At 66.0% G+C, this 55,375-nt stretch carries 53 protein-coding genes, 1 tRNA gene and 1 pseudogene (2 of these 55 running past the window's edge); 15 read left to right on the top strand and 40 right to left on the bottom strand.

Annotation, left to right across the window (positions count from 1 at the left end; genetic code table 11):
- Positions 1–1,392, bottom strand: the 5' portion of a protein-coding gene (gene istA / locus ACSQ3Y_RS18085) for an IS21 family transposase (protein ID WP_436178337.1). The gene continues 138 nt to the left of window position 1, outside the view; only the first 1,392 of its 1,530 coding nucleotides appear in the window; it begins with the start codon at positions 1,390–1,392; its stop codon lies off the left edge, out of view.
- Between the two features lie 689 nt (positions 1,393–2,081).
- On the opposite strand from istA, the gene ACSQ3Y_RS18080 reads away from it, so the two are divergent.
- From ACSQ3Y_RS18080 to ACSQ3Y_RS18070, 3 genes and pseudogenes are all read left to right on the top strand, one after another.
- Positions 2,082–2,891 carry a hypothetical protein gene (locus tag ACSQ3Y_RS18080; RefSeq protein ID WP_436178336.1) on the top strand — a complete coding sequence of 270 codons (810 nt, stop codon included), beginning with the start codon at positions 2,082–2,084 and terminating at the stop codon, positions 2,889–2,891.
- 210 nt (positions 2,892–3,101) lie between these two features.
- On the top strand, positions 3,102–4,460 hold the full coding sequence (locus tag ACSQ3Y_RS18075; RefSeq protein ID WP_436178335.1) for a hypothetical protein: 1,359 nt from the start codon (positions 3,102–3,104) through the stop codon (positions 4,458–4,460).
- 317 nt (positions 4,461–4,777) lie between these two features.
- Positions 4,778–4,852, top strand: a pseudogene (locus tag ACSQ3Y_RS18070) (LysR family transcriptional regulator); the annotation flags it as partial.
- A 360-nt stretch (positions 4,853–5,212) separates the two neighbouring features.
- On the opposite strand, the gene ACSQ3Y_RS18065 reads toward ACSQ3Y_RS18070, so the two are convergent.
- The 10 genes from ACSQ3Y_RS18065 to ACSQ3Y_RS18020 all read right to left on the bottom strand — a co-directional run bounded on the left by ACSQ3Y_RS18065 (position 5,213) and on the right by ACSQ3Y_RS18020 (position 14,018).
- Positions 5,213–5,749 carry a disulfide bond formation protein B gene (locus ACSQ3Y_RS18065; protein ID WP_436178334.1) on the bottom strand — a complete coding sequence of 179 codons (537 nt, stop codon included), beginning with the start codon at positions 5,747–5,749 and terminating at the stop codon, positions 5,213–5,215.
- A gap of 68 nt (positions 5,750–5,817) precedes the next feature.
- Entirely contained in the window at positions 5,818–6,942 is a 1,125-nt protein-coding gene (locus tag ACSQ3Y_RS18060) for a sulfate/molybdate ABC transporter ATP-binding protein (protein ID WP_057204261.1), read from the bottom strand.
- A gap of 18 nt (positions 6,943–6,960) precedes the next feature.
- Positions 6,961–7,875 carry a sulfate ABC transporter permease subunit CysW gene (gene cysW / locus ACSQ3Y_RS18055; protein ID WP_436178333.1) on the bottom strand — a complete coding sequence of 305 codons (915 nt, stop codon included), beginning with the start codon at positions 7,873–7,875 and terminating at the stop codon, positions 6,961–6,963.
- Positions 7,872–8,762, bottom strand: coding sequence for a sulfate ABC transporter permease subunit CysT (gene cysT, locus ACSQ3Y_RS18050; protein ID WP_436178332.1), 891 nt, complete (start codon positions 8,760–8,762; stop codon positions 7,872–7,874). Before cysT ends, cysW begins: the two co-directional genes overlap by 4 nt.
- A 3-nt stretch (positions 8,763–8,765) precedes the next feature.
- Entirely contained in the window at positions 8,766–9,770 is a 1,005-nt protein-coding gene (locus ACSQ3Y_RS18045) for a sulfate ABC transporter substrate-binding protein (RefSeq protein WP_436178331.1), read from the bottom strand.
- Between the two features lie 141 nt (positions 9,771–9,911).
- Positions 9,912–10,493, bottom strand: coding sequence for an RBBP9/YdeN family alpha/beta hydrolase (locus tag ACSQ3Y_RS18040; RefSeq protein ID WP_436178330.1), 582 nt, complete (start codon positions 10,491–10,493; stop codon positions 9,912–9,914).
- Between the two features lie 46 nt (positions 10,494–10,539).
- Positions 10,540–11,181, bottom strand: coding sequence for a peroxiredoxin (locus ACSQ3Y_RS18035; RefSeq protein WP_007857275.1), 642 nt, complete (start codon positions 11,179–11,181; stop codon positions 10,540–10,542).
- A gap of 114 nt (positions 11,182–11,295) precedes the next feature.
- Positions 11,296–12,030 (bottom strand): AAA family ATPase, encoded by a 735-nt coding sequence (locus ACSQ3Y_RS18030; RefSeq protein ID WP_436178329.1) that lies wholly within the window; start codon positions 12,028–12,030, stop codon positions 11,296–11,298.
- Between the two features lie 32 nt (positions 12,031–12,062).
- Positions 12,063–12,932: an HDOD domain-containing protein gene (locus tag ACSQ3Y_RS18025; protein WP_436178328.1), complete on the bottom strand. Its 870-nt coding sequence runs from the start codon at positions 12,930–12,932 to the stop codon at positions 12,063–12,065.
- A 138-nt stretch (positions 12,933–13,070) separates the two neighbouring features.
- On the bottom strand, positions 13,071–14,018 hold the full coding sequence (locus ACSQ3Y_RS18020; RefSeq protein ID WP_057204247.1) for a LysR substrate-binding domain-containing protein: 948 nt from the start codon (positions 14,016–14,018) through the stop codon (positions 13,071–13,073).
- A 124-nt stretch (positions 14,019–14,142) separates the two neighbouring features.
- On the opposite strand from ACSQ3Y_RS18020, the gene ACSQ3Y_RS18015 reads away from it, so the two are divergent.
- Positions 14,143–14,787 carry an FMN-dependent NADH-azoreductase gene (locus ACSQ3Y_RS18015; RefSeq protein ID WP_436178327.1) on the top strand — a complete coding sequence of 215 codons (645 nt, stop codon included), beginning with the start codon at positions 14,143–14,145 and terminating at the stop codon, positions 14,785–14,787.
- Between the two features lie 76 nt (positions 14,788–14,863).
- On the opposite strand, the gene ACSQ3Y_RS18010 is transcribed toward ACSQ3Y_RS18015, so the two are convergent.
- The 12 genes from ACSQ3Y_RS18010 to ACSQ3Y_RS17955 form a co-directional block, all read right to left on the bottom strand.
- Positions 14,864–15,412 (bottom strand): NADPH-dependent FMN reductase, encoded by a 549-nt coding sequence (locus tag ACSQ3Y_RS18010; RefSeq protein WP_179680155.1) that lies wholly within the window; start codon positions 15,410–15,412, stop codon positions 14,864–14,866.
- A gap of 171 nt (positions 15,413–15,583) precedes the next feature.
- A complete protein-coding gene (locus ACSQ3Y_RS18005; protein ID WP_436178326.1) occupies positions 15,584–17,674 on the bottom strand; it encodes a family 2A encapsulin nanocompartment cargo protein cysteine desulfurase in 2,091 nt (696 codons plus the stop codon).
- 12 nt (positions 17,675–17,686) lie between these two features.
- Complete coding sequence (locus ACSQ3Y_RS18000) at positions 17,687–18,619, bottom strand: family 2A encapsulin nanocompartment shell protein (RefSeq protein WP_218341054.1); 933 nt, start codon at positions 18,617–18,619, stop codon at positions 17,687–17,689.
- Positions 18,620–18,697: 78 nt separating this feature from the next.
- Complete coding sequence (locus ACSQ3Y_RS17995; RefSeq protein WP_436178325.1) at positions 18,698–18,970, bottom strand: helix-turn-helix domain-containing protein; 273 nt, start codon at positions 18,968–18,970, stop codon at positions 18,698–18,700.
- Complete coding sequence (gene epsC, locus ACSQ3Y_RS17990) at positions 18,967–19,902, bottom strand: serine O-acetyltransferase EpsC (RefSeq protein WP_436178324.1); 936 nt, start codon at positions 19,900–19,902, stop codon at positions 18,967–18,969. The genes ACSQ3Y_RS17995 and epsC overlap by 4 nt, the downstream gene beginning before the upstream one ends.
- A gap of 59 nt (positions 19,903–19,961) precedes the next feature.
- Complete coding sequence (locus ACSQ3Y_RS17985) at positions 19,962–20,447, bottom strand: rhodanese-like domain-containing protein (protein WP_436178323.1); 486 nt, start codon at positions 20,445–20,447, stop codon at positions 19,962–19,964.
- 221 nt (positions 20,448–20,668) lie between these two features.
- Positions 20,669–21,451 carry a 3-hydroxybutyrate dehydrogenase gene (locus tag ACSQ3Y_RS17980; RefSeq protein ID WP_436178322.1) on the bottom strand — a complete coding sequence of 261 codons (783 nt, stop codon included), beginning with the start codon at positions 21,449–21,451 and terminating at the stop codon, positions 20,669–20,671.
- A 37-nt stretch (positions 21,452–21,488) separates the two neighbouring features.
- Positions 21,489–22,247, bottom strand: a complete 759-nt coding sequence (locus ACSQ3Y_RS17975) for an acetoacetate decarboxylase (protein WP_436178321.1) — start codon at positions 22,245–22,247, stop codon at positions 21,489–21,491.
- A 93-nt stretch (positions 22,248–22,340) separates the two neighbouring features.
- Positions 22,341–23,504 carry a DUF3734 domain-containing protein gene (locus ACSQ3Y_RS17970; protein WP_436178320.1) on the bottom strand — a complete coding sequence of 388 codons (1,164 nt, stop codon included), beginning with the start codon at positions 23,502–23,504 and terminating at the stop codon, positions 22,341–22,343.
- 239 nt (positions 23,505–23,743) lie between these two features.
- Entirely contained in the window at positions 23,744–24,988 is a 1,245-nt protein-coding gene (solA, locus tag ACSQ3Y_RS17965) for an N-methyl-L-tryptophan oxidase (protein WP_436178319.1), read from the bottom strand.
- A gap of 121 nt (positions 24,989–25,109) precedes the next feature.
- Positions 25,110–26,273, bottom strand: coding sequence for a hypothetical protein (locus tag ACSQ3Y_RS17960; RefSeq protein WP_436178318.1), 1,164 nt, complete (start codon positions 26,271–26,273; stop codon positions 25,110–25,112).
- 507 nt (positions 26,274–26,780) lie between these two features.
- The gene (locus ACSQ3Y_RS17955; RefSeq protein ID WP_436178317.1) at positions 26,781–27,740 is read right to left on the bottom strand and encodes an ADP-ribosylglycohydrolase family protein; all 960 of its coding nucleotides are present in this window, start codon (positions 27,738–27,740) and stop codon (positions 26,781–26,783) included.
- An 82-nt stretch (positions 27,741–27,822) separates the two neighbouring features.
- Here ACSQ3Y_RS17955 and ACSQ3Y_RS17950 point away from each other — a divergent pair, with 82 nt between their 5' ends.
- Positions 27,823–28,518, top strand: a complete 696-nt coding sequence (locus ACSQ3Y_RS17950) for an NUDIX hydrolase (RefSeq protein ID WP_436178316.1) — start codon at positions 27,823–27,825, stop codon at positions 28,516–28,518.
- Positions 28,519–28,524: 6 nt separating this feature from the next.
- Here ACSQ3Y_RS17950 and ACSQ3Y_RS17945 read toward each other — a convergent pair whose 3' ends face one another.
- The 3 genes from ACSQ3Y_RS17945 to ACSQ3Y_RS17935 all read right to left on the bottom strand — a co-directional run bounded on the left by ACSQ3Y_RS17945 (position 28,525) and on the right by ACSQ3Y_RS17935 (position 31,590).
- On the bottom strand, positions 28,525–29,466 hold the full coding sequence (locus tag ACSQ3Y_RS17945; RefSeq protein ID WP_436178315.1) for a CysB family HTH-type transcriptional regulator: 942 nt from the start codon (positions 29,464–29,466) through the stop codon (positions 28,525–28,527).
- A 106-nt stretch (positions 29,467–29,572) separates the two neighbouring features.
- Entirely contained in the window at positions 29,573–30,370 is a 798-nt protein-coding gene (locus ACSQ3Y_RS17940; RefSeq protein ID WP_436178314.1) for a MetQ/NlpA family ABC transporter substrate-binding protein, read from the bottom strand.
- Positions 30,371–30,498: 128 nt separating this feature from the next.
- Positions 30,499–31,590 (bottom strand): DUF6817 domain-containing protein, encoded by a 1,092-nt coding sequence (locus ACSQ3Y_RS17935; RefSeq protein WP_436178313.1) that lies wholly within the window; start codon positions 31,588–31,590, stop codon positions 30,499–30,501.
- A gap of 115 nt (positions 31,591–31,705) precedes the next feature.
- Here ACSQ3Y_RS17935 and ACSQ3Y_RS17930 point away from each other — a divergent pair, with 115 nt between their 5' ends.
- Both ACSQ3Y_RS17930 and ACSQ3Y_RS17925 read left to right on the top strand, forming a co-directional pair.
- Entirely contained in the window at positions 31,706–32,308 is a 603-nt protein-coding gene (locus tag ACSQ3Y_RS17930) for a helix-turn-helix domain-containing protein (RefSeq protein WP_436178312.1), read from the top strand.
- Positions 32,305–32,877 carry a GNAT family N-acetyltransferase gene (locus ACSQ3Y_RS17925; protein WP_436178311.1) on the top strand — a complete coding sequence of 191 codons (573 nt, stop codon included), beginning with the start codon at positions 32,305–32,307 and terminating at the stop codon, positions 32,875–32,877. Before ACSQ3Y_RS17930 ends, ACSQ3Y_RS17925 begins: the two co-directional genes overlap by 4 nt.
- Here ACSQ3Y_RS17925 and ACSQ3Y_RS17920 read toward each other — a convergent pair.
- Positions 32,866–33,780, bottom strand: a complete 915-nt coding sequence (locus ACSQ3Y_RS17920; RefSeq protein WP_436178310.1) for a LysR family transcriptional regulator — start codon at positions 33,778–33,780, stop codon at positions 32,866–32,868. The genes ACSQ3Y_RS17925 and ACSQ3Y_RS17920 overlap by 12 nt on opposite strands.
- Before the next feature lie 70 nt (positions 33,781–33,850).
- Here ACSQ3Y_RS17920 and ACSQ3Y_RS17915 point away from each other — a divergent pair, with 70 nt between their 5' ends.
- Both ACSQ3Y_RS17915 and ACSQ3Y_RS17910 read left to right on the top strand, forming a co-directional pair.
- Positions 33,851–34,708, top strand: a complete 858-nt coding sequence (locus ACSQ3Y_RS17915) for an EamA family transporter (protein ID WP_436178309.1) — start codon at positions 33,851–33,853, stop codon at positions 34,706–34,708.
- Between the two features lie 30 nt (positions 34,709–34,738).
- Positions 34,739–35,533, top strand: a complete 795-nt coding sequence (locus ACSQ3Y_RS17910) for a GNAT family N-acetyltransferase (protein ID WP_436178308.1) — start codon at positions 34,739–34,741, stop codon at positions 35,531–35,533.
- An 860-nt stretch (positions 35,534–36,393) separates the two neighbouring features.
- Here ACSQ3Y_RS17910 and ACSQ3Y_RS17905 read toward each other — a convergent pair.
- Entirely contained in the window at positions 36,394–36,957 is a 564-nt protein-coding gene (locus ACSQ3Y_RS17905; RefSeq protein WP_428000876.1) for a fasciclin domain-containing protein, read from the bottom strand.
- Positions 36,958–37,158: 201 nt separating this feature from the next.
- Entirely contained in the window at positions 37,159–39,537 is a 2,379-nt protein-coding gene (locus ACSQ3Y_RS17900; protein WP_057267442.1) for an arginine/lysine/ornithine decarboxylase, read from the bottom strand.
- A 178-nt stretch (positions 39,538–39,715) separates the two neighbouring features.
- On the opposite strand from ACSQ3Y_RS17900, the gene ACSQ3Y_RS17895 reads away from it, so the two are divergent.
- From ACSQ3Y_RS17895 to ACSQ3Y_RS17875, 5 genes are all read left to right on the top strand, one after another.
- Entirely contained in the window at positions 39,716–40,141 is a 426-nt protein-coding gene (locus tag ACSQ3Y_RS17895; protein ID WP_428000877.1) for an NfeD family protein, read from the top strand.
- 31 nt (positions 40,142–40,172) lie between these two features.
- Entirely contained in the window at positions 40,173–41,099 is a 927-nt protein-coding gene (locus ACSQ3Y_RS17890; protein WP_057202880.1) for an SPFH domain-containing protein, read from the top strand.
- Positions 41,100–41,207: 108 nt separating this feature from the next.
- A tRNA-Ser gene (locus tag ACSQ3Y_RS17885) sits at positions 41,208–41,297 on the top strand.
- 107 nt (positions 41,298–41,404) lie between these two features.
- The gene (locus tag ACSQ3Y_RS17880) at positions 41,405–41,566 is read left to right on the top strand and encodes a hypothetical protein (protein WP_436178307.1); all 162 of its coding nucleotides are present in this window, start codon (positions 41,405–41,407) and stop codon (positions 41,564–41,566) included.
- A gap of 276 nt (positions 41,567–41,842) precedes the next feature.
- On the top strand, positions 41,843–42,928 hold the full coding sequence (locus tag ACSQ3Y_RS17875; protein ID WP_057202881.1) for a hypothetical protein: 1,086 nt from the start codon (positions 41,843–41,845) through the stop codon (positions 42,926–42,928).
- A 16-nt stretch (positions 42,929–42,944) separates the two neighbouring features.
- Here the strand turns inward: ACSQ3Y_RS17875 and ACSQ3Y_RS17870 are convergent, their stop codons facing one another.
- The 3 genes from ACSQ3Y_RS17870 to ACSQ3Y_RS17860 form a co-directional block, all read right to left on the bottom strand.
- Entirely contained in the window at positions 42,945–43,964 is a 1,020-nt protein-coding gene (locus ACSQ3Y_RS17870; protein ID WP_436180134.1) for a sensor domain-containing diguanylate cyclase, read from the bottom strand.
- Between the two features lie 200 nt (positions 43,965–44,164).
- Entirely contained in the window at positions 44,165–44,581 is a 417-nt protein-coding gene (locus ACSQ3Y_RS17865; RefSeq protein WP_428000879.1) for a carboxymuconolactone decarboxylase family protein, read from the bottom strand.
- Entirely contained in the window at positions 44,502–44,987 is a 486-nt protein-coding gene (locus tag ACSQ3Y_RS17860; protein ID WP_436178306.1) for a MerR family transcriptional regulator, read from the bottom strand. Before ACSQ3Y_RS17860 ends, ACSQ3Y_RS17865 begins: the two co-directional genes overlap by 80 nt.
- Before the next feature lie 109 nt (positions 44,988–45,096).
- On the opposite strand from ACSQ3Y_RS17860, the gene ACSQ3Y_RS17855 reads away from it, so the two are divergent.
- The gene (locus ACSQ3Y_RS17855) at positions 45,097–45,684 is read left to right on the top strand and encodes a flavin reductase family protein (RefSeq protein WP_428000880.1); all 588 of its coding nucleotides are present in this window, start codon (positions 45,097–45,099) and stop codon (positions 45,682–45,684) included.
- A 178-nt stretch (positions 45,685–45,862) separates the two neighbouring features.
- Here ACSQ3Y_RS17855 and ACSQ3Y_RS17850 read toward each other — a convergent pair whose 3' ends face one another.
- The 8 genes from ACSQ3Y_RS17850 to ligD form a co-directional block, all read right to left on the bottom strand.
- Positions 45,863–46,936: a mechanosensitive ion channel family protein gene (locus ACSQ3Y_RS17850; RefSeq protein WP_428000881.1), complete on the bottom strand. Its 1,074-nt coding sequence runs from the start codon at positions 46,934–46,936 to the stop codon at positions 45,863–45,865.
- Between the two features lie 305 nt (positions 46,937–47,241).
- A complete protein-coding gene (locus ACSQ3Y_RS17845; RefSeq protein ID WP_436178305.1) occupies positions 47,242–49,362 on the bottom strand; it encodes an ATP-binding protein in 2,121 nt (706 codons plus the stop codon).
- Positions 49,363–49,538: 176 nt separating this feature from the next.
- The gene (locus ACSQ3Y_RS17840; protein ID WP_436180133.1) at positions 49,539–52,190 is read right to left on the bottom strand and encodes an excinuclease ABC subunit A; all 2,652 of its coding nucleotides are present in this window, start codon (positions 52,188–52,190) and stop codon (positions 49,539–49,541) included.
- A gap of 139 nt (positions 52,191–52,329) precedes the next feature.
- Complete coding sequence (locus tag ACSQ3Y_RS17835) at positions 52,330–52,815, bottom strand: CZB domain-containing protein (protein ID WP_428000883.1); 486 nt, start codon at positions 52,813–52,815, stop codon at positions 52,330–52,332.
- A 170-nt stretch (positions 52,816–52,985) separates the two neighbouring features.
- The gene (locus ACSQ3Y_RS17830) at positions 52,986–53,780 is read right to left on the bottom strand and encodes a DUF72 domain-containing protein (RefSeq protein WP_436178304.1); all 795 of its coding nucleotides are present in this window, start codon (positions 53,778–53,780) and stop codon (positions 52,986–52,988) included.
- The gene (locus ACSQ3Y_RS17825; RefSeq protein WP_436178303.1) at positions 53,774–54,565 is read right to left on the bottom strand and encodes an esterase/lipase family protein; all 792 of its coding nucleotides are present in this window, start codon (positions 54,563–54,565) and stop codon (positions 53,774–53,776) included. Before ACSQ3Y_RS17825 ends, ACSQ3Y_RS17830 begins: the two co-directional genes overlap by 7 nt.
- Positions 54,566–54,668: 103 nt before the next feature.
- Positions 54,669–55,301: a response regulator gene (locus tag ACSQ3Y_RS17820; RefSeq protein ID WP_057202890.1), complete on the bottom strand. Its 633-nt coding sequence runs from the start codon at positions 55,299–55,301 to the stop codon at positions 54,669–54,671.
- A 43-nt stretch (positions 55,302–55,344) separates the two neighbouring features.
- On the bottom strand, positions 55,345–55,375 hold the 3' portion of the coding sequence (gene ligD, locus ACSQ3Y_RS17815) for a DNA ligase D (RefSeq protein WP_436178302.1). 2,516 nt of this gene lie beyond the right edge of the window; the window shows 31 of its 2,547 coding nt (coding positions 2,517–2,547); the start codon falls outside the window, past its right edge — the gene reads right to left on this strand; the stop codon is at positions 55,345–55,347.

Genomic DNA, 55,375 nt, shown 5'->3' with positions numbered 1-55,375 from the left:
TGGCGAATGGATTGAGAGCGCCTTGCCGCACGCCAGCTCAAAACGCTCGGCCGTGTATTTGCGCTCAAGCTTTTGCAAGGTGCCACATGCATTGAGTGCCGCAGCCGGATGGCGCGCATCTGCCAGAAGACGCTCGACGACTGACAGTGCACCCGGGCCTACACGTTGGGCCCAATCTTTGTATCGCTCTGGTGTGTGATCGGCCCACGCCAGATGATGTTCTGGCATGTGCGCGCGATGAGTCGATTTGCGACCCAACGCGTCGGACCGGACATGCGAAGCGACGCGGTTGCGACCATGCAGAATTTCGACAACGGTTGGTGTGCAGCGAGCGGTGACTGATTGGTGCACGAGCCGATACGGAACCGAGTAGAAGTGGCCTTTGACAGCGATGTGATAGTCCAGCGGCACGCGCAGCGGCCCTACCCAGTCACCAAACTCGTATCGAGCGGGAAGGGGCAACAACGCAGGCCGGTCGATTGACTCGAAGCGTTCGCGACGGCTCTGCTGGTATCCCCGCATGACCCGGTCATTGATGATACGAACGCATTCTTTGATGGCTCCGTTCAGCTCTGCCTCCGAATGGAAGAGTCGGTTGCGCAGCCTTGCGATGCCCCACCGCAAGAACAACAGCACGCCGCCTTCCACCACCGCCTTGTCTTTGGGCTTGCGGGCCCGTGCCGGCAAGATGACAGTCCCGTAGTGTTCTGCCATATCCGCGTACGCCGGGTTCAGTACTGGGTCAGATCCGGCTTTTTGCACGGCCGATTTGAGGTTGTCCGGAACCGTGATTCGGGGGACGCCACCCAGGGCCTCATACCATTCGCAATGCGCGTGGATCCAGTGCTCCTGCTTCTGCGATGGCACACCAAGTGCAAACAGGAGGCCGCCGACACCGGCCGAACCAATGAAGATTTCAGTGTGGTGGCTCTCGCCTGTCGTCGGATCTACCCAGTACATTGTGGTACCCGAGAAATCGGCCCAGCCCCGCTCGCCGGGCTCGTACTGTTGCCGCATGGACAGTGGCAGCTTCCCGGCCCATTCCACATACAACTCGTTGAACCTGCTGAGCTCGTATGCTGAGGCAGGGTCTTCTTCCTTGTATTCGACCCACAGCAAGGTGCGGGTAACGCCCTTGCGTTGCAGTTCGCGATGGACATAGGACCAGTCGGGCACCCGTTTGAACTGCCCTCGATGGCCCTGTCGATTGAACTTCAGGCGAAGCTGGGTTTCGTTCAGGGACTCCAGGTTTGCCAGGTCGATTCCGTGCTCTTTGATGAGTTCCCTGTACCTTCGCACCGTGTTGTAGCTGATGCCCAGCTCTCGGCCCATCTCCCGGTTTCCTGAAGATGAATTCAGAAGGAGCCGGATCCTCGTGTGAATTGTGTTCACGTTTTCTCCATAGGCGATCCGCCGCCCAGGGAGCTGCTGAAGCTCCAGCGGATCGCAAACTCAAGCAGGCGAGCGCGCGGCTTGACATCGGCTGGGTAGCCGATGGAGAATTACGTCTGAGAAATGTCGTAAGACCCTAACGCCCCTCGAGTTCGCAACACTCCTGGGGCGTTTTCATTTTTGCGCCTGGTAGTCAGCTTTGTGGTCAGGTTCGGCTAGGGACCCAAGGCGCACCCCCCTTCATTTTTGTGGCGAGGCTTGGCTGGTGCCGCCCGCTGGCACCAAAGCCAGCGTGCAATATCTGCCGATGCGGCAAACCGCCCCCTGCGCCCACTCAGCTCGAAAGTGGTCACTGGAAGGCGCCCCCGTTGATATGCCTTCCGAAACGCGCCCTGGGACGGGTAGCCCAGCGCTTTGGAGAGGGTGTCACCGCCCACGGTTGCGCCGAGAGCAAGAATCAGACGGTGCTCAAAGCTCTCATATGAAAGAGCGGGCAACGACGCCGCAGAATCAATATCAATTGGCAGCTGGGACATAGTGGGACCGGCCGAGACTGGGGGAAAGGGCGCGATGTTACGCACGGCTTTTTGGCTGCGCAAGGTGGATCGATTCTGAAAAGTCGCTACCCCCAAACGCAAATAGACCAAGCGCGACAATGCGGGACTCAGCTTCAACCACAATAAACATCTATGCCGATTGGCTTTCGAATTGCGCCCGACGATGAGTGGGCGTCCCACATTGAAAACGTAAAGACCGCACAGTCGACAGCCTGCTACGGAGCCCTGGCGGCTCACTTCGGGACTGATTCACCGAAGATATTGGAGCGGCGAGTTGACGAACACAGGCCTTGTGATCAGATTGATTTCACCAACAAGTACCGGCGTTGGCGAGAAGGCTCAGCCCCGAACAAGGTCTCGGTGGCGCACATCCATGCACGGACAGCGGGAGCCGTGAGGCTTGATTTCTGGCGAGATCTTCCCTTGTGGGAACTCCTTGCGCCCCAGTCCCCGCCGATGCCACGCCTGCTGCGCCTTCTGGAGAGTGCGTCGCCGAATGTCAGGCGGATACTGCTTCGTGATGGGTGTGGCGTGCAGCAGGGCCGATTCAACCACTCGCCACCCACACGCGCGCAACTGCTCGGGATTCGCAACCTACGGTCACTAGACGCCTTCATTGCCTTGCTCTGCCTTGCAAGAAAAGGGGAGCAAATGGAGGACGATACGCAGCACTTCTTGCCATCGGCATGCGCGTATGACATTTTTCCACGCATCCTCTACACCTACCGCCCGTTGCGCTACCGGTGGGAGGGGCTTTTTGCCTGCATCGAGCGCTTGTACTGGAACCGCGTTTACATGAACGGCCTGTACGTGGACTTCCCGCTAGAGACGATCCGCCTCAGCTTGGCTCAGTTGGATGCGGACCCCTCAAGTCGACTAGCCGAAAAGTCAGGGTGGAGACTCCGGCCAAGCGGCAATGACAGTTTGTTTGAGCAGGACTAGGCTCGGGAAAATGCAGCTTTGTCGTTGAAGTGATCACGAGGTGCGGCGAGGTTCACCAGCCTAAATTGGTTTAGTGATACATGATGTCCGGTGCAAGCAGACCGCGCATCGACCGTAGACCCACGCAGGGCTGAGAGCTTCCAGTCACCTCTGGAACCGTTCAACGAATTCCTGCATTTGCGTCCGGAGTTCCAGGAGCAAGATAGTGTCATGCTCATAGGGCTGGAAGATGAACTTGCCTGTGCCCTAATCCAACAGTGGCCCAGCGACTCGTCAGAGGCACTGCAGTGGGCCAGGGCCTACTTGCTTGAGGTTGCCGCGCGTCCAGAAGACAAGGATGCCTGGGTGAACCGCGGGCCCATGATAGGGGAGCTCAGAGCCCGGACCTTGATACTGCTTGCCAGCGTCTCCCCCAAGCTCTCTAAGATGGCGGAGGGCTTGGCCAACATCGTCACGGAGCCTGTCTGGAAAGTGCGACGGGCTGCCGCCAACGCAATTTCCGAGGTATTGAGACCAAGGCAACCTGTGCTCGCGGACTTGCTGACAACCGCGCTCTCACAGTACGCGGAGGCGCTGGACACCACTTTCAAGCAACCGAGCAAACGCAACCTCGACATAGTCGATGAGGCGCGAGCAGCCACAGTCAAGGCGGTACTTTCAGCCCTGAGCGAGATGATGCCTGGCGCGCGCGCGTCGCCCAAGAGCTTGACGGCAGTCAAGGAATGGACGATTGCACTAGATGCAGCTCGCGGCGAGACTCCTGACACGTGGAGAATTCAGGCACTCACCGCTCTTATCCGACTCATGGCAGACCAGGAGGATAAACCTCGGGTACGGCACCACGATCCTGACTACGTCGACTACGAGGCTCGCTGGGAAACGGGTGAATTGCTTGCAGCAGAACTCCTTGAACAGCCAACGGACCAGTCGCCGCTATTTGGACTCCTTGATTACTGTCTGGAGCATGCGCCAGATTTGAGCGAGAGAGTGCTGGAGTCAACGCTTGCTGCGTGCATGAGGCGGGAGTTTGCGAACTCCGACGCCTTCTGGCGGGTGTGGGACCGAGCAGCTACGAAGATCCTTCCGGATGAGTCACTGAGGACTCGATCGAGGCGGTCATTCAGCCGGTCTGACAAGGTACTTCGGACCTTGCTTTTTTGCTCCCTGCCATGGCCCAACAACTGGAACGACCTTCCGCTGCTTCAGGCTCGCCCCAACTACATCGCCGACTGCCTCGCTATTGCAGGCGACAGCCGTCCAGCCCTGGAGAATCTACTAAAACTTATGGCCGGGGTGGGTAGATCACAATCGGTGCCAACTGCTCTCCCCAAGCTTCGCGACGCTCTTGGTCGAATTCCGGCCGACATTTTCGATGATGGCAGCAGCCTTTGGGATGCAGAGACCATCTGTCGAGTAGCCGTCCACGAACACCGGGAAACGCTCATTCGAGACGTCACCCTTCGCAGGGCAGCGCTCGACATTCTCGACCGTCTTGTAGATGCAGGATCTTCGCTAGCTTTCCAACTGAGGGACTATTTAGCAGCAAGCCCGACAGAGCGAACAGCATAGTTTCGACTACAGGCTCACAGATCCCTCGAGTTCAGATATTGTTTCGGTAAGCGTGGCAGTACGGCTAGGCCACAACTGCCGAGCGAGGCCAGCCTAGAGCGATCGTCGACTGTCACGTCCCGCACGACCGATTCCATCGCCGATTATCGTAGCGGCAAGAATGGGCTCAAAGCGAATATCAGGATAGGCAAAAGCATGTTCTCCAGCCTATGAAGCCACTCATCCACATTAGCATGCCGCAACATCTTGCCGCTTGAACTCCCCAATGGACCTCCGCCGCCTGTACCTATTTCGTAGCCGTAGCGAAAGAACGCCAGCTGGGCCGTGCCGCAGAGCGCCTTCACCTGTCCCAACCCCCACTCACCCGCCAGATCAAGGCCCTGGAAGCCGAAGTCGGCGCCCAACTCTTCGAGCGCACGCCGCGCGGCATGGTGCTGACCCATGCGGGCGAGACCCTCTTGCGCGATGCCAAAGCCATCTTCGGCATGGTGGACCAGGCGGCGGACCGGGCGCACCGGGCGGCGCGCGGTAAGCTGGGGCGGCTGGAGGTGGGGGTGTATCGCTCGTCCATCTTCGGCATCGTGCCGAACATTCTGGAGCGCTTGTCGCGCGACAACCCCGATATGGAGATTGCGCTGTACCACGCGCAGACGCCGCAGCAGGTGACTGCACGGCGGCAAGGGTGGGTGCGAACCTTTCGCAAAAACAAAAGGCGCTCCGAGGAGCGCCTTTGTCATGGATGCAGAGAAAACTCAGGCCATCGAGTAGCCCGAACCGCCCCGGCGCCCACCCTTCAAATGCCGCGCCAGCAGCACCAGCATCACGATGCCGAAGCCCACGAAGCAGACAAACGACCAGTTGGCAATCGAGCCACCCAGAAACGTCCAGTCAATCGCCGCACAGTCGCCCGAGCCGCGGAAGATCATGGGGATGGCGCGGCTGATGGGGTAGTTTTCGATCATGCCGTAGAAGTCGCGGCCGCAGGTGGCGACCTCGGGCGGGTACCACTGCAGCCAGCTCTGGCGGGCGGCCACGAAGGCGCCAAAGCCGGCGATGAGGACGGCGATGCCGGCCAGCGACATCCACCAGCCGCGCGAATCACGCGCAGCAGCCAGGCCCGTGAAGATGGCCACGCCGATCAGCGCATAGCGCTGCACGATGCACATGGGGCAAGGCTCCAGCCCCACCACATGCTGCAGGTACATGCCGAAGGCCAGCATGGCCACGCAGGCCAGGCTGATCAGCCCGAGGATGCGGCGCGGCGCGCGATCAATCCAGTTCAACACCATCATCTTGTCCTTGAAGCCGCCCTGCACCCGGGTTGCCCCAGGTGCCCACAGGGGCCACAAGGCAAGCGTCAGATGTTGGCAGCGTGGTCCAGAAAAACCCGGGCGCGGCGCGGTGTCACCACCAGCGTCTCACCCTCCTTGAAACCCATCTCCCGGAACTGCTGCGCGGGGATCTGCGCCTCGATCAGCATTTCGGGATTCGAATTGTCCGCTGGTTTGTGATCGTCGGATGGAATAAGTTCCAGCCGAGCGATGGGCCCGACCACGATGGCGCGGCTCAGTTGCGCCACGATGCCGCGCGGGCGGCCAGCGGCGTCGATGCCGGCGCCGGGGGCGTAGCGCTGCACATCCAGGTCGTGCGGGCGCACATAGGCAAAGGCCTTGGTGTCTTGCGCGTCGGCGTGCTCGGGGGCGTCGAGCTGCATGCCGTCCAGGTGCACCAGGCCCTCGTGGGCGCGGCCCTGGAACAGGTTCACGTCGCCCAAAAAGCCGTAGACAAACGGGCTGGCCGGGTTGTCCCACACCTGCTGGGGCGAGCCGCTTTGCTCGATGCGGCCCTGGTTGATGACCACCACGCGGTCGGCCACTTCGAGCGCCTCTTCCTGGTCATGGGTTACGAAGATGCTGGTCACGTGCAGTTCGTCGTGCAGGCGGCGCAGCCAGCGGCGCAGCTCCTTGCGCACCTTGGCGTCCAGCGCGCCAAAGGGTTCGTCGAGCAGCAGCACCTTGGGCTCCACCGCCAGGGCGCGGGCCAGCGCAATGCGCTGGCGCTGGCCGCCCGACAGTTGCGAGGGGTGGCGCTCGGCCAGCCAGTCGAGCTGCACCAGCTTGAGCAGGTCGGTCACCTTCTTCTTGATCTGTGCCTCGCTCGGGCGTTCGCTGCGCGGCTTGACGCGCAGGCCGAAGGCCACGTTCTCGAACACCGTCATGTGGCGGAACAGCGCGTAGTGCTGGAACACAAAGCCCACGTTGCGCTCGCGCACGTGCACGTCGGTGGTGTCCTCGCCCGAGAAGTGGATGGTGCCCACGTCGGCCGTCTCCAGCCCGGCGATGATGCGCAAGAGCGTGGTCTTGCCGCAGCCCGAGGGGCCGAGCAACGCGATCAGCTCGCCCGAGGCGATGTCCAGGCTCACGTCGCGCAGGGCATGGAAGTCGCCGAACTGCTTGCTGACGTTGCGAATTTCGATACTCATGGTGTTCTTTCTCTTCCTTCAGCGCGCAGAGGGAGCGGTGGCGGGCGCGGGGCGCTCGGGCGGCAGCCCGGCTGCGGCCTTCATTTGCTGCTCGTTGCGCCACTCGGCAATCGACTTGATGACCAGGGTGACCAGCGCCAGCAGCGCCAGCAGCGAGGCTGCGGCGAAGGCAGCGACCGACTGGTACTCGTTGTAGAGGATTTCGACGTGCAGCGGAATGGTGTTGGTCTGCCCACGGATGTGGCCCGACACCACCGACACCGCGCCGAACTCACCCATGGCACGCGCATTGCACAAAATCACCCCATACAGCAGGCCCCACTTGATGTTGGGCAGCGTGACGTACCAGAAGGTCTGCCAGCCGGTGGCGCCGAGCACGATGGCGGCTTGCTCCTCGTCGTTGCCCTGGGCCTGCATCAGCGGGATCAGCTCGCGCGCGATGAAGGGGAAGGTCACGAACACAGTGGCCAGCACGATGCCCGGCACGGCGAAGATGATCTTGATGTCGTGCGCCTGCAGCCAGGGGCCGAACCAGCCCTGCGCGCCGAACATCAGCACGTAGACCAGGCCGGCCACCACGGGGGACACCGAGAACGGCAGGTCCACCAGCGTGGTCAAAAAGGCCTTGCCGCGGAACTCGTACTTGGCAATGCACCAGGCCGCCGCCACGCCGAACACCAGGTTCAGCGGCACGGCGATGAGCGCGGTGATCAGCGTGAGCTTGATGGCCGACCAGGCATCGGGTTCGCGCAGGCCGTCGAGGTAGGCGCCAAAGCCCTTGCGCAGCGCCTCAGCGAACACCGCGGCCAGCGGCAGCACCAGGAACAGCAGCATGAACAGCAACGCCACGGTGATCAGCGTGTAGCGCACCCAGGGCGCCTCGGTGGTGCCGGCGCGGGCGCGGCGCACCGTGCGGGAGTTCGCGCCGCTCATGATGGTGCTCCCGCGTGGCGCCGCTGCCAGGCCTGCAGCGCGTTGATGACCAGCAGCAGGATGAACGAGATCACCAGCATGACCACCGCCACGGCGGTGGCGCCGGCGTAGTCGTACTGCTCTAGCTTGCCGATGATGATGAGGGGCGTGATTTCAGAAACCATGGGCATGTTGCCAGCGATGAAGATGACCGAGCCGTACTCCCCCACCGCCCGCGCGAACGCCATGGCAAAGCCGGTGAGCAGCGCGGGGGTGATGGAGGGCAGGATGACCTTCGTGAAGGTCTGCCAGCGCGTGGCGCCCAGGCAGGTGGCGGCTTCTTCAAGCTCTTTTTCGGCGTCTTCGAGCACCGGCTGCACCGTGCGCACCACAAAAGGCAGGCCGATGAAGATCAGCGCGATCACGATGCCCGCGGGCTTGAAGGCCAGCTGGATGCCCAGCGGCTCCAGGTACTGCCCCACCCACCCGTTGCTAGCCAACAGCGCGGTGAGCGAGATGCCGGCCACGGCCGTGGGCAGCGCGAATGGCAGGTCCACCAGCGCATCGACGATCTTCTTGCCAGGGAACTTGTAGCGCACCAGCACCCAGGCGATCAGCAGGCCGAAGAACAGGTTGACGAGGGCCGCAATGAACGATGCGCCGAAGGTCAGCCGGTACGAGGCCATCACACGCGGTGCGCTGATGGCCGCCCAGAACTGCTCCCAGGTCAGGGTGAAGGTCTTGAAGATCAGTGCCGACAGCGGGATCAGCACGATGATGCTCAGGTAGAAGAGCGTGTAGCCCAGCGTCAGGCCAAAGCCGGGCAGCACCCGCTTGGGCGCACGCCGGCCGGCCTGCGCAGGGGCCGTCATGGCACCCCGCGCGGCCACAGAGGTCGCAGCGGTCATGGTTTACTTGGCGCCGGGCGTGTAGAGCTTGTCGAACTGGCCGCCGTCGTTGAAGTGCACCTTCTGTGCATCGCTGAGCGAACCGAAGTACTTGGCCACGGTGAACTGCTTCAGCGGCTTGAAGGTGGCGGCGTACTTCTTGAGCACGGTTTCAGAACGGGGGCGAATGGCGTGCTTGGCTGCGATTTCCTGGGCTTCTTCGGAATACAGGTAGTCCAGGTAGGCCTTGGCCAGCGCGGCCGTGCCCTTCTTGGCCACGGTGCGCTCGACCACGGCAATGGGGTTCTCGGCCACCACGCTGACCGATGGGTAGATCGCATCGACCTTGCCGGCGCCGAACTCGCGGTCGATGGAGACCACTTCGGATTCGAAGGTGATCAGCACGTCGCCCTGGTTGCGCTGCAGGAAGGTGGCGGTGGCATCGCGCCCGCCCTTGGCCAGGATGGGCACGTTCTTGTACAGCTTGCCCACGAACTCGGCGGCCTGCTCTTCGGTGCCGCCCTTCTCGCGCACGGCGCCCCAGGCGGCCAGGTAGGCATAGCGGCCGTTGCCGCCGGTCTTGGGGTTGACCACGATGACCTGCACGCCGGGCTTGATCAGGTCTTCCCAGTCCTTGATGCCCTTGGGGTTGCCATTGCGCACCAGGAACAGCATGGTCGAGGTGGTGGGCGATGCATCGTTGGGGAATTTCTTGGACCAGTCCTTGGCCACCACGCCGCTGTCGGCGAGGAACTGCACGTCGGTGGTCGTGTTCATGGTGACCACGTCGGCCGCCAGGCCGTCGTTCACGGCGCGCGCCTGGGCGCTGGAGCCGGCGTGCGACTGGTCGATCTTGACGTCCTTGCCGGTGGTCTTCTTGTAGTGCGCGGTGAAGGCGGCGTTGTAGTCCTTGTAGAACTCACGCGCCACGTCGTACGACACGTTGAGCAGCGAGTCCTGGGCCATGGCCATGCCGCTGGCGGTGAGTGCCAGAGTGGCCAGAAGAGTCTTGAGTTTCAAAGAAGTCATGTGGCGTAGCCCGTTGGATAAAACTGGAGATGCCCCATTGTGCGCAATGCGCTTTAAAACTCAAAAGAATACATTCTTGTTAATTAAGCTGTTTTTTGGAATATAGAAACGGAAATGCCCGTGCAGCAAGCCCCCAGCCTCTCAGGCCGTGGCCTGCCAAGCAGTTGGCGCAGGGGCCGGGGCAGCCACCCCGCCCTGCTCGCCCGTCAGCGACTGCAGCAGCGCCCAGCCCAGCGGCCATTCGCCATGGCCCGATTCCACGTTGATGTGGCCGGCCTGCTGCATGCGCACGAACTCGCTTCCCCAGGCGCGGGCGTACGCTCCGGCCAGGCGGATGGGGCAGTACGGGTCGTTGCTGCTGGCCACCACCACGCTGCGGTAAGGCAGTTGCGCGTAGGGCACGGGGGCAAAGTCGTTGAGGATGGCGCGGCGCTCCGGGTCGGCCGGGGCCACCAGCAGCGCCCCGTGGATGCGCGCCGCGGCTTCGGGCCCCAGGTGCGTGGTGGCGATACAGCCCAGGCTGTGCGCCACGATCACCACCGGGTGCGGGGCGGCCAGCACGGTCTTTTCGAGCGTGCCGACCCAGGCGTTGCGGGTGGGGGTGATCCAGTCGTCCTGCACCACGCGGCGCGCCTCGGGCAACCGTTCGGTCCACAGGCTTTGCCAGTGGCCGGGGCCGGAGTCGCGCCAGCCGGGGACGATGATGATGGAAGTGGGATTCACAGGTGTACCGCCTGGCGCGGCCCTCGCGGGCCGCAGCCGGGCTTGCTTACTTGTTGGGCTGGGGCGTGATGCGCAGGTAGGGGCGCACGGCCTTGAAGCCCTTGGGGAAGCGCTGGGCGATCTCGGCCGGGTCCTGCAGGCTCGGGACGATGATCACGTCGTCGCCGTCCTTCCAGTTGGCGGGCGTGGCCACCTTGTGGCTGTCGGTCAGCTGCAGCGAGTCGATCACGCGCAGGATCTCGTCGAAATTGCGGCCCGTGCTGGCGGGGTAGGTGAAGGTGGTGCGGATGACCTTCTTGGGGTCGATGATGAACACGCTGCGCACCGTGACCGTGGTCGATGCGTTGGGGTGGATCATGTCGTACAGGTCGGCCACCTTCTTGTCCGCATCGGCCAGGATGGGGAAGTTGACGGTGGTGTTCTGCGTCTCGTTGATGTCGCCCACCCAGCGGTTGTGCGAATCCACGGGGTCCACGCTCACGGCGATGGGCTTGACCTTGCGCTTGGCGAATTCGGTGGCCAGGGCGGCCGTCTTGCCCAGCTCGGTGGTGCACACCGGCGTGAAATCGGCGGGGTGCGAGAACAGCACCACCCACGAGTCGCCCGCCCATTCATGGAAATGGATGGGGCCGGCGGTGGATTCCTGGGTGAAGTCGGGGGCGGTGTCGCCGAGTCGCAAGGTTGCCATGGAGATGCTCCTTCAATGTCTGATGGAGCCATTCTGCGAGCCGGTCTTTAAAACCCAAACGAATATATTGTTCTGACTTAATCGCAAAAACGTCTATCAAAAGCGCAAAACCGCTTAGTCGTCGTCTGCCAGCAGCCGATCCAGCCGCTCGCGGTAGTTGTTGAGGAAGTCGTGCGTCACCGCGTAATGCTCAGTGTCCTCGTACGACACCTCCGACAGGCCCGTGCCGTCGAACTGGACGATCTTCGCGTGCGGGTAAGACAGCAGGATCGGCGAATGCGTGGCGATGATGAACTGCGACTTGTCCTCCACCAGTTGGTGGATGGCCGAGAGTGCGGCCATCTGGCGGTTGGGCGACAGTGCGGCTTCGGGCTCGTCCAGCAGGTACAGGCCCTTGCCGCGGAACTTGTGGGCGAGCAGGGACATGAAGGCCTCGCCGTGCGACAGCCCGTGCAGCGAGCTGGTGCCGTAGGCCTCGGGAACACCGTTGTTGTCCACAAAGGTGGCGACATTGAAAAAGCTCTCGGCCCGCAGGAAGTACCCATCCTTGGGTTGCCGAAAGCTCCGCGCCAGCCTGAGTGACTCATGCAGCGGGGATACGGATTGCGTGGTGCCCACCATGAAATCGCGGGTGCCACCTTGAGGGCTGTAGCCCAGGGCCACAGCAATGGCTTCCAGCAGCGTGGACTTGCCCGAGCCGTTTTCGCCCACGAGGAAGGTCACATCGGCGTGCAACTCCAGCAGGCCCATCTCCCGGATGGCGGGGATGTTGTACGGGTAGCTGTCGAAATCCACCTCTGCATCGGGGCGGATGCAGACGCTCTGGAGATAGGGTTTGGCGGCAAGCATGGTGCCGCCATGCTAACGGGCCGGCGTGCGGCTCAGAAGCGCACAGCCTCGAAGGCAGGATGCAACTCGTCCACCCAGTGGTCCAGCTCTTCCTCCGACACCGCCAGGTGGTCCATGCAGGCCTGGCCGTGCTGCAGCCAGTCGCGGGTGGGTTGCAGGCTGTCGTGGTGGTTCACCAGGTACTCGGCCAGCAGGCCCAGGGCCACCAGGTGGCGCACGGTGGGGTTGAAGCGCTCGTCCTGCAGGGCCGCAAAATCGTGGTGCAGCCAGATGGCCTGGGCCACATCGCCCGGCAGGTGCCAGGTGCGCGCCACGATGGCGCCCATCACCGCATGGTCGGTGTGGTGGTTGGCGTTTTCGGTCTGGGTGAAGGTGCGGTCCTTGCGGGCCAGGGCCTCGGTCACGGTGGAGCCGTAGCCGCGCACGGCCTTCACCAGCACCGGCATGCCCACGTGGCAGAACAGGCCGAAGCTGTAGCCCAGGCCCGGGTCGAAGCTGTAGAGCTGGCGCCCGATGTGCTCGCAGGCGATGGCGCGGCGCTGCGAGCTTTCCCAGAAATGCTCGAGCAGCGGCGAGCGCACCATGAGCGCGTTGCGCGTGATGAAGGCCGAGAGTAGCTCCACGGCCGGGTTCAGCCCGAGCACCGTGAGCGCCATGCCAATGGTCTGCACCGGCTGGGCCAGGCCGAACAAGGGGCTGTTGGCCTGGCGGATCAGGGCGGCGGCCAGGGCCACGTCGGACGAGGCCAGTTGCTCCAGCGCGCCCGAGTCGAGCTCGGGCGCGGCCACGATCTGCTGCAGCCGCACCAGGGATTCCGGGCACGGCGGTATCACGATGGCCCGCACGGACGGGTGGACGCGGGCCTTCTGGAGGTGGGTGTCGATGGGATGGGAGGTTTTCACGGCGCGCCCTGGGCACCTGCGCAGGGGTGGTGCGCAGGCAACCGGTCAGTTGCAACTGGTTGCATTGTGGCCTGAAAACGCCCACTGGGTAGAGACCCGCGCGCTTGGCGGACTTCGCCACATGGCGTATTGCGCGTGTTATATCCCGGCCCCGTCCAGCCCTGCCCCACCATCGCGCGCAGTCAGGCTGTTGCGCCCCGGCATGGCCTCGCCCAGGTAGTCGAGAAAGCTGCGCACCGCTGGCGACAGCCCACGGCGCGAGGGGAACACCGCGTGCACGATGGCTGGCGGCGGCACCCACTCGGGGAGCACGCGCACCAGGCGGCGCTCGCGCATCTCCTCGTGGCACATGTAGTCGGGCATCCAGCCCATGCCGATGCCGGCCAGCACGGCGAACTTCAAGGTCAGCAGGTCGTCGGCCACGTAGCGCGGCGTGTGGTGCACCACCTGGTGTGCGCCGCCGGGGCCCATCAGGTTCAAGGTGGCGCGGCCATCGGGGGCCGACATGGCTACGCTGTCCATGCGCGAGAGGTCTTCCAGCGTGGTGGGCGTGCCCTGGCGTATCAGCAGGTCGGGGCTGGCCACGAGGATGGTGCTGGTCATGTCCAGGCGCTTGACGACCATGCTGCCGCTGTCCTCCAGGGAGGGGCGCACACGCAGGGCCACGTCGATGCCCTCCTCCACCACGTTCACCGCACGGTTGCTGACCATCATGTCCACCCGCACCTCGGGGTAGCGCGCCAGGAAGGGGGGCATCATCTCGGCCAGCACCGTCTGCGCCAGGGTCACCGGGCAGCTCACGCGCACGGTGCCGCGCGGCACGGTCTGCACCTGGGCCACGGTGTCGGCCGCCGCCTGGGCCGACTCGCGCATGGCCTGGCAGTGGCGCAGGTAGGCCTCGCCCACCTCGGTCAGCGAGAGCTTGCGCGTGGTGCGCTGCAAGAGCCGCACACCCAGTTGCGCCTCCAGATCCGACACGCGGCGCGAAAGGCGCGATTTGGGGATGCCCAGGGCGCGGCCGGCAGCGGCAAAGCCGCCGCGCTCGACCACCTCGGCGAAATACAGCATGTCGTTGAGGTCTTGCATAAAGTACATCGTTCTACTGATAGGACAATCTATCGCAAGTTCAATGCCTTATCAACAAACGAGTGCGTCTCCACAATTCACCCATTGCCACACGCTGTGGCTACCACCCACAGGAGATTCCCTCATGCAACTGCTTCACATCGACTCGGCCATCACCGGCGAACAATCCGTTTCGCGCGAACTCACCAAGCGCATCGTCGCCGCCTGGAAGGCAGGCCACGCCAACACCACGGTGCAGTACCTGGACCTGGCTGCGCAGGCCCCGGCCCACTTCACGGCCGACGCCATGGGGTTCCGCACCGGCCAGGAAGCCTCGACCGATGCGCAGCGCAGCGAAAACGCCCTGTCCGAAGCCCTGGTGAGCCAGTTCCTGGCGGCCGATGTGATCGTGATCGGCGCCCCGCTGTACAACTTCACCATCCCCAGCCAGCTCAAGGCCTGGATCGACCGCGTGGCCCAGATCGGCCGCACCTTCAAGTACACCGACAAGGGCCCCGTGGGCCTGGCCGGCGGCAAGACGGTGATCGTGGCATCGAGCCGCGGCGGCGTGTACTCCACCAGCGAAGGTGGCCAGGCCATGGAGCACCAGGAAAGCTACCTGAAGGTGGTGTTCGGCTTCTTCGGCATCACCGACGTGCGCTTTGTGCGCGCCGAAGGCGTGGGCATGGGCCCTGACGCCAAGGCCCTGGCCTTTGCCAATGCCGACAAGGACATCGCAGCACAGACCGCCGTGCCGGCCAACCAGCCGCAAGTGGCACAAGCCGCCTGATCAGCAGGCCAACGGTTCACACAGCAAAACGCCGCCCCTCAAGGGCGGCGTTTTTCATGGGGCGTTCAGAAGGCGCTCAAATGTGCTTCTTGACCCAACCGACATAGGCATCCACCCAGCCCTGCAGGAACTTCTTGCTGCCTTCGCCCACGTTGCCGTCGGCGTCGAACAGGCCTTCCTTGGCATGGATAAAGCCCTCGGGCTGGCCCAGCGTGGGCACGTCGAGGTAGGCCAGCACGTTGCGCAGGTGCTGCTGCGCCAGCGCGGTGCCGATGGCGCCCACCGAGGCACCGATCACACCCGCAGGCTTGCCGCCCCAGGCGCTCTGGCCGTAGGGGCGCGAGGCGTGGTCCAGCGCGTTCTTGAGCACGCCGGGGATGGAGCGGTTGTACTCGGGCGTCACGAACAGCAGGCCCTGGGCTGCCTTGAGCTCGCCCTTGAGGCGCACCACGGATGCCGCCTGCTGACCGTCGTCGTCCTGGTTGTACAGGGGCAGGTCATCGATGCGCAGGTGGGTGAATTGGAAATCGGCCGGGGCCAGCCGCTCGATGGCGGTGGCCAGCTTGCGGTTGAACGAATCCTTGCGGAGGCTGCCGACGATGACGGCGATCTGGACATTGCTCATGAAAACTCCTTGTGAGTGGGACGACACGGAGAGAAGCACCGCAGGATCTCCCAACCCTGCAGCACGAAGCGCTTGCCATGATAGCCACAGACCGTGGCCTGAGGATGAAGCAGGCTCAGCGCAATTGCTATATTTTGTATAGCAATTGCACCAGGGGCCAAGACCGCTTCCTTACCCCGCTCGCCGCTGCCCGGCCAGGCGCTGCACCACGGCCACCAGGCGGTCGATCTCGTCGAAGGTGTTGTAGAACGCCAGCGATGGCCGCACCGTCGTCTCCACGCCGAAGCGGCGCAGGATGGGCTGGGCGCAGTGGTGGCCGGTGCGCACGGCAATGCCTTCCTCGTTGAGCGCCTTGCCCACCTCTTCGGTCGAGTAGCCGGCGAGCACGAAAGACATCACACTGGCCTTGTCGTCGGCCGTGCCGATGAGGCGTACGCCGCGGATGGCGCCCAGGTGGCGCATGCCGTAGACCAGCAGCTGGTGCTCGTAGCGCGCGATGTTCTCGATGCCCACGCGGTTCACATAGTCAATGGCGGCGCCCAGGCCCACGGCGTCGGCGATGTTGCCGGTGCCGGCCTCAAACTTGTTCGGGATGGGCTGGAACACCGTCTTCTCGAAGGTCACGTCGGCAATCATGTTGCCGCCGCCCTGCCAGGGCGGCATGTCTTCGAGCACGGCGCGCTTGCCCCAGACCACGCCGATGCCAGTGGGGCCGAAGACCTTGTGGCCCGAGAAGACGAAGAAATCGGCCCCCAGGTCCTGCACGTCCACCCGCATGTGCGAGACCGACTGCGCACCATCCACCAGCGTCGTCGCACCGGCGCGCTTGGCCAGCGCCACGATCTCCTTGACCGGCACCACGGTGCCCAGGGCGTTCGAGACCTGGGTGACGGCAACGATCTTGGTGCGGTCGTTCAGCAGCTTCTGGTACTCATCGAGCAGCACCTGGCCCGAGTCGTCCACCGGGATCACGCGCAGGCGTGCGCCCTTGGCGGCGGCCAGCTGCTGCCAGGGCACGATGTTGGCATGGTGCTCGAGGTGGCTGACGATGATCTCGTCGCCCTCGCCGACATGCTGCGCGCCCCAGCTCTTGGCCACCAGGTTGATGGCCTCGGTGGTGCCGCGCACGAAGATCACCTCGTTCACATCGGGCGCGTTGATGAAGCGCTGCACACGCTGGCGTGCGCCTTCGTAGGCGTCCGTGGCGCGCGCAGCCAGCTCATGTGCCGCGCGGTGGATGTTGGAGTTCTCGTGCGCGTAGAAGTGGCTGATGCGGTCGATGACCGACTGCGGCTTGTGCGTGGTGGCCGCGTTGTCGAACCAGACCAGTTGGCGGCCGTTCACGCGCTCCTGCAGCACCGGGAAGTCGCGGCGCACCGCATGCACGTCGAACGCCGGGTGGGCGCTGCGGTCGGCATGGGGGACATTGCTGCTCGCCGCAGGAGCACGGCCAGGCGTGGTGTAGCCGCCAGGCAGCACCACGGCGTCGGCAAAGTAGAACCGGGGTTCGGTCGATGGCACGGTGCTCGGCACGCCGGTACCGGCCGTGGGCGAGCCCACGCGCGGCACCTCGGGCGCAGCGAACGGCAGGCGTGCCAGGGCATCGAGCCCGCCAGGAGCGGCGCCATGCCCATCGGGCGGGGTGACCCGAGGTACGCGGTCGGCCGCCAGCGGGTGGCCTTGGCGCTCACCAAGGAAGTAATACGGCGATGTGCGCTGCGCCACCGCAGGGGCCGCCCGGGCGGGCGCCACAGAAACAGGCTGGGAGGTCGGCTGCGCCGCCCCGGGAACGCCGAGCACGCCGCTGCCAAACCGCGGATCGTAGGCCGGCAGTGTGCTGATCACCGAATCGGGCACGCCATTGCCTGCCACCGCATGCGGCAGCAGGGCCGGCGCGCGGTGCGCCAGCGATGCCAGCGGCGTGGGCGAGGCAGGCACCAGGTTGGCACCCGGCACCAGTCCTTGCGGGATGGGCGTACCGGGCACGCCAGGGCCAAAGCCCGCCGGGCTCACCAGGGGCGAGCCGGCCGGTGCGATGTTGACGGGCGCCTGCACGCCGGGCGGCCAGGGCGTACCCTGCCCTGCACCAGGCAGCGAGCCCGGTGGCGTGGACGGCAAGGCACCCGCCGGCCCAACGAAGCGGGGTTGCTCGCCAGGGGCGGCGGCAAACAGCGCCGTCGCCAGGCTGGCCAGCAGCGCCGTGTCGATGGGTGGCTGCAGCGTGGCGGGCACGCCGGCAGGGGTGGGAGAGGAAATGGTCACCGCGCGGCCGCTTTACTTGTAGGTGTCGGGGTAGTCGTGGTACTTGTTGATCTCCACGTCGTCCAGCACGGCCAGGGCATCGGGCGTGAGCACGGCCAGCGAGCAGTACAGCGAGATCAGGTACGAGGCGATGGCATGGTTGTTGATGCCCATGAAGCGCACCGACAGACCGGGGCTCTGCTCGCCCGGCAGGCCGGGCTGGAACAGGCCGACCACGCCCTGGCGCTTGTCGCCCACGCGCAGCAGCAAAATCTTGCTCTTGCCGTCGGCCACGGGCACCTTGTCCGAGGGGATCAGCGGAATGCCGCGCCAGGTGATGAACTGCGAGCCGAACAGGCTCACCGTGGGCGGCGGCGTGCCGCGGCGCGTGGCTTCGCGGCCAAAGGCGGCAATCGCCAGCGGGTGGGCGAGGAAGAAGGCGGGCTCCTTCCAGACCTTGGTGAGCAGCTCATCGAGGTCGTCCGGCGTGGGCGCGCCCGTGAGTGGGAACACGCGCTGCTCTTCCGTCACCTGGGCCAGCAGGCCGTAATCGGGGTTGTTGATGAGCTCGCTCTCCTGGTTCTCCTTGATCGTCTCGATCGTCAGGCGCAGCTGTTCCTTTATCTGGTCGTGCGGGCTGCTGTACAGGTCGGAGATGCGGGTGTGCACGTCGAGCACGGTGCTCACGGCGTTCAGGAAGAACTCGCGCGGGTTCTCTTCGTAGTCGACGAAGGTGCGGGGCAGCTGGTTCTCTTCCTCGCGAGCGGTGCAGGTGACCTTGATCAGCTCGGGGTTCTTGACCTGGTTGAGGCGGTAGATGCCCGCCTCGACCGGTACCCATTGCAGCAGGTGCGTGAGCCAGCGTGGCGAGATGGTCGAGAGTTGTGCGGTGGTCTTGGTCGCATTGGCGAGTTGCCGTGCTGCGTTGTCGCCCAGGGCGGTCGTGCCGCCCACTGTTGCCGTCATGTGAGGCTCCGTATCAGAAAGGTTGGTAAACGAACAGGTATCGAGTCCCAGCCAGTGTCGGATGCCCCCGCTACCGCTTCAACATGCTATAGCCGCCAATGGCTGCCCTTTCAGCACATTCGCACTGGTCAGTTGATCGCAATGCCCGAGCAAGGTCGCGCTGCTCACGCCCAGGGCCTGCGAGAGCTTGTCGATGGTGACCAGCGAGGCAATCGCCCGGCCGCGCTCGATCTCGCCCACGTAGGATCGGTTCAGGTCGGCATGTTCGGCCAGTTGCTCCTGCGACCAGCCGCGCGCCTCGCGCAGGCGCCGCACGGCGGTGCCGAAACTGCGTACCAGCACATCGCTCATGCCGCCACCGTTTCCGAAGACTCGCCATTGCGGCTGGCATCGTGGCGCGACAGGGCCTGCGTCACGTTGCCGCCTGCGGGCACGTCGTGCGTGATCCAGACATTGCCGCCAATGGTGGCGCCGCGCCCCAGGGTCACCCGGCCCAGCACGGTGGCACCGGCATAGATGACCACGTCGTCCTCCACCACCGGGTGGCGCGGCAGGCCCTTTTGCAGGTGCCCGTCATCGTCGGTGGGAAAGCGCTTGGCGCCCAGCGTGACGGCCTGGTACACGCGCACGCGCTCGCCGATCACCGCCGTCTCGCCGATCACGACACCCGTGCCATGGTCGATGAAGAAGCCCGCGCCGATCTGCGCGCCGGGGTGGATGTCGATGCCGGTGAGCGAATGGGCCTGCTCGGCCACGATGCGCGCCAGCAGCGGCAGCTCCAGCTGGTACAGCCGGTGTGCCAGGCGGTGGTGGATCATGGCCAGGATGCCGGGGTAGCACAGCAGCACCTCGTCCACGCTGCGTGCGGCCGGGTCGCCGTGGTAGGCGGCGAGCACATCGCTGTCGAGCAGGCTGCGGATGTCGGGCAGCGATGCGGCGAAGCTGCGGGCCGCCTGCACGGCGCGCTTTTCGATGTTCTGCTCTTCCACCGGCTGGTGGCGGTGCACATAGCGCAGCTCCAGCCGGATCTGCGCCAGCAGGCCGTGCAGGGCCGCGTCCAGCGTGTGGCCCACGTAGAAGTCCTCGCTCTCCTGGCGCAGGTCGGGCGGGCCCAGGCGCATGGGAAAAAGCACGCCCTTGAGCTGTTCCACGATGTCGGCCAGTGCATCGCGCGAGGGGAACTCGCGCCCGCCTGGCTCCTGCGAGCGTTTTTGCAGGCTGCGCCAGTCGCGGCGCACGGCGTGCAGCGACTGCACGATGGGTTCGATGTTGAAGACGGCCATGGGAGGGTGTGGGGTGCAGTGGTTCAGTCGTGGGATCGGCCGTGGCAGCAGGGGTCAGGCTAATCCTGAATCCAGGGCAGGCCGTGAAAGCGCCAGCCATCCGAGCCGCCGCGCTGCTGGCGTTCGTCGATCTCGCCCTCGAAGCCTTCGAGCACGTTGAAGACCTGGGTGAAGCCGGCCTTGGCCGCCGCCTCGGCCGCCAGGGCCGAGCGCTTGCCGCTGCGGCACAGCAGCAGCGCCGTAGCCTCTTTGCCGCCATGGCTGGCCAGGCGGGCTTCGAGCTCGCGCACGAAACGCGGGTTGCGCTGCAGGGCAGTGCCTGTGGCCCACGGTACATGCAGGCTGTCCGGCACGTGGCCGACGAACTTCAACTCTTCGGCGGAGCGCACGTCCACCAGCACGGCGTCACCGGCAGACACGAGTTTCCACGCCACGGTGGGCGACACACCGCCCGCATAGGGCAGGCCCGAGGCCAGAGCGACCGAGCGGGCGGATTCCAGCTCCGGTGCGAGCAGCGCTTCAGGGGTATCGGGTGAAGAAGACATGGGAGGGGTCCTTGCGCCAGGGTTGCCGCAGCCCTCTTGGCGGGGCTGCGGGTGAACGGTGTGCCCACTCTAAAACCCTTCCCATAAAACCCAAAAGAATAAAAACTGGTTTCTATAAAACCAAATGATCCTTGGGGTGGGCTGACAGGGAGCCTTCCGGCCGCCTGTCACGCCCCTGCGGCCGACGCAGGCTGATCTTCACAGCCTGTGCGCGCTACGGATCACTGCATGAACCAGCCGTGGCTCACCACCAGCGACTGGCCGGTCAGCGCATTGGTCGGGAAGCCCGCGAACATCAGCGCGACCTGTGCGACGTCGTCGGTCGTGGTGAACTCGCCATCCACCGTTTCCTTGAGCATCACGTTCTTCACGACCTGTTCTTCGGTGATGCCCAGGGTCTTGGCCTGCTCGGGGATCTGCTTTTCGACCAACGGTGTGCGCACGAAGCCCGGGCAGATCACGTTGGCGCGCACGCCGTGCTTGGCGCCTTCCTTGGCCACCGTCTTGCACAGGCCGATCAGGCCGTGCTTGGCGGTGACGTAGGGCGCCTTGAGCATCGAGGCCTCCTTGGAGTGCACGGAGCCCATGTAGATCACGCTGCCGCCCCGGCCCTGGGCGTACATGTGCTTCAAGCAGGCCTTGGTGGTGAGGAAGGCGCCGTCCAGGTGGATCGCCAGCATCTTCTTCCAGTCGGCGAAGCTGAATTCCTCGACGGGGTGCACGATCTGGATGCCGGCGTTGCTGACCAGGATGTCGATGCCGCCAAAGGCGGCAGCCGCCTCCTCGACCGCCGCGTTCACCTGGTCTTCGCTGGTCACGTCGACGGCAACGCCGATGGCCTGGGCGCCCGTGGCCTTGAGTTCGGCCGCCGTCGCGTCGGCGGCCTCCTTGTTCAGGTCGGCGATGACGATCTTGGCGCCCTGCTTTGCGAACACGATGGCGATTTCCTTGCCGATACCGCTGGCCGAGCCGGTGATGAAAGCGACCTTGTCCTTGAGCTGCATGAAGTTTCCTTGTAGGGAGATGGAGGGAGAGAGGGAATCAATACTTCGGATCGAGATAGTCGTATTCGACGGTACCCAGCGCCAATGTCATGTCTGCAATGAAGTGCACGGCCGACTCGACCTTCAGCACCGGCAGGTCGGCCACCGGTGCCAATGCATGGGGATGCAGCTCCAGCGAGGCAGGCGCGGTCCACGCGCCGTGCAGCGTGACGTCGACCATGTGGTAGCGCACCAGTTCGCAGATGCGCGTTGTGCCGTCGACATGTGGAATGATCTTGAGCAAAAAATTGGGCTGGGCGATGCCCGCGAGAACCGGGCCGGGCTCCAGCGCCTGGTGCTTGAAACCCATCGTAGCCGTGGCCACGCGCACCTTGCCGTAGTCCAAGGTGCCGACCACCACATCGGTTTCGTAGTCGAACACCGGCGACGCCAGCTTTTTCGGGAAGCCCCAGAGCTCGCGCCCTCCGGCGATGGGCGGGTGGTCGTTGAGGTACATGGCGTGCACATAGGCGCCCTGCTCCACGCCCTTGTCGGTGCGCAGTTGCACAGGAATGACCTGACCGGATTCGGTGTAGTCGCCGAAGCCGGTGGAGTCCGGCATGCGGATGAACTCGTACTTGACCAGCGGCTCCACCACTTCAAGCGGCTCGGGCACCACGGCTCGCAGGGCATCGAGGTCGGTGCGGTAGGTGATGACCATGAACTCCCGGCGCATGAAGCGGTAGGGCCCCGGCGCAAATGCCGGGCTGGTGAGCGGCATGGCAAAGGCCTGCCGCCTGACGTCGTCGATCTTCATGGTGTGGAACTCCCTTGCAATCCGTTGAAGGCAGATACCAGTCTTTGCGCCAAGACTTAGGCCCCGCTTAAGCGGTCCGTGCACGAGCGGAACTCACGGCACCGGCTGGGCCCTGCGTGGCTGGCTTCCCTGGATGTCGAGTGCCGGACGGCGCACGCGCAATGCGCCGGGCTCGCTCAGGTCGAAGGTGGTCACGCCGTACTGGGTTTCGCTCTGCAGCCATTCGGGGTGCGACAGCGTGGTGCGCATGTCGCGCATGCCTGCCTCCCAGTGCTCGTTGACCGTGGTGCGCGAGAACTCGTAGTCCTTCGAATCGAGTTCGTAGTGCTTGTTGCGGTAGATGAGGTGCACGATGTCGATGGGCTTGTGCGTCATCTGCGCGCACAGGGCGGTCACGCTCGCGTCGTCGCGCAGCGCAGGCGGCAGCTTGTCGATCAGATCGGCCAGCGCCTGCTGCAGGTTGACGTTGGCCGACAGCGCATCGGTGTTCATGCGCGTGCGGCTGGAGTAGGTGATGTCCTTTTGCCGCTGCGCCACCTCCGACAGGGTGCGGGGCATGGTGCCGCGCGCACTGAACAGGTCGACCTGGAGCACCACCAGCGGCCGCGTGCGCGGGTGCACGTCGAGCACATACTGCAGCGGCGTGTTGGAGACGATGCCGCCGTCCCAGTAATCCTCGCCATCGATGTGCACGGCCGGAAAGCCGGGCGGCAGCGCCCCGCTGGCCATGATGTGCTCGGCGCGTATCGTGTCCGTCATGTTGTCGAAATAGACCGAATTGCCGGTGCGCACGTTCACCGCGCCCACGCTCAGGCGCATGCTGCGGTGGTTGATGCGGTCGAAGTCGATCAGCCGCTCCAGCGTGAGCTTGAGCGGTGCCGTGTCGTAGTAGCTGATCACGGGCGCCGCAGCACCGAGCAACAAGGCCGGATCCAGGCGTGGCTTGAAGAAGCCCGGAATGCCGAACAGCACCGCCGTCGCCGCGCTCCACTGGTTGAGCGCGGTGCGTTCGCCCGCCGTGCCCGGCACCTGCTGGCCAAAGCCCGAGGAGACCTGGTGCCAGAACTCGCGCAGCCGCGCGACGCGGTGCTCCGGCGCGTTGCCTGCGATCAGGGCCGCGTTGATGGCCCCGATGGATACGCCTGCCACCCAGTCGAGGTGCTGGAACTTCTCGAACAAGGCTTCATAGACGCCCGCCTGGTAGGAGCCCAGCGCCCCGCCGCCCTGGAGCACCAGCGCCCTGTCGGCGGAACTCATCTCGATGCCCGCCGCAGGCCTTCTGCCCAACGCCGGCTTTGCCTTCGACCGCTGTTTCGTCGCCATGGATGCCCATCTTAAAAAGGGTGGGTTGCACAGGATTTCTCACAGGTGAACCGGAGAAATGTGCGCCATGGCGACGTTGAACAACGTCCCAGCGTTGGCGCGTGCCCTGGTCTGAGGGGCCCAAGCGCCCAAAGTTCAACGGCCGCCCGGCGCGCCCTGCTCCTGGTGCCGCTTCAGGCTTGGGTCTGCAGCTCCTGCCGTGGATTCCCGCCGTCCCCTGCAGTACCGAGCCCGCGCACCGCATGGCCGAAGGGCCGCAGGTCCACACCGCCCGCTTCGCCCAGTACCTGCTGTGCCAGGGCCTCGCCCACCGCGGCCGAGTGCTTGAACCCATGGCCCGAGCAGGCCGAGGCCACGTGTACGCCCGGCCACCCTGGCAGTCGGTCCACCACGAAGCCATGGTCCGGCGTCACCGTGTACAGGCAGGCCCGCGCATCGGTACAGCGGGCACCTGGCGCATGAAAGCGCGGCAGCACATGGCGCTGGAGCATCGAATCCTTCTCGGCATCTGCCACGGCGCGGTCCACCGTATCGGGCGTGGTGGTCTGAAGGTACTGCGCGGTGGCCACCTTGAAGGCTGGTGCGCCCGCATCCGCGACCGGAAAGCCATAGATCGAATCGTCCGGCCCGTCGCGGAAGGTCCAGATGAAGACCGGGAACGCCCCGGGCCCGAACGATGGCGTGGCCGCGCCCACGTCGAACCAGAACATCACCTGGCGGTACACCGAGAGCTGGGGCGCCCAGGCATGCTGCAGCTCCTGGCCCAGCAGGCCCGGCAGCCACGGGCCGGCGGCCAGCACCACCTGCCCTGCACTGTAGTTGCCCTGGGTGGTCACCACGCGCCAATGGTCGCCTTCGCGCGCGAGGCCCGTCACGCGCACCCCTGTCTGCACGGTGGCGCCGTGCACCTGGGCCTGTTGCAGCTGGGCGCTGATGGCCGCCTCGGGCCGCACGAAGCCGGCATCGCGCTCCCAGTAGGCAAACTCGTTGTCGTTGAGCTGGAACTGCGGGTAGCGCCGGCGCAGGTCGGCATGGTCCAGCACCTCGTGCTCTATGCCATGGCGGCGCGCAATCTCGATGGTGCTGTGCACGAAGTCGAGGCGGCGCCCCTGGTGCAGCGGCGCCCCGTCACGCGGCCCGAGCACCAGGCCATGCGTGCGGGTGTAGATGGATTGGCCCGTGGCCGCCTCCAGATCACGCCATATTTCATGCGAGCGGCGCACCAGGGGCACGTATTCATCGCCCTCGCCCACGGCCAGCCGCGTGATGCGGGTCTGGCCATGCGAGGAGCCCAGGCTGTGCGGCGGCTGGAACTGGTCCAGCCCGAGCACGCTGGCACCCCGTCGGGCCAACTGGTACAGGGTGGCGGCGCCTACGGCACCGAGGCCGATGACGATGGTGTCGAAATGATGGGGCATGCGGAGTCAGGCCAAAAGACAAGGCACGAGCTTAAGCGCCTGGCCGCCCCCTTCCAACGCCACATTTCGCATGAGTTCATGACGAAATCACTGTCAGTCATCACTCCGCAGTGCACGGCCATCACTGCGGCCAGATCTTGCCCTTGCTCACAAAGCCACCGGTGCTGGTCTTGTAGCCGAAGTGGATCTGCACGTTGAACGTGCGCAGTTCGGCGTCCGTGAAGTCCAGCGCGGGCGTGAACTTCAGGCTGGCGGCGTTGGCCACCTGGCTGGCGAAGGCGATGCCCTCTACATCGGCCGGTACCTGGCTGGCCCAGGAGCCGTTGGCCAGGCGGAAGAACCAGGCATCCGCCGGGAACGACAGGCCGTTGGCCGGAACCAGCGCCGCGACCCAGGTGCTGATCTTCGGGTTGGCAGCCACATCGGATGCCGCCTGCGCCAGCGTGATGTCGAGCCGCAGCGGCTGGCCGGCAGCGGACGCCACCGAGGTGGCCACCGTGGACGGGACCGGCAAGGTCGTCGCATTGGCCGGCGGGGTGACCGTGCCCGTGCCCGTCCCTGCACCACCCGGGCTCGCTGCATCCACCGGATCGGGATAGGTGCTGGTGGTCCAGACGATCTTTGCATAGCCGGCCGCGTACTGGGCCATGTCCACGTCGATGGCGCCCTGCACGTCGTACAGCGGGGCGCCGCTCAGCTGGCGCACGTAGAGCCAGTTGCCTTCGCTGGTGCTGCCCCGGTTGCCATCGAGCTGGCCGCCCACGAAGCGCAAGGTGCCGCCACCGTCGTGCACCACGAGCTGGTCGGCGCTGCGCTCGTTGACCAGGCGCGAGAACGCGCTGTCGATGCGCTCACCGCTCTGGGCTTTCTGGTACTCCGCCCCACTCAGGGCCGCCTCGCGCACCGGAGCCGAGCCGTAGCGCAGGGCGAAAGCCGATTGCGTCCGCTGCGGTGCATAGCCCGAGAACATGAATGAACGCGTTCCTGCGGGGATGAAGATCTTGAATTCCTTGTACTGCAGCTGGTAGCCGGTGAACTCGGGCAGCGCCAGCGATCCGCCGCCCGGGAACGCGCAGCCGCCCGTGGCATAGCCGATCACACAGCCGGTGGCGCCTTGCGGTGCGTACTGCTGCTTGAAGCCGACCTTGGTATCGAATTTGTAGTTGTAGGAGCCGGCCGCCGGGGGCAGCGCAACCCTGAGCGCCGACTGGTGCAGCGAGACGAAGTTGGCCGCCTGGGCAAAAGGCGCCACCGCAGCCAGCAAGAAAACAGCGAGATACCGCATGGGATACATCCAGAAAAAATAGACAGGTAACAAGGACAGAATGAAGGACTGAACGGCAGCAATTGGCCCTGGACCAGGGCGGCCATGCGTGGTTGCCGGGCGCAGCTTCCACCGAGGTCTAGGGCGTGTCATCCATCATTTCGCCCCCGCGCTGACCCCGGCATGCGGATGGATGCGCGAAGCGCGGCGCAGCCAATAGCGGGCTATTGGCAAGCCGAGCGACAAAGCAGACGCCGCATGCCGGGGCCAGCCCGAAGGGAAAGCCTGCAGCGCGGCACATTGCGGCGTTGCCCTTCGCTTGTGTAGCCGAGCTACACGGCACTCAGGGCGCCTTGCACTGCACCGCGCTGCAGGCTTTCGCGGGGGTGAAATGATGGATGACACGCCCTAGCGTACCCCGCAGCGGCCAGGACGATGGGCCGAAAAGCGGGAGGGCACGGCCGCTTATCCCGGCCTGGCGGGTGTTGGCGGCCCGCCGGGAGCCAGGAAGCCTGTGATGGACGCGGCCTAGACCGGCACGGCGCGCCCATCCCTGTGCAGCAGCCCTGCCGCCATGTCGCCGATCTCCTCGCCCATGAACAGTTGGCCGCGCCAGTGCGCGGGAATGCCCTCGATGCCGTAGAACGCGCCCGCCACCTGCCCGGTGATGGCGGCCGTGGTGTCGGCATCGTCGCCCAGGTTGGCGGCGGCCAGCACGGCATCGGCAAACGATCCGGTGGTGGCAAAGCACCACAGCGCCGCCTCGAGCGAGGCCACGCAGTAACCGCTGCCGCGGATCGCGTCGCGCGGCTTGTCCCGGTACTGGCCCGCCGCGATGCTGCGCACCGCAGGACAGGCCAGCCCCTCCTGCACCACGATCAACACCTCCATCCTCGCGGCCTCGCCGCGCCGGGCGTCGGCCGCGAGGGCATTGGCAATCACCTCGGCCAACACGCTGCAGCACTCGACCGCCTCGGCCGCGCCATGCGTGGTCTGCGAACTGTGCCGCGCCTGGCGCACAACCGCCTGCATGTCAGGGAAGTAGCGCAGCACCACGGGCGCCAGCCGCATCAGCGAGCCGTTGCCGGCGGTCTGGGGGTCGGTGGAGCCGGCCATCGGCTCGCCGTTGGCCATGAAGCGCGACAAGGCACCTTGCACGGTGATGCCGATGTCGAAGCAGGTGCCGGTAGGGCTGGGGTAACCCCAGCGCCACCAGTTCACATAGCGGCGCATCTGGTCCTCGGCATCGAAGCCGCCGCGTTGCAGCAGGCTTTGCGCCAGGCAGATGGCCATGGAGGTGTCGTCCGTCCACTGGCCTGGGGCCAGGCGGAACGGCCCGCCCCCCACCATGTCGGCGAGGGGTTCGAAACTGCCGCGCGGGCTGAACTCCACCGTGGTGCCCACGGCATCGCCGCAGGCCAGGCCGACAAGGCAGCCCCGGTAGCGGCTTTCCAGATGGTCTCGTGTGTTGTTGAAATCCGATGGCATAGGCCCTCTCACTTAGTTTCATTGATGAACTTATGATAGTTTCATTAAAATACTAAGTCAACCAGCCGCCACAGAAAACGCCATGCCCAAAACCTCTGCAGAAACCCCGTTCCCGCCCGTCATCTGCACCGTGGACGTGGTGCTCATGGCGCTCAAGGACGATGCCCTGCACGTCGTGCTGCTGGAACGCAAGAACCCGCCCTTTGCTGGCGCACTGGCCCTGCCGGGCGGTTATATCCACGCGCAGGAAGACCGCACGGCCTGGGATGCGGCGGCGCGCGTGCTGCGCGACAAGACCGGCATCGTGAGCCCGTACCTCGAACAGCTGGCCACCTACTCCGGGGCCGACCGCGACCCCCGGGGCTGGTCAGTCTCCGTCGTCTACTACGCGCTGGTGCCGGCCGAGCTGCTGCCCGCCGAGCGCGAAGGGCTCACGCTGGCGCCGGTGGCCGCGCTGCCGGCCCTGCCCTTCGACCACCAGGGCATCGTCGCGCTGGCCGTGGAGCGCGTGCGCGGCAAGAGCCAGTATTCGTCGCTGCCGGTGTATCTGTGCGGCGAACGCATCACCCTGCCGCGCCTGCAGGCGGTGTACGAGGCGGTGCTGGGCGAGCCCATCAACAAGGTGAGCTTTCGGCGCAAGATCGACGAGCTGGACATGCTCGAACCCATCGCGGGCGAACAGGAAACCGGTGGGGCGCACCGGCCGGCGCAGATCTACCGCCTGCGCGAAGAGTACCGGCGCGCGCTGTCTACCGTACAGCGTGGCATCAACTCCTGAGGGAAATTACTCCAGCGGCGTGCCGGTGGCACGCACCGCCTTCTCCACCGCCTCGCGCTGCAGCGTGGGCGCAAAGGTCTCGATGAAGCTGTAAGCGTAGCCGCGCAGCCAGGTGCCCTTGCGCACGGCCAGGCGGGTGACGTTGACCTCGAACAGGTGGCGTGCTTCGAGCATGCGCAACTGGCGGTCGCGCTCGGGGTCCACGGCAATGGAGGCCACGATGCCCACACCCATGCCCAGTTCCACATAGGTCTTGATCACATCGGCGTCCATGGCCGAAAGCACGATGTCCGGGCGCAGGCCTTCGCGCGCAAAGGCCTCGTCGATATGGGCGCGGCCGGTGTAGCCCAGCTCGTAGGTGATGATGGGGTACTCGGTGAGCTGCTGCAGCGTCACGGGCTCGGTCAACGCCAGCAGCGGGTGCTCGGGCGGTGCGACGATGCTGTGCGTCCAGCGGTAGCACGGCAGTGTGACCAGTGCGTCGTAGTGCGCCAGCGCCTCGGTGGCCACGCCGATGTCGGCCTCGCCGCTGAGCAGCATCTCGGCCACCTGCTTGGGCGAGCCCTGGTGCAGGTGCAGCGAGACCTGCGGGAACATGGCACGGAAGTCGCGCACCACCTGTGGCAGCGCATAGCGCGCTTGCGAGTGGGTGGCGGCAATCGACAGGCGCCCCTCATGGCTGGCGCTGTAGTCCTGCCCCGCGCGGCGCAGGTTGTCGGCGTCGTGCAGCAGGCGCTCCACGATGGGCAGCACTGCCTCGCCTGGAGGGGTCAGGCCCGTGAGCCGCTTGCCGGCGCGCACGAAGATCTCGATGCCCAACTCTTCCTCCAGCTCGCGGATCTGGCGGCTCACGCCCGGCTGCGAGGTGTAGAGGATGTTCGCCACCTCGGTCAGGTTGAAGCCGCTGCGCACGGTCTCGCGCACGGACCGCAGTTGCTGGAAGTTCATGGAGTGTCTCTGTGGTTCGTGTCGGCAGGCGGATGAACGGGCGGCCCCGGCGATGGGGTCACCAATGAAAAAGGGCGGCACCTGGCCGCCCCTTCGCTTGCCAGGCTCAGAAGCCTGGCAGGACCGATCCCTTGAACTCGGTCTGGATGAACTTGCGCACCTCCTCAGAGTGGTAGGCCTTCACCAGCTTGGCGACCCAGGGCTTGTCCTTGTCGGCTTCGCGCACCACGAGCACGTTGACGTATGGGCTCTTGGCGTTTTCCTGGGTGATGGCGTCCTTGCCCGGGTTCAGGCCGGCCGACAGCGCAAAGTTGGTGTTGATGGCCGAGGCGTCCAGGTCGTCGAGCGAACGGGGCAGTTGGGCGGCATCGAGTTCCACGAACTTGAGCTTCTTGGGGTTGCTCACCACGTCCAGCGGCGTGGCCTTGAGGCCGGCGCCCTCGCGCAGCTTGATCAGGCCCTTGTCCTGCAGCACCAGCAGCACGCGGCCGCCGTTGGTCGGGTCGTTGGGGATGCCGAACTTGGCGCCTTCCTTGAGGTCTTCGAGCTTCTTGACCTTCTTGGAATACAGGCCGATCGGGAAGTTGACGGTCTGGGCAACGGAGACGAGCTTGTAGCCGCGGTCCTTGACCTGGTTGTCCAGGTAGGGCTGGTGCTGGTAGCTGTTGCCGTCGAGGTCGCCAGCTGCCAGGGCGGCGTTGGGCTGCACGTAGTCGCTGAACTCGACGACCTGGATCTTCAGGCCTTCCTTCTCGGCGACCTTCTTGACCACCTCGAAGATCTGCGCGTGCGGGCCGCCCGTCACGCCGATCTTCAGGGGCTTGTCCTGCGCCATGGCGCCCGTGGCAAAACCAGTGGCGAGGGCCAGGGCAAGGGCGGATTGCAGGAGGGAGCGCTTGTTCACGGAAAACACCTTTCGTTATGAGATGTTTCCACTATAGGGTTTGCCCTTTAAAACTCAAAAGAATAACTTTTAATTACCTTAGGTTTAATTGATATAAAGACGTCAGCAAGCGTCAACGGCCGTGCCCTTCAGCCCCTCAGCGCCACGTTGTTGAGCTTGTCCAGCCGCTCGGGCCAGGTGCCCTCGGTGGCCGACTGGTGCAAGATGCGCGTCCATGCCACCCAGGCATCCCATTGCACGCGCTTGTCCCAGGAGTTGCCCCAGGCACTGAACTGCTGCAGCGCGCTGGCGGCAGCCGCCGCAGCATCGGCATTGCGGCCGGCAGACAGGTAGAGCTGGGCCAGCACCATCTGCGGCTCGCCCACCCAGGGGTTGTGGCGCACGGCGCTCTCGAGCACGGCAGTGGCCACGTCGAGGTCGGCCAGCGGCTGGTCCTGCTGGATCACCGACCAGTACAACGAGGTGGCGGCGGCCTCGTCGCTGGCCGACAGCGCCGCCGTGCAGTGGTTGAAGACGGGTGGGATGGGCAGCAGGCCCTTCAGGCCCGGGTGCTGCAGCGCCAGCCCCAGCGCATTGATCTGGCTCACCATGCGCCCGCTGGGCCGCATGGGGCCGGGCCAGAGCGAGGCCGCCCAATGCACGGCCTGCGGGCGCTGCTGCACGGCGGGAAAGCGCGAGTAGATATCGTCCTGCCAGCTGAACCACTGCTCGATGGTGTCGGCCATGCTCACGATGATGAAGGCCGCCACCTCGTAGGGTGTGAGCACGTGGGGCTGGCCATCCTTCTCCAGCACCAGGCTGCCATCGGCCTCCAGCGCACCGGCCAGCACGCGCTGCACGAACTGCGTGCGCGACTGGGTGCAGAACAGGTAGACCAGGTGCTCGGCCGATTCGCCTGCGATCTCGCGCACGCGGGCGCGCTCCTTGGCGGGGTCGAACTTCACCAGGTCCACGAAGGCGTTGCCATACACGCTGTGCAGCAGGCCCAGGAGGCGCACGTCCCGCGGCTGCTGCCACATGGCCAGCGAACGCGCCACGCCCACCAGGTGGTGGCGGAAGGTGCCGGCCTTGTGCCAGTCCTGCCCCACATTGCGCGCCAGCACGGTGGGCAGCACGGGGGCCAGATCAGCGTCGCGGGCCAGCCACTCCTCGTCGAGCAAGGGCAAGGCACGGGCCAGCAGGTCGGCATCGAGCGGTTGGAACGGCAGCGTCGTGGTCACGGTGTCTCCTTCAATCCTGGATGTTCTTGCTGCCAAGTATCGCCGCTCAGGTGGGCCATCAAATGCGCACACACCATTCCAGCATAATGGATAAAATATCCATTAAACTGGAAGTATGGACATCCACACCCGCATTGCCCAGCGTTTGCGCGAACTGCGCGACGCACGCGGCTACTCCCTCGAAGCGCTGGCCGAGCGCAGCGGCGTGAGCCGCTCCAACATCTCGCTGATCGAGCGCGGCCAGAGCAGCCCCACAGCCGCCGTGCTCGACAAGCTGGCCATTGGCCTGGGCGTGGCATTGGCTTCGTTCTTCGATGATGCCAGCGCCCAGGCGGCCGAGCCGCCCGCGCCCCTGATCCGCGCGGCCGACCAGCCCCTGTGGCAGGACCCGGCCTCGGGCTATGTGCGGCGCCGGCTCTCGCCGCCGGCACCCTCGCCGCTGCAACTGGTGGAGGTGGTGTTCCCTGCGGGCCAGCGCGTGGCGCTGGATTCGGCCGTGCACGAGGTCGACATCCACCAGCAGGTCTGGTTGATCGAAGGCGCCATGGACCTCAGCGTGGGCGAGACCACCTGGCATCTGCAGGCGGGCGACTGCCTGGCCATGCGCCTGAACCAGCCCATCGTTTTCCACAACCCCAGCCGCCAGAACGCGCGCTACCTTGTGGCGCTGGCCACCCTGCCCTTCCCCTCACCCGCCCCCACCAGGAGAAACCCATGAATGCCACCGCCGACACCACCACCACCACCACCACCCCCATCACCGTGCGCCGCCTGGGCGCCAGCGAAGCCGCCGCCAGCGCCAAAGCCCTGGCCGAGGTGCTGATCGACTGCGTGCACGGCGGCGCGTCGGTGAGCTTCATGGACCCGCTGCCGCGCGACAAGGCCCTGGCTTTCTGGCGCGGCGTGGCCGAGGGCGTGGCGCGCAACGAGCGCGTGCTGCTGGTGGCCGAGGATGGCGCCGAGGGCATCGTCGGCACCGTGCAACTCATCACCGCCATGCCCGACAACCAGCCCCACCGCGCCGACGTGGCCAAGATGCTGGTGCACCGCAAGGCCCGGCGCCGGGGCGTGGCCCAGCGCCTGATGGCCGCCGTGGACGACGCGGCGCGCAGCGCAGGCAAGCGCGTGCTGGTGCTGGACACCGTGACCGGCGGCGATGCCGAGCGCCTGTATGAGCGCGCCGGTTGGCAGCGCGTGGGCGTGGTGCCCGACTACGCGCTGATGCCCGATGGCGCGCTGTGCAGCACGACCTATTTCTACCGCCACCTCCAGCCCTCAAGCCCGTAAGGACCCAGGCGAGGCAAAGGACTCCAGCGCCTGCTGCACGGCCTGGATGGCCACGTCGTGCTCCTGGCTCTTGCGACGCGCCAGCCCCAGTTGCCGCAGCAGTGGTGGATGCAGGTGGCACACCTGCAGGCCCGCGTTGTCGGGGTCGCCCCCGGTCACTTCGGCCTGCTCCAGCGGCAGCACGGCAGCACCCTGCCCAGCCGCCACCAGGCTGCGCAGGGCCAGCGGGTGGTTCAGCTCCAGGCGCGGCCGCGGGCTGAGCCCGGCCTGCGCGAACCAGGCCGCGATCAGGCGGTACATCTGCGTGGCCGGGCCGAACGACATCCAGCGGTGGGCGGCCAGCCATTCGGCGCTGACGCGCTCGGGCGCCTCCCAGCCCGGCGGCAGCAGCGCCACCATGGGGTCGCTGCGCCAATGGACCACCTGCACCTGGCCGGTGGCGGCCTGCGGCAGGGCGACGATGGCCAGGTCCAGCGTGCCGGCCGCCAGGCGGGCCATGGCCTCGGCGGAACCGAGCACGTCCAGCGCCACGTCCACCCCCGGGCTCTGGCGTGCCAGCACGTCGAGCAGGCGCGGCAGCAGGTGCGCGCTGACGCCCGCCGTCGTGCCCAGCCGCACCAGCCCTTCGAGCCCCTGGGCGCGGCGGCGCACTTGCTCCACCACTTCATCGGCCCCGGCCAGCAGGCGGCGCCCACCGGCCGCCAGGGCCTCGCCCGCAGGGGTGAGGCTGGCGTGGCGGCGCCCGCGCACCACCAGCGTAGCACCCAGGCGCGACTCCAGCTCGCTGATGTGCAGGCTCACCGTGGGCGGTGCCAGGTGCAGCGCCTGCGCGGCGGCGGCCAGGGTGCCCAGGTCGGCAATCGCGATCAGGGTCTGCACCTGGTCGAGGTTGAGGTTACGCATCAGAAATCCTGAATTCAGCAGTCATTGAATTCAACTTTACAGATGTTTGGGGCAAACGCACCATGCCCCGATGCTCACCAACGACGTTTTTCTCATCGTGCTGCTGTCCGCAGCCCTCAATGCCGGCTGGAACAGCGCCATCAAGATCGGCGGCGACCGCATCACCGCCATGGCCATCACCACGCTCATCGGCAGTGCGCTGTCGCTGCTGGTGCTGCCCTGGGTGGCGTGGCCCGGGCCCGAGAGCTGGCTGCTGCTGGGCACGTCCATCGCCATCCACACCGCGTACCACTTCGCGCTGCCCCTGGCCTACAACCATGGCGACCTGGGACAGGTCTACCCCATCGCGCGCGGCTCTGCGCCGGTGATGGTGATGCTTGGAGGGGCACTGTTCGCTGGCGAGTCGCCCGGACCTGGCGCCTTGGCAGGCGTGCTGTGCCTGTGCGCCGGGGTGCTGTCGCTGGCGCTGCTCAAGGCCTCTGCGGGCAACGGCAACAGCAGCAGCCGCAAGGCAGTCGGCTACGCGCTGCTCACCGGCGCGCTCATCGCGGCCTACACCGTGGTGGATGCACTTGGCGCCCGGCAGTCCGGCTCGGCCATTGGTTTCGCCGTCCTCATCACGCTGGGCGATGGCATTGCCACCGCACTCATCGTGTTGGGGTGGAAGGGGCGGCGCGCCTTCGCGGTGGACCGCCGCGCCCTCTGGCTGTGCGCTGCCGCCGGCACCACGCAGATGGGTGCCTACTGGACCGCCGTATGGGCCCTGGCCCGCGCGCCCATGGGCCAGGTGTCCGCCTTGCGCGAAACCAGCGTGCTGCTGGTGGCGCTGGTCTCGGCCTGGCTGCTCAAGGAGCGGGTGGGGCCGGGGCGCATCGTGGCGGCGGGGCTGGTGTTTGCGGGCATCGTCGGCATCCGGCTCGGGTCATAGCGCGGTCGCCAGCGGTTGGTATAAATGGGCATGTCCCTTGCAATGCCCATGGCCATCGCGGCCCAGTCCACGTCGGTTGGCCCCGAGACCATCCGCGCCCTCGAAGAACGCGCCTTCAATGCCTGGCCCGCGCGCCAGAGCGTGCTGCATGGCGGCTGGGTGTTCCGCCTGTCGGGCGGCTTCACCAAGCGCGCCAATTCGGTGAACGCGCTTGCATCGAACGCATCCTTCAGCGGCGTGCGCGCTGCGGCCGAGGCGCTGTATGCCCGCCACGGCCTGCCGCCGGTGTTTCGCATCTCGCCATTGGCGCCTACCACAGCGGACCAGGAACTGGCCGATGCAGGCTACACGCACTTCGATCCTTCTTTGGTCATGGCAACCGCCGGGCTGGATGCGGCGCAGGCCCATGCGTGCGTGCAGATCGAAACCACCCCCACGGCCGCGTGGCTGGATGGCTTTGCCGCAGCCAATGGTGTGGCGGCGCAGAACCACGCGGTCCACCATGCCATGGTGCATGCGATCGCCCTGCCCTGCGCCTTTGCCACCTTGCATGACGGCGCAGGTCGAACCATCGGCTTCGGGCTGGCGGTGCTCGAACGGGGGGCCATCGGGCTCTATGACATCGTGGTCGATCCTGCCCTTCGCGGGCGGGGCCATGGCAGTGTTCTTGTGCGCGCGCTGCTGCAGTGGGGGTGCGATGTGGGGGCGGGGTCGGCTTATCTGCAGGTGCGGGCGGTCAATGGGGTGGCTCAGCGGTTGTATGCGGGGCTGGGGTTTGTGGAGGTTTATGGGTACCACTATCGGATTCCGCCGGTGAAGGCTTGATGGGTTTGTGGCGATGGTTGCTGTTTGCCTTGGTTGAGGGCGGAGGCCGGGTCTCGGCCCGGCGGCCGAGGCACTTGTTCTTTGCTTCGCCAAAGAAAAGTGCCCAAAAGAAAGGCGACCCCGCTGCCCGTGTCCCCCTCGCCCGGGGGCGAGGGGGCAGCCTGCGATGCTCGGTCCTGGGGTGACGCCGAAGAACTCCCTGCGCTGCCTCTGCGAGGCAGCTCCGGTCAAACAGCTTCGGCGAGCCAGATGACGAGGCGCGTGTCCTTCGGCACGCGCTCACCCCAGGCCCTGCGCTTCTCGGCACGGTCAGAAGGGGGTGGACGCGGGCTCCACTCGGGCCATTGCTTCGCTCGGCCCGGTGCGCCTTCGCTGCGCTTGGCCTGGGCAGGGCTATTGCGCCACTTGCGTCGGCAGCGCGCACCGCGCGCGTCCCCGACCCCAGGCGTAGCTGCGAAAGCAGCAGCCGTGCGGTACCCGCTCCCCACCCCTGCTGGCTGCGCCGAGAAGCGCAGGAGCTGGGGTGGGTGCGTGTGCCGAAGGACACACGCACTTCGTGCTCTAGCTTGCCGATGCTGTTTGAGCGGAGTTCGAAGAACGCAGCGAGTTCATCGGCACCACCCCAGATCCGAGCATCGCAGGCTGCCCCCGTTCGCCCGACAGGGCGAACGGGGGACGCAGACTGGGGGCCGCCTTCTCTTTGGTGACTTTCTCTTGGCGGCCAAGAGAAAGTTACTGCGCCGCCGGGCGCATATCCCGGCCTCCGCCCTCAGCACAGGCACACAGCTCGCGCAGCACACCATCCGGCACGAAAAAATGGCCGCGATCAGCGGCCACTCTTCAGAACCCAAAACCCATCATCACTTAGGCAGCAGAACCTTGTCCACCACGTGAATCACCCCATTGGACTGGTACACATCCGCAATCGTCACATTCGCCATACCACCCTTTTCGTCGGTCAGCGAAATGGTCTTGCCACTGGCCTTGGCCGTGAGCGTGCCCCCAGCCACAGTCTTGATGCTGGCCATGCCCTTGCCATCGGCAATCATCTTCGACAAGGCCGCCGCATCCCACTTGCCCGCCACCACGTGGTAGGTCAGCACGGTGGTCAGCGTGGCCTTGTTCTCGGGCTTGAGCAGCGTGTCCACCGTGCCGGCAGGCAGGGCTGCAAACGCGGCATTGGTGGGTGCGAACACGGTGAACGGGCCTGGGCCCTTCAGGGTATCGACCAGGCCGGCAGCCTTGACTGCTGCCACCAGCGTGGTGTGGTCCTTGGAGTTCACGGCGTTGTCGATGATGTCCTTGCTGGCCATCATGGGGGCGCCGCCCACCATCACATCGGCGGCCAGAGACGGGATGGCTGCGGCAGCCAGGGCTGCGGCGATACCGATGGACGCGAGGCGGGCATTGAAACGGATGGTCATGAAAATCTCCTGAAGTCGATTGATGGACTGACTGGTTGTCTTTGACCGCATGAGAAATGCCACGCGGCTGTCAATCAATACGGCGCCCGCCACGCATCGGATGCAACCGCAGAAAAAAAGCCCAAAAAAAATCGCCCCCAGCGCTGGCCGGGGACGATCGATCTGTAGGGTCCGGGCTTTGCCGAGCCCTGCCATGCGTGGCTAGATGGTGCGGCCGAAGGGTCCGTCCGAACCCACCTGCACCAGGTTCTTGTCCGTCGCCAGCGGCTTGGGGTTCTTCTTGGTGGGCTTGGCTGGCACTTCCTCGGCCACGCAGTCGGCGTAGTAGCGCACGTGGCCGCCCTCGTCCTCGACCTCGACCAGGCCATGGATGTCGGTCTCGAAGCCCGGGCACAGCTTGGCGAATTCGCGGGCGAACTTGAGGTAGTCCACGATCTTCTTGTTGAACACTTCACCGGGGATCAACAGCGGAATGCCCGGTGGGTACGGCGTGACCAGGCCCACGGTGATGCGGCCTTCGAGCTGGTCGATCTCCACGCGCTCGGTCTTGCGGTGCGCGATGTGCGCGTACGCGTCCGATGGCTTCATGGCAGGCGTCAGGTCCGACAGGTACATCTCGGTCGTCAGGCGCGCGATGTCGTACTTGGCATACATCTCGTGCACGTGCTGGCACAGGTCCTGCAGGCCCATGCGCTCGTAGCGCTTGTGCTGCTGGCAGAACTCGGGAAGGATGCGCCACATGGGCTGGTTCTTCTCGTAGTCGTCCTTGAACTGCTGCAGCGCGGTGAGCAGTGTGTTCCAGCGGCCCTTGGTGATGCCGATGGTGAACATCACGAAGAAGCTGTACAGGCCCGTCTTCTCGACCACCACGCCGTGCTCGGCCAGGTACTTGGTGACGATGGACGCGGGGATGCCGGTCTTGTCGAACTTGCCGTCCAGGTTCAGGCCCGGCGTGACGATGGTCGACTTGATCGGGTCCAGCATGTTGAAGCCGTCGGCCAGTTGGCCAAAGCCGTGCCACTTGGCGCCGGCCTTCTTGCTCTTGCTGTCGCTGCGGATGATCCAGTCTTCCGCACGGCCCATGCCCTCTTCCACGAGCTTGTCGGGGCCCCAGACCTTGAACCACCAGTCCTTCTTGCCGAAATCGTTTTCGATCTGGCGCATGGCGCGGCGGAAATCGAGCGCCTCCAGGATGCTTTCCTCCACCAGCGCGGTGCCGCCGGGCGGCTCCATCATGGCGGCCGCCACGTCGCAGCTGGCGATGATGCTGTACTGCGGGCTGGTGCTGGTGTGCATCAGGTAGGCCTCGTTGAAGAGGTGGCGGTCCAGCTTGGTGGTCTGCGAGTCCTGCACCAGCACGTGGCTGGCCTGGCTGATGCCGGCCAGCAGCTTGTGGATGGACTGGGTGGCATAGGTCACCGAGTGCTTGGGGCGCGTGCGCTTCTTGCCCATGGCATGGTAGGTGCCATAGAAGGGGTGGAAGGCCGCGTGCGGCAACCAGGCTTCATCGAAGTGCAGGTTCTCCACGTAGCCGTCGAGCATGCCCTTGATGGTCTCGGTGTTGTAGAGCACGCCATCGTAGGTGGACTGCGTGAGCGTGAGCACGCGCGGCTTGACCTTGGCAGCGTCCACACCCTTGAGCAAGGGGTTGGCCTTGATCTTGGCCTGGATGGCCGCCGGCTCGAACTCACTTTGCGGAATGGGCCCGATGATGCCGAAGTGGTTGCGCGTGGGCTTCATGAACACCGGGATGGCCCCGGTCATGATGATGCTGTGCAGGATGGACTTGTGGCAGTTGCGGTCCACCACCACCACGTCGCCCGGGGCCACCGTGTGGTGCCACACCATCTTGTTGGAGGTGCTGGTGCCGTTGGTCACGAAGAAGCAGTGGTCGGCGTTGAAGATGCGCGCGGCATTGCGCTCGCTCTCGCCGATGGCGCCGTTGTGGTCCAGCAGCTGGCCGAGCTCTTCCACCGCATTGCACACGTCGGCGCGCAGCATGTTCTCGCCATAGAACTGGTGGTACATCTGGCCCACCGGGCTTTTCAGGAAGGCCACGCCGCCCGAATGGCCGGGGCAGTGCCAGCTGTACGAGCCGTCTTCGGCGTAGTCGAGCAGCGCCTTGAAGAACGGCGGCTGCACGCCCTCCAGGTAGCTCTTGGCCTCGCGGATGATGTGGCGCGCCACGAATTCGGGGGTGTCCTCGAACATGTGGATGAAGCCGTGCAGCTCGCGCAGGATGTCGTTGGGCAGGTGGCGGCTGGTCTTGGTCTCGCCGTGCACGTAGATCGGCACTTCGGTGTTCTTGCGGCGCACTTCACCGATGAAGCTGCGCAGGCTCAGCACGATGGGGTCGAGCCCCTCGCCCACAGTGAACTCCTCGTCGTCGATGGACAGGATGAACGCACTGGCGCGGCTTTGCTGCTGCGCGAACTGCGACAGGTCGCCATAGCTGGTGACCCCCACCACCTCGAAGCCCTCGGCCTCGATGGCCTGCGCCAGCGCGCGAATGCCCAGACCCGAGGTGTTCTCGGAACGATAGTCCTCATCGATGATGATGATGGGAAAACGAAACTTCATGCGCAGCCTCCGTGAAACCGTGCCCTGCCGGCCAAAAAACGAAATAGGCGCGAAGTGTAAGGAATAACGAAGTCAGGCCTTTGACCTGGGGTTCTTTTGACCCAGAATGTGGTGGATTAAGAACAGACACACAGGCTGTTCAGAATCGAAAGAACACACAACACAGGAGGAGGTACACATGGAGGAATCCACCATCTGGTGGCTGGCGGCAGGGATCGTCGTGGTGGCAGAAATGCTCACGGGCACGTTTTACCTGCTCATGATGGCCGTGGGCCTGGTTGCGGCGGCCTTGGCCGCGCACATGGGCCTGTCTTCGGCCTTGCAGATCATCGTTGCGGCCCTGGTGGGCGGCGGGGCCGTGGTGGCCTGGCACTTTGCCAGGCGCAAGCGCCCGGGCGACCCATCACCGCGCGCAGACCGCAGCGTGAACATGGACGTGGGTGAAACCATCCTCATCGAGAGCTGGAACCCCGATGGCACCACCACCGTGAAATACCGGGGCGCCATGTGGACGGCCATCCACCGCCCGGGCGTCACCCCTTCCACCGGCATGCACCGGGTCGCCGAACTGGTGGGCAACCGCCTGCTGGTCGACCCCATGTAACCCCAACGTTCAAGAACACTGAAAGTCGTCCATGGACAAAACCTACATCGCACTCGTCATCATCGTCATCGTGGCGGTCTTCATCATCCGCAGCTTCAAGCAGGTGCCCCAGCAGAACGCCTGGGTGGTGGAGCGCCTGGGCAAGTACCACAGCACGCTGGCGCCTGGACTCAAGCTGATCATCCCGTTCATCGACAAGGTCGCCTACAAGCACAGCCTCAAGGAAATCCCGCTCGACGTGCCCAGCCAGGTCTGCATCACGCGCGACAACACGCAGCTGCAGGTGGACGGCATCCTGTACTTCCAGGTGACCGACCCCATGCGCGCCAGCTACGGCTCGTCCAACTACATCATGGCCGTGACGCAGCTGGCCCAGACCTCGCTGCGCTCGGTGATCGGCAAGCTCGAATTGGACAAGACCTTCGAAGAGCGCGACATCATCAACGCCCAGGTGGTCCAGGCCATCGACGAGGCGGCCCTGAACTGGGGCGTGAAGGTGCTGCGCTATGAAATCAAGGACCTGACGCCCCCGGCCGAAATCCTGCGATCCATGCAGGCCCAGATCACCGCCGAGCGTGAAAAGCGCGCCCTGATCGCCGCCTCCGAGGGCCGGCGCCAGGAGCAGATCAACATCGCCACTGGCGAGCGCGAGGCCTTCATCGCCCGCTCCGAAGGTGAAAAGCAGGCCCAGATCAACAACGCCCAGGGCGAGGCCGCAGCCATCATGGCCGTGGCCGAAGCCACCGCCCAGGCCATCGAGCGCGTGGCCGCCGCCATCCGCCAGCCCGGCGGCGAACAGGCCGTGCAGCTCAAGGTCGCCGAAAAGGCCGTGGAGGCTTACGGCAAGGTGGCCGCCGATGCCACCACCACCCTCATCGTGCCCAGCAACATGACCGAGGTCTCGGCCCTGATTGGCTCAGCGATGAAGATGGTGCAGACAACGCAAAGAACCGTGTGACACCACGCTCCGGATGACGGGAGCGAGAAGGCAGCGGAGCGTTTTTTTGCTCCGCTCCGCCCCAACTTCCAAAAGCAGCCCAAACCTGTGGCTATAATCGAAGGCTTAGGAGAGGTGGATGAGCGGTTTAAGTCGCACGCCTGGAAAGCGTGTGTGGGCTAATCCCCACCGCGGGTTCGAATCCCGCCCTCTCCGCCAAAGATACAACCCCAAGTGGCTCACGCTGCTTGGGGTTTTTTCTTGGCTGTGCGGCCTTGCCCGGCCCGCATGCAACCGCCCCAGATCGGCAACCGGAGACAACGCGCATGAGGCTGTCAACCATCTGCCAACGGGCCATGCCCTTCCCCGAAGTGACCGAAGAGCAGCACCACGATTCCGTAGCGCTGCAGAACAAAGGCAAGATCTTCGCCACAGCGCAGGACAACAAAACAGCGCACAGGGCGCCAAGCGCGCGATCTGCCGGCTGATGGCGAGGTGATCCGCGAGCTGTGCGCGAGCGGGCAATGGCAGGGGACGCGCCTGCCCCAGGCCCGAAAGCCTGAATTTGCGCCCCCGGATCGAGAAGTAGTTAACACTCCAGCGCGGCCGAAGGCTTGTTCCCCAGGCCCTTCAGACCTAACCTTGGCGCACCTGGAATCATCGATCCACAACGCCAAGCCGGCATTCCAGGAGTCAAGTGCGTGAGCTGCGGCAGGCACCCAAGCATCCCCAGCCCTTCCTGCCCTTCCAACTGGAGTAGTCCGATGAAGCATTTCTGCCTCTTGGCCATCACCGCGGCGATCGCGGCCCACAGCCCGCTCGCAAGCGCGCAGGCAACCCTCAACCTGAACGATGGCGCGTTGCGCATCCCCAGCCTGACAGTGGGAGCCGATGTATATACCAACGTGGTGCTGCGCTACGGCGCAGACGGGCGGTTCGGCCTGGAAGCAGCCACGCCCCCGGCCGGCAACCCGGGTGGTGGTGGCGGCGGCGGCGCAGCCCAGACCCTCCAGCTGGCCTATGCGCCCCAGCCGAATACCCAGTACTGGTACAACGCGCAGGGCCGGGTCGTCGCCACCTGCTCGAACCTGCCCCAGGCGGCCATCACCCTCAAGATCCCGGCCGGTGCCACGGCCCAGGCCAAGGTGCCGTTGGTGATTAGCCTGGCGGGCTGGGCTCCCAATGGCAATCCGCCGGCACCCGTGCCGCAGGACCCGGCCGGGATGGACCAGTTCAGCGCTGCCGGCATGGCCGCCGCCACCTTCGAGTACCGCGGCTGCGACAACTGGAGCAGCCCGCTGATCGCCCGCACCAACGTGAACGAGACCTTCGACATCGCCAGTTCGGACTTCGGGCTGGGCCTGGCCGCGATCAAGGCCGCCGTCGCCGAGCGCAACCTGCCCATCGACACCAGCCGCATCGTCGTGGCCGGCACCTCGTTCTCAAGCAACCTCATCTTCACGGTGGCCACCAAGCACCGGCTGCAGGGCGCCATCGCGCTCGCCGGGGGCTGCGACTACGACTGCAATGCCACCGGCACGACCTACGAGCAGCCCAACGATTTCCGGGTCAACGGTGCCGCCATCCGCGTCGCAGCGGTCTCGGGCAGCGCCGACCAGCTGTTTCCGCCGGTCGGTCTGGGCAGCTCGGGCTACGGGGCCTCGGGCGCCCGGGCGCGCATCCTGACGGCCATCCCCGACGGGGCCAGGAAGCCCGCTGCGTTCTACACCTACGTCGCACCAGGCGCCGGCCATGAGGTCAATGCAGCGATGTGGGCCAAGGCGCGTACGTTTGCGCAGTGCATGACCAATGTGCGTCCAGCGGCAGACTGCGCGGCGGACGACCGCTGAGTCGGGGCGCCAGGCCTCAGTGCTGCAGCGCGCTGCGGCGCTCGTGCTTGGCCTGGTACATGGCCTCGTCCGCATGGCGGATGGCCGCGTCGGCCGTATTCAGCCCGGGGTCGGAGCAGACGACGCCCACACTGGCCCCCGGGTACTCCAGGGTGCGCTGGCCGGCCAACGGAATGCGGCACACCGTGGCCTGCTGCAGGCGCTGGCGCAGGCTGTGGATGGCTTCGTCGGCGTCTTGCTCGCGCTGCGGGCCCGGGCCGACGAAGACGAACTCATCCCCGCCGAACCGGCTCAGGAAGTCGCTTTCGCGCATGGCAGCGCGCAATTGGCCGGCAATGGCGCACAGCAAGGCGTCGCCCGCCTCATGGCCGTGGCTGTCGTTGACCTGCTTGAAGCCGTCGAGGTCGAGAAAAGCCACCATCACCATGCTGCCCGAGCGCCGTGAGCGCGCCTGCAGCCGCTCCAGCTCTTCGAACAGGGCGCGGCGGTTGGGCACGCCGGTGAGGGGGTCCAGCAAGGCCATGGTGGACAGCAATTCGTTCTTGCGCTGCAGCTCCTCCAGCAGTTGCTCGCGCTCGACCTGCTGGGCAATGAGGCCGGCGAACAGCTGCAGGATTTTCTCGGTCTCGGGAGTGAGTTCGGTGCGCTCGGCACTGGCTGCGCACAGCGTGCCATAGACCGCGCCGTCGGACAGCCGCACCGGCATGCTCACATAGGTCTGGATGCCCAGGGCGGCTGCAGCCTCCGAGTCGCCCCAGCAGCCCTGCACGTCGGCCGTGAACATGCGGCCTTCCTTGAGGGCGCGGTAGCACAGGGTGTCGCCCCAGGGCACGGTCAGGCCCTCGGGAATCTCCATCTTGCGCGTATTGCGTGAGTACAGCACGTGCTGCAGCGCGCGCTGGAAGTCGATGGTGGTCAGGTAGGTGGATTCCAGCCGCGTGACCTTCTCCAGCATCTCCAGCAGCGGGCGGGTCAGTTCTTCCAGCGTCTTGGCCTGGACGACGGAGTCGGAAAGTCGGGCGAGAAGCGGGTCCATGGCAGCAGCAACGATGGGGTACATGGTTGGCATGTCAGTCCACCTGCGGACGCAGCCCATGCTGGCAATGTACGCCAATTGTGGCAATTAATTTATTGCCACACGAAGAAATGCAGGATAGAGCCGCTTTTTGCTATCGAGCTGCAGCCGCTGCGGGCGATCCAGCAACCTGTCATGACGTGCAGCAACTCACCTTTCCCTCACACAGACACGCCCTCCAGTTCCTGCGCGGCAAACACCTCGCGCGCCGCGGCCAGGCCGTTGAGCGCCGCCGGGAAGCCCGCGTACACGGCCATCTGCATGATGACCTCGACGATCTCCTCGCGCGTAACGCCCACGTTCAGCGCTGCCTGCAGGTGCACCTTGAGCTGCGGCGCGGCATTGCCCATGGCGGTGAGTGCCGCAACCACGGCGATCTCGCGGCTGCGCAGATCCAGGCCGGGGCGCGAGTAGATGTCGCCGAACGGGAACTCGATCAGGTAGCGCGCAAAGTCCGGCGCGATGCTGGCCAGGCTGTCGATCACCCGTTCGCCGGCCTCACCGTCGATTTCGCGCAGTTTGGCCAGGCCCTGCTGGTAGCGGTCGGGGGCGGGATGTTTGGGGAAGGCTTGAAGCACTGGGTTTCCTTTTAGGTGGCGGGGGTGCGGTTGGAAGGGAACGCGTCTCCAAGGCCCGGTAGTGGGCGATCTTGTCCTGCAGCGCCCCGGCGGAGCGCTGCATGGACTCGATCATCGCCAGCACGTCGGCCAGGTGCTGCTCCAGCATCTGGAGCCGATCTGGCACGGTCGCATTCCCTTCGCCGCGAAGCCTGGCGAAGGCCTGCATCTGCCCGATGGGCATGCGGGTCTCGCGCAGGCGCAGCAGGAATCCGATCCACTCCATGTCCGACGCCGCATAGCGGCGCTGGCCGCCGGGTGCGCGGTGGACGGGCGCGATCAGCCCTGCGCGCTCGTAGTAGCGCAGGGTGTGTGCGGTCAGTCCGGTGCGCTCGGCGACCTCGGAGATGGTGAGATGGAATGCCATGGGACCGATCCTAAAAGTTGGAGTGCACTCCAAGTCAAGGGATTAAAGCGCACCTATCATCGCTGGAAGATTCGCTGCGCCAGCGCACCTGCAACCCCCAAGGAATCCCATGAACAGCCATCTGGCCCCGGTCGATCTGACCAAGGCCTACCGCCTTCTCAACCACGGCCCCACGGTGCTGGTCTCGGCCCGCCACGCCGGGGTGGACAACGTGATGTCCGCCGCCTGGGCCTGCGCGCTCGACTTTGCGCCACCCAAGCTCACGGTGGTGATCGACAAGGCCACGCGCACGCGCGCGCTGGTCGAGCACAGCGGCCATTTCGTGATCCAGGTGCCCACAGCCGCGCAGATGCAGCTCACGCACGACGTGGGCAACACCAGCCTGCACCAGGACAAGGACAAGCTGCGCCACCACGGCGTGGAGCTGTTCGGCATCGAAGGGCACGACCTGCCCTTCGTCGCAGGTTGCTCGGCATGGCTGGCCTGCCGGCTCATCCCCGAGCCGCACAACCAGCAGGCCTACGACCTCTTCATCGGCGAGGTGGTGGGCGCCTGGGCCGATACGCGCGTGTTTTCGGGCGGCCACTGGCACTTCGAGACGGCCGGACCCGAGTGGCGCAGCCTGCACTATGTGGCCGGCGGGCAGTTCTATGCGATTGGCGAATCGCTGGTGGCGAAGACGGCCAGCAAGGCCTGAGAGTCTTTCGTCCATGCCCGCCTTGCACGCCAAAACACCCCGGCTCGTCGAAAGCAAATGCTCGCCATAGCCCGAGCCATGGCTGCGCTTTGCGCCTAGATCCGAGGCGTGTTGACGCGCTCCTCGGACACGGCCAAAAAAACTCCCAGCCTCTGAAACCGGCGCTCCATGGCACACATCACTTCTGCTGCAACAGCGCACCGGCCGCAGCGCCGCCAGGCACCCGCACCTGCGGCAGGCAATCGGGGTACTCGCGCTGGATGAAGGTCACCAGCGCCTCGCGCACGCGGCAGCGCAGGTCGAACGCCAGGCCCGAGGAGCGGGCCGAGACCAGAACGCGGATCTGGATGGTGCGGTCCGTCGCCTCGGTGAGCTGCAGCACGCTCACGCGCTGGTCCCATTCTGGCGCACCATCGAGCACGCGCTTGAGCTCCTCGCGCAGCGGGTCCAGCGGCAGCGCGTAGTCGGCGTAGATGAAGACGGTACCCAGAATCTCGGAGCTGGTGCGCGTCCAGTTCTGGAAGGGGTGCTCGATGAACCACTGCAGCGGGATGATCAGGCGCCGCTCGTCCCAGATCTTGAGCACCACGTAGGTGCCGGTGATCTCCTCCACCCTGCCCCACTCGCCCTCGATGATGAGCACGTCGTCGATGCGAAACGGCTGGGCCAGCGCGATCTGCAGGCCCGCGATCATGTTGCTGAACACCGGCCGCGCGGCGATACCCGCGACGATGCCCACCACGCCGGCCGACGCCAGCAGGCTCGCGCCCACCTGGCGCGCGCCGGGAAAAGTCATGAGCATCATCGCCAGGCCGGCCATCACCACGGCCGTCATGGCGGTGCGCGAGAGCACGCGTGCCTGGGTGGCGATGCGGCGGGCGGTGAGGTTGTCCTCCACATCGGCCGGGTGCTTGGCGATGACCCCGTCGGCCAGCCCGCCGATGGCCGCGATCAGCAGCCAGCAGGTGCCGGCAATGGCGGCCAGGCCATTGAAGTGCCGCACCGTGGCGATGTGGCGCAGCTCATCGCTGGACGCCTGCCACACCAGCTGCAGCGCCATCAGCGGCAGCAGCAATCGCACCACCGGCACGCAGGCCTCGAACACCGCGTGCAACACGGGCACCTGGCCTGTGGCCCGCCGGAGCACCATGGTGGCAATGCGGTGCACGATGCCCGCCACCACAACGGCAGCCACGGCCACCGCGCCGGTGTGGGTCCACGAAGTGGGGTCGAACCAGTCCATCACATCCATGCGGGTACGGCAGGGGGCGTCCCCTGCATCGGCAAGGCATGGCGCCTGGGCTCTCGGGTATCCGGCATAGGCGGCTCCGCAAACGGTGAAGCCGCCATTGTCGAAAATTGCTGCACAGCAGCATGTCAGCCAATGCCGACAATGCTCCATAGAGCCTGATGTGGTTGGCCTTGATCAGTTGTACCGTGGCCCTGGCCTCGCGGTCCGTTGCCGCAGCAGTATGTTCTGGCTGCACCCGGCAATAACGCACTTTCTGCGGCTCCCCGCCCAGTTCTCCGACTGGATGCAAATCCGTAGGACACCGCCTACCGGGTGATGCGCGCGATCGCCGCATGCAGCATCTGCGGCGTGCAGGGCTTGGGCAGGACCTCGAAGCCCAGGTGGTGGATGTGGTCGAGCTGCTCGGCGTAGCCGGTCATCAAAAGCAGCTTCTGCGCGGGCCATGTGGCGCGGATGTGCGTGGCCAGGGCCACGCCGTCGATCTCGCCGGGCATCACCACGTCCGACAGCACCAGGTCGGGCCGTTCGCCCTGCTCCAGCAGCACACGCGCCTTGGCCGCACGGTCCATCCGCGTCACGCTGCAGCCCAGCGATTCGAGGATGGGCACCAGGGAGGCCGCGACCTCGTCGTTGTCTTCCACCACCAGCAGGGTCTTGCCCAGCGGGGCCAGCGACGGAGCGGGGCCCGCTTCCTCGCTCGCCGCCTGCGGCTCCGTGCTCGGAAAGTACAGGCGGATGCGCGTGCCGACCCCCTCTTCGCTGGCAATCTCGGCCCGCCCACCCATGCGCTGGCACATGCCGTACACCTGGCTGAGCCCCAGGCCCGTGCCCTCGCCCACGGGCTTGGTGGTGAAGAAGGGCTCGAACACCTTGCTGAGCAGCTCCGGCGGGATGCCCGTGCCCGTATCGGCCACCTCGACGAGCACCATGGCGGGCATACCCTGGCCCGCTTCGCTCTCGCTGGCGTTGCGCGCATGGATCTCGAGGGTGCCGCCCTTGGGCATGGCGTCCCGCGCGTTGATGGAGAGGTTGAGCAGCGCCAGCTCCAGTTCCGCCAGGTCCAGCACCACGGGGGCGGTGGCGGGGTCCACCCGCACCTGCAACTGCACCTGGCTGCCCAGCACGGGGGCGATCAGGTCCTGGATGGAGGGCAGTTTGTCCTGCAGCACGACATGCTCGGCCACCAGGGGCTGGCGGCGCGAGAAGGCCAGCAACTGGCGCGTGAGGTTGGTGGCCGACTTGACGGCCCGGGCGATGGAGTCGAGCTGGCGGGTACCCGCGTCGGGCACCGTGCGCTTGAGCAGGTGCAGGTTGTTGCTGATGACCATCAGCGCGTTGTTGAAATCATGCGCCACGCCGCCCGTGAGCCGGCCCAGGGCCTCGAGCTTTTGCGCCTGCAGCAGGGCCTCTTCGGCGCGGCGGCGGGTGACGATCTCCTTTTCCAGGCTTTCCATGGTCAAGAGCGCGGTGCGGGCATTGCGCAGCGCCATGCGCGCGGCAAAGAACAGCGCGGCCACGGGCAGCGCGCCCAGGGCGAACAGCGCGCCCAGCTGGCGCAGCACTTCGTTGCGCAGCGCAGTCAGGTTCATGCCCGTGCCCACGAACAGGGGGTAGCTGCCCACCTTGCGGTAGGCGATGATCCGGTCCTGCCGGTCCACCGACGAAATGCCACGCATCTGGGCAGCCGCTTCGCCCTTGAGCAGGCGTTCCATCACCGGGCTGCTCGGTGCCAGCCGGTCGGGTGCATTGGCGACAAGGGGCCAGCGCGTGTAGATGGCGCCGTCTTCGCGGAACAGGTTCACCGCCAGGCCGGGCTCGTCGGCCACCAGGTCGCTGTAGAAGTCCTGGAAGTACCCGGCGAGCAGGCTGACGTTGACGACACCCCCGAACTGGCCATTGTGGTCCTCGAAGCCGATGCTGATGTCGATGATCTTCTCCTGCGTGGTCCGGGCGACCAGAGGCGCCGAGAGGTAGCGCTGGCCCGGCGGCTGCAGGCGGTGGAACTGAAAGTAATCGCGGTCAGACACCTCGAACACCGGTACCTGCGCAAACCGGCTGCTGGCGATGGGCTTGCCCTCGGCATCGATGACCCAGATGGACTGGATCTGCGGCTGGTCCTTGACCCGGGCGAGCATGGCCGCATGCAGGTCGGCAGCATGGATGCGCAGCTCCTGCGGGCTCCTGCCGCTGACCATGGCCAGCACCCGGTCCTGCAGCGCCTCGGACGCGGCCATCACCTTGGCCGCATGCTCATGCGCCACCCTGAGCGAGCGGCTCACGCGCAACTCGGACTCCTCGCGTGCATCCACATAGCCCACAGCCCCGAACACCAGGTAGATGAACAAGGGCACGGCCACGCTCAGCAGGACCAGCAGCCGAAGCCACTTCACCGAGGCCCGGGCTCTGGACTGGTTGTCTTCACGCACCACCGGTGGTTCCCATGTCGTTGTTCCCAGGATTGGCTGCCAGTTGTTGTTCGGGGTCGGCTGGCCTGGTCGCCCCCCTCAAAGTATCAACGAATTCGTGGGGAATATCGCGCGCTGGCGTGCAGGCGCCGCCAACTTGCAGGGGCGTGGCAAGGGCGCGACACTGCCCCCCTTGCTCAGCCCAAGCCGAGGGCCTGTGCAAGGTACGGCGCCGTGCGGCTGCTCTTGGCCGCCGCCACGGTGGCCGGGGTGCCCTCTGCCACGATGCGCCCGCCCTCCTCGCCCGCGCCGGGCCCGATGTCGATCACCCAGTCGCAGGCCGCCACCACGCGCATTTCGTGCTCGACCACCACCACCGTGTTGCCTGCAGCCACCAGGCCGTCGAGCTGCGCGAGCAGGCGGTCCACGTCGGCCGGGTGCAGGCCGGTGGTGGGCTCGTCCAGCACGTAAAGGGTTCCACCCCGCTGCTGTGGGCGCTGCAGTTCGGTGGCCAGTTTGATGCGCTGGGCCTCGCCGCCGCTCAGCTCGGTGGCGGGCTGGCCCAGGCGCAGGTAACCGAGGCCGATGTCGCGCAGCACCGCCAGGGGGCGCAGCACCTGGGGTTCGCCGGCAAAGGCATCGCAGGCGGCATCCACCGTGAGGCCCAGCACGTCGGCGATGGACAGGCCGTTCCAGGCAATCTCCAGGGTGGCCGCGTTGTAGCGCGCGCCGTGGCAGGCGGGGCATGGCGCGTACACGCTGGGCATGAACAGCAGCTCCACGCTCACGAAGCCCTCGCCCTCGCAGGTGGCGCAGCGGCCCTTGGCCACGTTGAACGAGAAGCGCCCCGCGTCGTAGCGCCGCTTGCGTGCGGCCGGCGTAGCGGCAAAGAGCTTGCGCACCCCGTCGAACAAGCCCGTGTAGGTGGCCAGGTTGGAGCGCGGCGTGCGGCCAATGGGTTTCTGGTCCACCTGCACCAGGCGCCGGATGTGCTCGCTGCCCGCCGCGATGCGCCCGGCCACCAGAGCGGCATCGCCCGCTGGGGCCTCGCCATCGTCGGGCATGGCGCCGGCCGAGTCCTCCTCGTCCGCCACCACCGGGCGTCCCAGGTGGGCCGAGACCAGTTCCAGAAGGGCCTGGCTCACCAGGCTGGACTTGCCCGAGCCCGAGACACCGGTCACCGCTGCCATGCAGGCCAGCGGAAACGCAGCATCGAGTCCGTGCAGATTGTTGCGCGTGATGCCTTCCAGCCGCAGCCAGCCCTGGGCCTGGCGCGGCGTGCGCTGCACGACGCCACGGGCTGCATCGCCGAACAGGTAGTGCCGCGTCTGCGACCGCTCCACCACGGCCAGGCCGGCCGGCGGGCCGCTGTAGAGCACCTCGCCGCCGTGCTCGCCCGCCGCCGGCCCCACATCCACCAGCCAGTCGGCGCGGCGCATGGTGGCCACGTCGTGTTCCACCACGAAGATCGAGTTGCCCGCGGCCTTCAGGCCCTGCAGCGCCGACAGCAGCGCCTCGCCATCAGCGGGGTGCAGGCCGGCCGAGGGCTCGTCGAGCACATAGACCACGCCGAACAGCTGCGACGAGAGCTGCGAGGCCAGGCGCAGCCGCTGCAGTTCGCCTGGCGAGAGCGTGGGGGTGCTGCGGTCGAGCGAGAGATAGCCCAGGCCCAGGTCGATCAGGGCCAGCACGCGCTTGCGCAGGTCGCTGGCCAGGCGCTGGGCGGCAATCACCTTTTCTTCGGACAGCCAGTGCGTGCGGTGCACGTCGGGCGCGGCGGCGTGGGCCGCAGGGCGCTTGCTTCTGGCGCGGCCTGCGGGCGCATCGGGCGTGGGGTCGCCCTCCCCCAGCCGCCCTTCGGCCGCAGGCCGCAGCAGTTCGGCCAGCGCCGTGAGCGGCAGTTGCGACAGGCTGCCGATGTCGTGCCCGGCAAAGGTGACCGACAGCGCCTCGCTCTTGAGCCGCTTGCCCTGGCACACCGGGCACAGCGTACCCACCATGTACTGTGCCACGCGCTTTTTCATCAGCGCGCTCTGGCTGTGGGTGAAGGTATGCAGCACGTGGCGCCGCGCACCGGTGAAGGTGCCCATGTAGCTCGGGGTGAGCTTGCGCTTCATCGCATCCTTCACCTCGTCGATGCTGAAACCCGCGTACACCGGCACGGTGGGTTGCTCGTCGGTGAAGAGGATCCAGTCGCGCAGCTTTTTGGGCAGCTTGCGCCAGGGCACGTCCACGTCGTGGCCCAGGGTGGTGAGGATGTCGCGCAGGTTCTGCCCCTGCCATGCCAGGGGCCACGCGGCCACCGCGCGCTCGCGGATGGTCAGCGAATCGTCGGGCACCATCGATTGCTCCGTCACCTCGTACACCCTGCCCTGGCCATGGCAGTGCGGGCAGGCGCCCTGCGGGGTGTTGGGCGAAAAGTCCTCGGCATACAGCATGGGCTGGCCGGCGGGGTAGCGGCCGGCGCGCGAGTACAGCATGCGCAGCGGGCTCGATATCGCCGTGACGCTGCCCACCGAAGAACGCGTGCTGGGCGTACCGCGCTGCTGCTGCAGTGCCACGGCGGGCGGCAGCCCGTCGATGCTGTCCACCTGAGGCACGCCGGCCTGCACGATGAGGCGCCGCGCATAGGGCGCCACCGATTCGAGGTAGCGCCGCTGGGCCTCGGCGAACAGCGTGCCGAAGGCCAGGGACGACTTGCCCGACCCCGAGACGCCGGTGAACACCACCAGCGCATCGCGCGGGATGTCCACGTCCACATCTTTCAGGTTGTGCTCGCGGGCGCCGCGCACGCGGACCATGCCACGGGGCGGGGATGTAGAAGCTTGGTCAGGGGAGACAGGAGGCATCGGGGCACGGCGCGAGGCCGGGGAAATCGGGGGCATCGGGGGGTTATCCTAACGGGGACCGGCGGACCCTATTGCGGTGCTGCTCGGCCAGCACCTGCGCCCTGCACCCTTCGCCCCGAAGCGCCTGGCCTGGCCTGGCTCAGCGCACGGCGGCACCTTTGAGTTCCTTCAACAGCAGCACCACCTGGTTGGACGCGTGGCGGCAACTGCTGCCCAGCACCCTGAGCGACTGCTGCTGCTCGCCCGCCTGGAACAAGGTAACCACGGCAGCCGCCTGCTGATGAAAGTATTGGTGCCGGGCCACCAGCATGGCAAAAACCGTGTGCTGCCCGTAACGCGCGTGTCCGGTTCCAAACAGCCAGCGGCCCAGGTCACACCGATGGTCCTGGCAGATCAGCTCCGGCCGCATCACCTCGGACGTGCGGCCATGGGCCATGTCCTCCAGGCGGGTGCGCCAGCGCTCGTGGATGGCGATGTATGCGTCGATGTCCATCTCCAGGGTGAAGTGGTCGGCAACCTCGTCGTCCAGCACAAGTTCGCTGGCGTTGTCCTCCGGGTCCCAGGCTGCTTCAGGGCTGGATCGGACTCGCTCACGGACCCTGAGCAACCGAGTGAAAAATCCCATCTTCATTCCTCTTTGTTCCGCCATTGAGCGGCCATCCCCATACGTTGTCCATGCGTGCCTGCCGGATCAGCCCCGGATCGGCGGCGACGCATGGATGCTGAATGAAGCGGCCACCGAAATCCATAACCCAAATGATCTAGCCCCGCTGTCCCTCGCCAGCCAAACTGGATTCAGCCCCGCACCGCCCCGTGCAGATCGAGTGCGTTGTCCGTCGCGGCGCCGCGGGCCGTGTTGTCGAAGATGCACCACACGCTGCCCGCCTCGCGCGTGGCCGCCTGCAGCCGCAGCGCCAGGGCTTGGATCAGCGCGGCGTCGTAGGCCGAGTAGTACACGCGGGGCGAGCCGTGCAGCCGGCAATAGACCAGCCCGGGCCAGCCGCCGGGTGCCCGCCCACGGTCGTGCAGCACCGGGTCGGCCAGTACGCGGGCGACCCGCCAGTGGGCCAGCAGTGCATCCCCTTCGGCCGTGAACCAGCTGGCATGGCGCGGTTCGACGGCAATGCCGCCCCCGGCATGCCGGCGCCGCAGGCTGCCCAGGAACGCATCGGCCACCGCAATGTCGAGCGACAGGCTGGGCGGCAGCTGGACCAGCAGGCAGCCCAGGCGGGTACCCAGGCCCTCCGCCTGGTCCAGAAAGGCCTGCAGCAAGGGCTCGGTGTCCTTCAGGCGCGCCGTGTGCGTGATGCTGCGCGGCAGCTTGGCGCAAAAGCGGAACGCGGGCGGCGTGGCCGCAGCCCAGCGTTCGTACGTGCTGCGCTGGTGCGACCGGTAGAACGACGAGTTGATCTCGACAGCCGGCAGGTGCTGTGCATAGCGCTCCAGATGGGAGCCAGCAGGGCCTGCCGAGGCAAACCGGTGCTGACTGGCACGCGGCAGGCCCCAGCCCGCGGTGCCGATCATCAGGGGTGCAACGGCGGTGTCGCTCGGATGTGCAGGGCTGTGGGCCACCCCTGCGGGCGTCAGCATGGGGCGGCAGACGCTCGCATGCCCTGCGAGCCGGCGCCGCTGTGTGCGTAGGGGCGCCATGCATGCAATGGCTGGGCCAAGCGGTCCGCCACCACCCTCAGCACAGCTGGGTTCCAGGGCATGCCGCAATGGCTGCCCTCGATTTCGATGGATTCGGCGCGTCCGGCTCGCTTCATGTCTCTGCATGCCTGCCAGGCGACCACGCCATCGGTCCTGCTGTAGATTGACGTGGTAGGCACTGGCGGGGCCGTGCGCAGCTGTCCAATCAGTTTGGAGTCGGCCGGGGGCGTGCTGCCATTGAGCAGGCGGTACACCAGTCCCACGTTGGTGTGTTCGGCGGCGCCCGCAACCGGCGTCCCGATGGTGATCACCTGGCGCACGCGTGAGCGCAGGCGCTTGGCCACTTCGCGCGCATAGATGCCACCCAGGCTCCAGCCAATCAGGCTGATGGGCGCGGCATGGCCGGCGGTTCGCGCTTGCACGTCCTGCGCCAGCGTGTCGAGCCAGGCATCGATCTCACCCTTGGGGCCGGTATTGAGCCCCTGCCCCCAGTCGAAACAGCGGTAACCCAGGCGCTCGCAGAACGAACGCAAGGGCCGCGTCACCAGCCCATTGGTGGCCAGACCGGGAAACACGACGACGGCATGCCGATCACCCTGGGGCAAGGCGGCTTCGCGCATCACCTGGTGCTGCGCAAACTCCCATCCGGCGCGCACGGGCTCAAGCGCCAGCAGTGCGTACGAAGGGGGGCGAATGGGCGAGTTCGATGGCGATCTGCTGGGCATGGAGGGCTCCGATAAGGCTGGCCTCCATGGTGCCGTCACGGGCTCTGGCGCCGTGCAGCACTTCGCCCCAAGCTCGGGTCGGCGCTGTCTTACGCGCTCCAGCCTACTGGATCAGGTTGTTCTTGAGCGCGTAGTAGGTCAGGTCGCTGTTGGAGTCGAGGTGCAGCTTTTCCATCAGGCGGGTGCGGTAGGTGCTCACGGTCTTTACGCTCAGCGACAGGTCTTCGGCGATGTCGCCGACGTTGGCGCCCTGGGCCAGCTTGAGGAACACCTGGAACTCGCGCTCCGACAGGTGCTCGTGCGGGGGCCGCTCACCCGGGCGGTTGAGCTGCTGGGCCAGCAGCTCGGCCACGGTCGGCGTGAGGTAGCGCTTGCCCAGCGCGATGACGCGGATCGCCTCGACAATGTCGGCGGGCTTGCAATCCTTGTTGAGGTAGCCGCTGGCCCCCTGGCGGATGAGGTTGATGGCGTAGTGCTCCTCGGGGTAGCCGCTGAGGATGAGGATGCCCATGTCCGGCGCCTTGGCGCGCAGCATGGACATGGCATCGAGCCCGCTCTGCCCGGGCATGGCCAGGTCCATCACCAGCACGTCGATGTCATGCTCGCGGATGAGGTCGATGGCCTCGCGCCCGTTGGAGGCTTCGCCCTCCACCCGCAGATCCACATGGTCGGCCAGGAACTGGCGCAGGCCTGCACGAACAATTTTGTGGTCATCCACGATGCCGATCTTGATCATTGCGTCTTCTTCTTTGGTTAATGAAAAACTGGTGTAAGTACCGTCAATTCCTGGCTGCATCCTTGGGCACATAC

Source organism: Acidovorax sp. LjRoot66, from assembly GCF_964253305.1.
GTDB lineage: Bacteria > Pseudomonadota > Gammaproteobacteria > Burkholderiales > Burkholderiaceae_C > Acidovorax.
The sequence above is the reverse complement of the archived record's forward strand: the minus strand, read 5'-3'. Positions and strand labels throughout refer to the sequence as shown.

Excerpts from the sequence above, each read along its gene's own strand:
- ACSQ3Y_RS17980 (WP_436178322.1), bottom strand. The coding sequence starts at position 21,451 with ATGCAGCTCAAGGACAAGGTCGCTTTCATCACCGGCTCGGCCAGCGGT.
- ACSQ3Y_RS18030 (WP_436178329.1), bottom strand. The coding sequence starts at position 12,030 with ATGCTTGCCGCCAAACCCTATCTCCAGAGCGTCTGCATCCGCCCCGAT.
- cysW (WP_436178333.1), bottom strand. The coding sequence starts at position 7,875 with ATGAGCGGCGCGAACTCCCGCACGGTGCGCCGCGCCCGCGCCGGCACC.
- ACSQ3Y_RS17830 (WP_436178304.1), bottom strand. The coding sequence starts at position 53,780 with ATGCTGACGCCCGCAGGGGTGGCCCACAGCCCTGCACATCCGAGCGAC.
- ACSQ3Y_RS17840 (WP_436180133.1), bottom strand. The coding sequence starts at position 52,190 with ATGCCTCCTGTCTCCCCTGACCAAGCTTCTACATCCCCGCCCCGTGGC.
- ACSQ3Y_RS18045 (WP_436178331.1), bottom strand. The coding sequence starts at position 9,770 with ATGACTTCTTTGAAACTCAAGACTCTTCTGGCCACTCTGGCACTCACC.
- ACSQ3Y_RS17880 (WP_436178307.1), top strand. The coding sequence starts at position 41,405 with ATGAGGCTGTCAACCATCTGCCAACGGGCCATGCCCTTCCCCGAAGTG.
- ACSQ3Y_RS17860 (WP_436178306.1), bottom strand. The coding sequence starts at position 44,987 with ATGGCATTCCATCTCACCATCTCCGAGGTCGCCGAGCGCACCGGACTG.
- ACSQ3Y_RS18020 (WP_057204247.1), bottom strand. The coding sequence starts at position 14,018 with ATGCAAGACCTCAACGACATGCTGTATTTCGCCGAGGTGGTCGAGCGC.
- ACSQ3Y_RS17825 (WP_436178303.1), bottom strand. The coding sequence starts at position 54,565 with ATGCCCAGCAGATCGCCATCGAACTCGCCCATTCGCCCCCCTTCGTAC.
- ACSQ3Y_RS17820 (WP_057202890.1), bottom strand. The coding sequence starts at position 55,301 with ATGATCAAGATCGGCATCGTGGATGACCACAAAATTGTTCGTGCAGGC.
- ACSQ3Y_RS17855 (WP_428000880.1), top strand. The coding sequence starts at position 45,097 with ATGAACAGCCATCTGGCCCCGGTCGATCTGACCAAGGCCTACCGCCTT.
- ACSQ3Y_RS18080 (WP_436178336.1), top strand. The coding sequence starts at position 2,082 with ATGCCGATTGGCTTTCGAATTGCGCCCGACGATGAGTGGGCGTCCCAC.
- ACSQ3Y_RS17905 (WP_428000876.1), bottom strand. The coding sequence starts at position 36,957 with ATGACCATCCGTTTCAATGCCCGCCTCGCGTCCATCGGTATCGCCGCA.
- ACSQ3Y_RS17970 (WP_436178320.1), bottom strand. The coding sequence starts at position 23,504 with ATGAGTTCCGCCGACAGGGCGCTGGTGCTCCAGGGCGGCGGGGCGCTG.
- ACSQ3Y_RS17960 (WP_436178318.1), bottom strand. The coding sequence starts at position 26,273 with ATGCGGTATCTCGCTGTTTTCTTGCTGGCTGCGGTGGCGCCTTTTGCC.
- ACSQ3Y_RS17925 (WP_436178311.1), top strand. The coding sequence starts at position 32,305 with ATGAATGCCACCGCCGACACCACCACCACCACCACCACCCCCATCACC.
- ACSQ3Y_RS18060 (WP_057204261.1), bottom strand. The coding sequence starts at position 6,942 with ATGAGTATCGAAATTCGCAACGTCAGCAAGCAGTTCGGCGACTTCCAT.
- ACSQ3Y_RS18065 (WP_436178334.1), bottom strand. The coding sequence starts at position 5,749 with ATGGTGTTGAACTGGATTGATCGCGCGCCGCGCCGCATCCTCGGGCTG.
- ACSQ3Y_RS17895 (WP_428000877.1), top strand. The coding sequence starts at position 39,716 with ATGGAGGAATCCACCATCTGGTGGCTGGCGGCAGGGATCGTCGTGGTG.
- ACSQ3Y_RS18035 (WP_007857275.1), bottom strand. The coding sequence starts at position 11,181 with ATGGCAACCTTGCGACTCGGCGACACCGCCCCCGACTTCACCCAGGAA.
- cysT (WP_436178332.1), bottom strand. The coding sequence starts at position 8,762 with ATGACCGCTGCGACCTCTGTGGCCGCGCGGGGTGCCATGACGGCCCCT.
- solA (WP_436178319.1), bottom strand. The coding sequence starts at position 24,988 with ATGCCCCATCATTTCGACACCATCGTCATCGGCCTCGGTGCCGTAGGC.
- ACSQ3Y_RS17950 (WP_436178316.1), top strand. The coding sequence starts at position 27,823 with ATGCCCAAAACCTCTGCAGAAACCCCGTTCCCGCCCGTCATCTGCACC.
- ACSQ3Y_RS17915 (WP_436178309.1), top strand. The coding sequence starts at position 33,851 with ATGCTCACCAACGACGTTTTTCTCATCGTGCTGCTGTCCGCAGCCCTC.
- ACSQ3Y_RS17835 (WP_428000883.1), bottom strand. The coding sequence starts at position 52,815 with ATGGGATTTTTCACTCGGTTGCTCAGGGTCCGTGAGCGAGTCCGATCC.
- ACSQ3Y_RS17945 (WP_436178315.1), bottom strand. The coding sequence starts at position 29,466 with ATGAACTTCCAGCAACTGCGGTCCGTGCGCGAGACCGTGCGCAGCGGC.
- ACSQ3Y_RS17995 (WP_436178325.1), bottom strand. The coding sequence starts at position 18,970 with ATGAGCGATGTGCTGGTACGCAGTTTCGGCACCGCCGTGCGGCGCCTG.
- ACSQ3Y_RS17930 (WP_436178312.1), top strand. The coding sequence starts at position 31,706 with ATGGACATCCACACCCGCATTGCCCAGCGTTTGCGCGAACTGCGCGAC.
- ACSQ3Y_RS17850 (WP_428000881.1), bottom strand. The coding sequence starts at position 46,936 with ATGGATGTGATGGACTGGTTCGACCCCACTTCGTGGACCCACACCGGC.
- ACSQ3Y_RS17890 (WP_057202880.1), top strand. The coding sequence starts at position 40,173 with ATGGACAAAACCTACATCGCACTCGTCATCATCGTCATCGTGGCGGTC.
- ACSQ3Y_RS17975 (WP_436178321.1), bottom strand. The coding sequence starts at position 22,247 with ATGAAGATCGACGACGTCAGGCGGCAGGCCTTTGCCATGCCGCTCACC.
- ACSQ3Y_RS18000 (WP_218341054.1), bottom strand. The coding sequence starts at position 18,619 with ATGACGGCAACAGTGGGCGGCACGACCGCCCTGGGCGACAACGCAGCA.
- ACSQ3Y_RS18075 (WP_436178335.1), top strand. The coding sequence starts at position 3,102 with ATGCTCATAGGGCTGGAAGATGAACTTGCCTGTGCCCTAATCCAACAG.
- ACSQ3Y_RS17920 (WP_436178310.1), bottom strand. The coding sequence starts at position 33,780 with ATGCGTAACCTCAACCTCGACCAGGTGCAGACCCTGATCGCGATTGCC.
- ACSQ3Y_RS17910 (WP_436178308.1), top strand. The coding sequence starts at position 34,739 with ATGTCCCTTGCAATGCCCATGGCCATCGCGGCCCAGTCCACGTCGGTT.
- ACSQ3Y_RS18010 (WP_179680155.1), bottom strand. The coding sequence starts at position 15,412 with ATGAGCAATGTCCAGATCGCCGTCATCGTCGGCAGCCTCCGCAAGGAT.
- ACSQ3Y_RS18015 (WP_436178327.1), top strand. The coding sequence starts at position 14,143 with ATGCAACTGCTTCACATCGACTCGGCCATCACCGGCGAACAATCCGTT.
- ACSQ3Y_RS17875 (WP_057202881.1), top strand. The coding sequence starts at position 41,843 with ATGAAGCATTTCTGCCTCTTGGCCATCACCGCGGCGATCGCGGCCCAC.
- ACSQ3Y_RS17955 (WP_436178317.1), bottom strand. The coding sequence starts at position 27,740 with ATGCCATCGGATTTCAACAACACACGAGACCATCTGGAAAGCCGCTAC.
- epsC (WP_436178324.1), bottom strand. The coding sequence starts at position 19,902 with ATGGCCGTCTTCAACATCGAACCCATCGTGCAGTCGCTGCACGCCGTG.
- ACSQ3Y_RS17870 (WP_436180134.1), bottom strand. The coding sequence starts at position 43,964 with ATGGACCCGCTTCTCGCCCGACTTTCCGACTCCGTCGTCCAGGCCAAG.
- ACSQ3Y_RS17985 (WP_436178323.1), bottom strand. The coding sequence starts at position 20,447 with ATGTCTTCTTCACCCGATACCCCTGAAGCGCTGCTCGCACCGGAGCTG.
- ACSQ3Y_RS17900 (WP_057267442.1), bottom strand. The coding sequence starts at position 39,537 with ATGAAGTTTCGTTTTCCCATCATCATCATCGATGAGGACTATCGTTCC.